This is a genomic window from Thermoleptolyngbya sichuanensis A183 (genome assembly GCF_013177315.1).
Classification (GTDB): Bacteria; Cyanobacteriota; Cyanobacteriia; order Elainellales; family Elainellaceae; genus Thermoleptolyngbya; species Thermoleptolyngbya sichuanensis.
In genome coordinates this window covers 5468839-5525100 of sequence record NZ_CP053661.1, presented here as the reverse complement: position 1 = coordinate 5525100, position 56262 = coordinate 5468839, and the positions used below count along the sequence as shown (strand labels likewise).

The 56262-nt window shown below is 57.4% G+C and carries 49 protein-coding genes (1 of these 49 only partly in view); 32 read left to right on the top strand and 17 right to left on the bottom strand.

Annotated elements, in window-relative coordinates; all coding sequences use genetic code 11:
* Positions 1-8: 8 nt before the first annotated feature.
* Both HPC62_RS22950 and HPC62_RS22945 read left to right on the top strand, forming a co-directional pair.
* Entirely contained in the window at positions 9-584 is a 576-nt protein-coding gene (locus HPC62_RS22950) for a DUF3038 domain-containing protein (protein ID WP_172358683.1), read from the top strand.
* 60 nt (positions 585-644) lie between these two features.
* Complete coding sequence (locus HPC62_RS22945; RefSeq protein ID WP_172358682.1) at positions 645-2114, top strand: DUF4335 domain-containing protein; 1470 nt, start codon at positions 645-647, stop codon at positions 2112-2114.
* Positions 2115-2206: 92 nt separating this feature from the next.
* Here the strand turns inward: HPC62_RS22945 and HPC62_RS22940 are convergent, their stop codons facing one another.
* On the bottom strand, positions 2207-2494 hold the full coding sequence (locus tag HPC62_RS22940; protein WP_172358681.1) for a YggT family protein: 288 nt from the start codon (positions 2492-2494) through the stop codon (positions 2207-2209).
* A 297-nt stretch (positions 2495-2791) separates the two neighbouring features.
* On the opposite strand from HPC62_RS22940, the gene psbX reads away from it, so the two are divergent.
* From psbX to HPC62_RS22915, 5 genes are all read left to right on the top strand, one after another.
* Positions 2792-2911 carry a photosystem II reaction center protein PsbX gene (gene psbX, locus HPC62_RS22935; RefSeq protein ID WP_015188284.1) on the top strand — a complete coding sequence of 40 codons (120 nt, stop codon included), beginning with the start codon at positions 2792-2794 and terminating at the stop codon, positions 2909-2911.
* Between the two features lie 341 nt (positions 2912-3252).
* The gene (locus HPC62_RS22930; protein WP_225906789.1) at positions 3253-4215 is read left to right on the top strand and encodes a Ycf66 family protein; all 963 of its coding nucleotides are present in this window, start codon (positions 3253-3255) and stop codon (positions 4213-4215) included.
* A gap of 160 nt (positions 4216-4375) precedes the next feature.
* On the top strand, positions 4376-4939 hold the full coding sequence (locus tag HPC62_RS22925) for a TolB family protein (RefSeq protein ID WP_228721677.1): 564 nt from the start codon (positions 4376-4378) through the stop codon (positions 4937-4939).
* Positions 4940-5070: 131 nt separating this feature from the next.
* Positions 5071-6120, top strand: coding sequence for a TolB family protein (locus tag HPC62_RS23795; RefSeq protein WP_205370876.1), 1050 nt, complete (start codon positions 5071-5073; stop codon positions 6118-6120).
* Positions 6121-6357: 237 nt separating this feature from the next.
* Complete coding sequence (locus HPC62_RS22915; RefSeq protein WP_172358679.1) at positions 6358-7806, top strand: trypsin-like peptidase domain-containing protein; 1449 nt, start codon at positions 6358-6360, stop codon at positions 7804-7806.
* Between the two features lie 16 nt (positions 7807-7822).
* On the opposite strand, the gene HPC62_RS22910 is transcribed toward HPC62_RS22915, so the two are convergent.
* The gene (locus HPC62_RS22910) at positions 7823-8011 is read right to left on the bottom strand and encodes a chlorophyll a/b-binding protein (protein ID WP_068508548.1); all 189 of its coding nucleotides are present in this window, start codon (positions 8009-8011) and stop codon (positions 7823-7825) included.
* Between the two features lie 326 nt (positions 8012-8337).
* The gene (locus HPC62_RS22905; RefSeq protein ID WP_172358678.1) at positions 8338-9432 is read right to left on the bottom strand and encodes a succinate dehydrogenase/fumarate reductase iron-sulfur subunit; all 1095 of its coding nucleotides are present in this window, start codon (positions 9430-9432) and stop codon (positions 8338-8340) included.
* A gap of 1617 nt (positions 9433-11049) precedes the next feature.
* Here HPC62_RS22905 and HPC62_RS22900 point away from each other — a divergent pair.
* The 6 genes from HPC62_RS22900 to HPC62_RS22875 all read left to right on the top strand — a co-directional run bounded on the left by HPC62_RS22900 (position 11050) and on the right by HPC62_RS22875 (position 16333).
* A complete protein-coding gene (locus HPC62_RS22900) occupies positions 11050-11448 on the top strand; it encodes an AbrB family transcriptional regulator (RefSeq protein WP_172358677.1) in 399 nt (132 codons plus the stop codon).
* An 8-nt stretch (positions 11449-11456) separates the two neighbouring features.
* Positions 11457-12323 (top strand): CPBP family intramembrane glutamic endopeptidase, encoded by an 867-nt coding sequence (locus HPC62_RS22895; RefSeq protein WP_172358676.1) that lies wholly within the window; start codon positions 11457-11459, stop codon positions 12321-12323.
* A gap of 276 nt (positions 12324-12599) precedes the next feature.
* The gene (locus HPC62_RS22890; protein WP_172358675.1) at positions 12600-14015 is read left to right on the top strand and encodes an ammonium transporter; all 1416 of its coding nucleotides are present in this window, start codon (positions 12600-12602) and stop codon (positions 14013-14015) included.
* Between the two features lie 22 nt (positions 14016-14037).
* A complete protein-coding gene (locus tag HPC62_RS22885; protein WP_172358674.1) occupies positions 14038-14466 on the top strand; it encodes a hypothetical protein in 429 nt (142 codons plus the stop codon).
* A gap of 169 nt (positions 14467-14635) precedes the next feature.
* Positions 14636-15730 carry a L,D-transpeptidase gene (locus HPC62_RS23255; protein WP_225910589.1) on the top strand — a complete coding sequence of 365 codons (1095 nt, stop codon included), beginning with the start codon at positions 14636-14638 and terminating at the stop codon, positions 15728-15730.
* Positions 15731-15856: 126 nt separating this feature from the next.
* The gene (locus HPC62_RS22875; protein WP_172358673.1) at positions 15857-16333 is read left to right on the top strand and encodes a ribonuclease III domain-containing protein; all 477 of its coding nucleotides are present in this window, start codon (positions 15857-15859) and stop codon (positions 16331-16333) included.
* Here the strand turns inward: HPC62_RS22875 and HPC62_RS22870 are convergent.
* The 3 genes from HPC62_RS22870 to HPC62_RS22860 all read right to left on the bottom strand — a co-directional run bounded on the left by HPC62_RS22870 (position 16290) and on the right by HPC62_RS22860 (position 19985).
* Positions 16290-18731 (bottom strand): heavy metal translocating P-type ATPase, encoded by a 2442-nt coding sequence (locus HPC62_RS22870; RefSeq protein WP_172358672.1) that lies wholly within the window; start codon positions 18729-18731, stop codon positions 16290-16292. The two genes, HPC62_RS22875 and HPC62_RS22870, sit on opposite strands and share 44 nt — an antisense overlap.
* Positions 18732-18952: 221 nt before the next feature.
* On the bottom strand, positions 18953-19135 hold the full coding sequence (locus HPC62_RS22865) for a hypothetical protein (protein ID WP_172358671.1): 183 nt from the start codon (positions 19133-19135) through the stop codon (positions 18953-18955).
* Between the two features lie 166 nt (positions 19136-19301).
* Positions 19302-19985: a DUF2189 domain-containing protein gene (locus HPC62_RS22860; RefSeq protein ID WP_205370879.1), complete on the bottom strand. Its 684-nt coding sequence runs from the start codon at positions 19983-19985 to the stop codon at positions 19302-19304.
* Positions 19986-20369: 384 nt separating this feature from the next.
* Between HPC62_RS22860 and HPC62_RS22855 the strand changes: the two genes are divergently transcribed.
* Positions 20370-21074: a Crp/Fnr family transcriptional regulator gene (locus tag HPC62_RS22855; RefSeq protein WP_172358670.1), complete on the top strand. Its 705-nt coding sequence runs from the start codon at positions 20370-20372 to the stop codon at positions 21072-21074.
* Between the two features lie 174 nt (positions 21075-21248).
* Positions 21249-22166: a branched-chain amino acid transaminase gene (locus HPC62_RS22850; protein WP_172358669.1), complete on the top strand. Its 918-nt coding sequence runs from the start codon at positions 21249-21251 to the stop codon at positions 22164-22166.
* A gap of 30 nt (positions 22167-22196) precedes the next feature.
* Here the strand turns inward: HPC62_RS22850 and HPC62_RS22845 are convergent, their stop codons facing one another.
* Positions 22197-22619 carry a Fur family transcriptional regulator gene (locus tag HPC62_RS22845; protein WP_172358668.1) on the bottom strand — a complete coding sequence of 141 codons (423 nt, stop codon included), beginning with the start codon at positions 22617-22619 and terminating at the stop codon, positions 22197-22199.
* 286 nt (positions 22620-22905) lie between these two features.
* On the opposite strand from HPC62_RS22845, the gene purS reads away from it, so the two are divergent.
* Complete coding sequence (gene purS / locus HPC62_RS22840; RefSeq protein ID WP_172358667.1) at positions 22906-23166, top strand: phosphoribosylformylglycinamidine synthase subunit PurS; 261 nt, start codon at positions 22906-22908, stop codon at positions 23164-23166.
* A gap of 6 nt (positions 23167-23172) precedes the next feature.
* Positions 23173-23871, top strand: a complete 699-nt coding sequence (purQ, locus tag HPC62_RS22835) for a phosphoribosylformylglycinamidine synthase subunit PurQ (RefSeq protein ID WP_172358666.1) — start codon at positions 23173-23175, stop codon at positions 23869-23871.
* 19 nt (positions 23872-23890) lie between these two features.
* Here purQ and HPC62_RS22830 read toward each other — a convergent pair whose 3' ends face one another.
* From HPC62_RS22830 to HPC62_RS22805, 6 genes are all read right to left on the bottom strand, one after another.
* Positions 23891-24670: an ABC transporter permease gene (locus HPC62_RS22830; RefSeq protein ID WP_172358665.1), complete on the bottom strand. Its 780-nt coding sequence runs from the start codon at positions 24668-24670 to the stop codon at positions 23891-23893.
* Between the two features lie 96 nt (positions 24671-24766).
* On the bottom strand, positions 24767-25804 hold the full coding sequence (locus HPC62_RS22825) for a DUF5357 family protein (protein ID WP_172358664.1): 1038 nt from the start codon (positions 25802-25804) through the stop codon (positions 24767-24769).
* A 421-nt stretch (positions 25805-26225) separates the two neighbouring features.
* Positions 26226-26978, bottom strand: coding sequence for a hypothetical protein (locus HPC62_RS22820; protein ID WP_205370880.1), 753 nt, complete (start codon positions 26976-26978; stop codon positions 26226-26228).
* 75 nt (positions 26979-27053) lie between these two features.
* Positions 27054-27377 (bottom strand): Grx4 family monothiol glutaredoxin, encoded by a 324-nt coding sequence (gene grxD / locus HPC62_RS22815; RefSeq protein ID WP_172358663.1) that lies wholly within the window; start codon positions 27375-27377, stop codon positions 27054-27056.
* A 167-nt stretch (positions 27378-27544) separates the two neighbouring features.
* Complete coding sequence (locus tag HPC62_RS22810; protein ID WP_172358662.1) at positions 27545-27802, bottom strand: BolA family protein; 258 nt, start codon at positions 27800-27802, stop codon at positions 27545-27547.
* 146 nt (positions 27803-27948) lie between these two features.
* On the bottom strand, positions 27949-28566 hold the full coding sequence (locus HPC62_RS22805; RefSeq protein WP_172358661.1) for a hypothetical protein: 618 nt from the start codon (positions 28564-28566) through the stop codon (positions 27949-27951).
* A 322-nt stretch (positions 28567-28888) separates the two neighbouring features.
* On the opposite strand from HPC62_RS22805, the gene HPC62_RS22800 reads away from it, so the two are divergent.
* From HPC62_RS22800 to accC, 7 genes are all read left to right on the top strand, one after another.
* Positions 28889-31093, top strand: coding sequence for a S8 family serine peptidase (locus tag HPC62_RS22800; RefSeq protein ID WP_228721676.1), 2205 nt, complete (start codon positions 28889-28891; stop codon positions 31091-31093).
* 210 nt (positions 31094-31303) lie between these two features.
* Positions 31304-31828, top strand: a complete 525-nt coding sequence (locus tag HPC62_RS22795; protein WP_172358660.1) for a phycobiliprotein lyase — start codon at positions 31304-31306, stop codon at positions 31826-31828.
* A 49-nt stretch (positions 31829-31877) separates the two neighbouring features.
* Positions 31878-32561 (top strand): magnesium protoporphyrin IX methyltransferase, encoded by a 684-nt coding sequence (gene bchM / locus HPC62_RS22790; RefSeq protein ID WP_172358659.1) that lies wholly within the window; start codon positions 31878-31880, stop codon positions 32559-32561.
* Positions 32562-32668: 107 nt separating this feature from the next.
* Entirely contained in the window at positions 32669-33103 is a 435-nt protein-coding gene (locus HPC62_RS22785) for a hypothetical protein (protein ID WP_172358658.1), read from the top strand.
* 366 nt (positions 33104-33469) lie between these two features.
* The gene (locus HPC62_RS22780; protein ID WP_172358657.1) at positions 33470-34186 is read left to right on the top strand and encodes a biliverdin-producing heme oxygenase; all 717 of its coding nucleotides are present in this window, start codon (positions 33470-33472) and stop codon (positions 34184-34186) included.
* 163 nt (positions 34187-34349) lie between these two features.
* Positions 34350-34496, top strand: coding sequence for a hypothetical protein (locus HPC62_RS22775; protein WP_172358656.1), 147 nt, complete (start codon positions 34350-34352; stop codon positions 34494-34496).
* An 84-nt stretch (positions 34497-34580) separates the two neighbouring features.
* Positions 34581-35927 carry an acetyl-CoA carboxylase biotin carboxylase subunit gene (accC, locus tag HPC62_RS22770; protein WP_172358655.1) on the top strand — a complete coding sequence of 449 codons (1347 nt, stop codon included), beginning with the start codon at positions 34581-34583 and terminating at the stop codon, positions 35925-35927.
* Positions 35928-36010: 83 nt separating this feature from the next.
* On the opposite strand, the gene HPC62_RS22765 is transcribed toward accC, so the two are convergent.
* Positions 36011-36898: a shikimate dehydrogenase gene (locus tag HPC62_RS22765; protein ID WP_172359133.1), complete on the bottom strand. Its 888-nt coding sequence runs from the start codon at positions 36896-36898 to the stop codon at positions 36011-36013.
* Positions 36899-37083: 185 nt separating this feature from the next.
* Here HPC62_RS22765 and HPC62_RS22760 point away from each other — a divergent pair, with 185 nt between their 5' ends.
* The 3 genes from HPC62_RS22760 to uvrC all read left to right on the top strand — a co-directional run bounded on the left by HPC62_RS22760 (position 37084) and on the right by uvrC (position 42738).
* Entirely contained in the window at positions 37084-39237 is a 2154-nt protein-coding gene (locus tag HPC62_RS22760) for a CHASE2 domain-containing protein (RefSeq protein WP_172358654.1), read from the top strand.
* The gene (locus tag HPC62_RS22755) at positions 39234-40556 is read left to right on the top strand and encodes an ATP-dependent DNA helicase (protein WP_172358653.1); all 1323 of its coding nucleotides are present in this window, start codon (positions 39234-39236) and stop codon (positions 40554-40556) included. The genes HPC62_RS22760 and HPC62_RS22755 overlap by 4 nt, the downstream gene beginning before the upstream one ends.
* 271 nt (positions 40557-40827) lie before the next feature.
* A complete protein-coding gene (gene uvrC / locus HPC62_RS22750; protein ID WP_205370884.1) occupies positions 40828-42738 on the top strand; it encodes an excinuclease ABC subunit UvrC in 1911 nt (636 codons plus the stop codon).
* A gap of 7 nt (positions 42739-42745) precedes the next feature.
* Here uvrC and HPC62_RS22745 read toward each other — a convergent pair whose 3' ends face one another.
* The 3 genes from HPC62_RS22745 to HPC62_RS22735 all read right to left on the bottom strand — a co-directional run bounded on the left by HPC62_RS22745 (position 42746) and on the right by HPC62_RS22735 (position 45640).
* Positions 42746-43006, bottom strand: a complete 261-nt coding sequence (locus HPC62_RS22745; protein ID WP_172358651.1) for an FmdB family zinc ribbon protein — start codon at positions 43004-43006, stop codon at positions 42746-42748.
* A 130-nt stretch (positions 43007-43136) separates the two neighbouring features.
* The gene (gene fmdA, locus HPC62_RS22740) at positions 43137-44342 is read right to left on the bottom strand and encodes a formamidase (protein WP_172358650.1); all 1206 of its coding nucleotides are present in this window, start codon (positions 44340-44342) and stop codon (positions 43137-43139) included.
* A gap of 593 nt (positions 44343-44935) precedes the next feature.
* Positions 44936-45640: a hypothetical protein gene (locus HPC62_RS22735; RefSeq protein ID WP_172358649.1), complete on the bottom strand. Its 705-nt coding sequence runs from the start codon at positions 45638-45640 to the stop codon at positions 44936-44938.
* Positions 45641-46866: 1226 nt separating this feature from the next.
* On the opposite strand from HPC62_RS22735, the gene HPC62_RS22730 reads away from it, so the two are divergent.
* The 5 genes from HPC62_RS22730 to bcsA form a co-directional block, all read left to right on the top strand.
* Positions 46867-48927 (top strand): carbohydrate porin, encoded by a 2061-nt coding sequence (locus HPC62_RS22730; RefSeq protein ID WP_172358648.1) that lies wholly within the window; start codon positions 46867-46869, stop codon positions 48925-48927.
* Positions 48928-49185: 258 nt separating this feature from the next.
* Positions 49186-51612: a tetratricopeptide repeat protein gene (locus HPC62_RS22725; RefSeq protein WP_205370888.1), complete on the top strand. Its 2427-nt coding sequence runs from the start codon at positions 49186-49188 to the stop codon at positions 51610-51612.
* A gap of 531 nt (positions 51613-52143) precedes the next feature.
* Positions 52144-53445 (top strand): glycosyl hydrolase family 8, encoded by a 1302-nt coding sequence (locus HPC62_RS22720; protein WP_172358647.1) that lies wholly within the window; start codon positions 52144-52146, stop codon positions 53443-53445.
* Positions 53446-53486: 41 nt separating this feature from the next.
* The gene (locus HPC62_RS22715) at positions 53487-56039 is read left to right on the top strand and encodes a cellulose biosynthesis cyclic di-GMP-binding regulatory protein BcsB (RefSeq protein WP_216655306.1); all 2553 of its coding nucleotides are present in this window, start codon (positions 53487-53489) and stop codon (positions 56037-56039) included.
* Positions 56040-56047: 8 nt separating this feature from the next.
* Positions 56048-56262 carry the start of a UDP-forming cellulose synthase catalytic subunit gene (bcsA, locus tag HPC62_RS22710; protein ID WP_205370892.1) on the top strand. 2374 nt of this gene lie beyond the right edge of the window, so 215 of the gene's 2589 nt are visible here — the first part of the coding sequence; it begins with the start codon at positions 56048-56050; the stop codon falls past the right edge of the window.

Here is a 56262-nt window from a genome sequence, read left to right as displayed (position 1 = left end):
CTAGACTTATGCCGCCGACCACCAAGCCCCGCGCCTCTGTGCAGGACGCGCTGCCCCTAGCCAACCAGCCCGACCCCGCCCAGCTAGACAGCATCAAGGCTCAGCTTGACCTAGTGCTGCTGGCGCTGGAGGCACTGGCGGGTATTGGCTCCGACGCGATGCTCCAGGCAGCAGACACGCTCGGCTTGACGGAAGCCATTGCCGATCGGGTGGCGCTGTGGCGGCTGCGACAATCCAGCCCGCTGCGGAAGGGGCAAGGGCGCAAGCGTATGGACGTGGACGAAGCGCGATCGCTCGTGCTGATCATCTGCCACCTGGCCCAGCAGCACCAGGAACTCATCCGTCGGGCTGTCACGCTGCTGGAGCAACTCACCGAGCAGGGCCGCGAACCGCACCAAACCGCGCTCCTGGGCGACTACCTCGACACCTTCCACAACACTTATCAGGAGCGGATGGACGACGATGCAGCAACCCCCGACCAGCTCACCTACCTCGCCCTCAAACTGCTGATCGACCTGCTGTTTTATGGCACCCCGCATGGGGCCCGGCGGCTGTGGATGGCGCTGATTGACCGAGCCAAGTGAACCTCAGAGCCGTCCCTGATTTTCCTGCGAACCCTTGATCCCTCACTTCCAACGCCTAACATGCCACCTGCTGTTCTCCGACGATACACCCCCCCGACCTGCACGCTAGAAGTGCGGGCCACTGGGTCGGCGCTGTCGCGCTGGACTGATCAGACGGTCATGAAAAACGTGCGGTTCAATCTGCGGTTTGACGATCCGCGTCGCCCGACGGAGCAGCAAGTAGAGGTTCAGGGCGATCGCCGTCAGCTAGAAGCGCTACACGCAACCGTCAGCGAATACGTGGCGCGTCTGCTGGGTTCCGATGCAGGGTTGGCAGATGAGGCGCTGCTGCGGCTGGCCCCAGAGCGATCGCCCCTCGTCGCAGCGGTCGCCCAAGGCCTGCCGGAGGACAAGACCCCAGCCCAGGGCCTTGAAATCGTCAATCGCGACGGGGTAGACCTGCGGGTTGGTGCAGAAGACATCCAGCTAAAGCCGCTAGGTCTGCTGGCCCATGAACTGCATCTAGGGACGCTGGCGGCGGGCGCAGCGGTAGACACGGTTCGCCTCAGCACGACGCAGTTGGTGGATCTGGCAGAGGCGCTAGATGCCTATACGGCCGAAGCGATGGCGGTGGATTTGCCCTATGCTGCGGGAACGAGGCGATCGCCCGAATGGCTGCGGGTGGCTGCGGTAGCTGTGCTGGCCGTCGGGGTAACGGGCAGCATTGCCAAGTTTGTGATGGACGTGAACGCACCGCCCAGCGCGACGGTTGCCACAGAAAACGCAGAGCCATCGGAACTGAGCGCAAACCAGCCTGCGCCAGAAGCCTACAGCACCACAACGCTCCCTGAAGCAACCGCGCAGGTTCCCAGCCCGGCCGCGCTGCCCAGCCCGCCGCCGATTCCCACCATTCCGCCAGGAGACACCCTGCCGCTGCCCACTCCGCCTGCCGGAGCCGCTCCCGGACAAGCCACCCTCCCGCAGCCCGTGCCCGCGCCCCAGGCAGCCCCAGTCCGCCCGCCAGCAATCCCAGCCGCGCCGCCCCAGGCAATTCCCCAGCCACCTGCCCAGCGTCCGGCGGCGGCTCCTGCTCCAGTGCTGCTTCCCGAAGATCCCGCTGCAATGGCGCGAACCGGGGACTCGCCTGCCCCAACCGTGATGGGGCTACCGGGAGAACATGCAGAAACCGCTGGCGGCTCCTTTGCTGCCGACTCGATCCAACCCGACGCAGCGGTGCGTTCTGCCCCGTCCCGTCTGACCACAGGCAGCATTCCCCAGGTTGGCGAAGCGCAGCAATACTTTCAGTCTCGCTGGCAGCCGCCAGAAAATCTGAACCGAGCGCTGGAATATCGCGTGATTGTCGCTGCAAACGGCGTGGTGCAGCAAGTTGTTCCTCTGGGCGAAGCAGCGGGCATTTACGTCGATCGCTCTGGAATGCCGCTGATGGGCGAAACGTTGGTGTCACCCCTGCCCACAGGCCGCCGCGCCACGCTGCGGGTGGTGCTGTATCCCGATGGGCGAGTGCAGACCTTGCTGGAAGGTATAGAGTAGGGGGCGACAGCAGGGGCAGCAAGCAACAAGAACGCGAGGGAGAAGACACACAATTCCACTCGTCGTATTTGTCCCGCTCTAAATTAGGTATCTCAATAGGTGAGCATGGTTAATAAGCCCTGCTGCCCCAGGAGCAGTTCGCGGAGCAGGCTAAAAATGCCAACCCAGATGATGGGGGAAATATCAACCCCTCCAAAGGGTTTGACGATTTTTCGGGTGGGCGCAAGGAAGGGTTCCGTTGGCAGCGCCACTAGCTTAAACGGCATTTGGGTCAGGTCGATCTGGGGATACCAGGTGAGGACAATGCGAAAAACGCAGAGGAGAATCATCAGCCCCAACCCCAGGCTCAATGCCAAAGAAGCGATCGCCACCGAAGTCATAGCTCAACCCACCCGTATTTGCTAAACGGCTAACCAGGATTTCTGAGAGACAGGCTCCCAAACCTCAAATTCCTGAGAAAAGTTCAGACAAAACTGTTACATTTAGCAACCCTCTCGCCTCTCATTTTACGTTGAGCCTGTGCCCGTTGGCCGACTGTCTTACTGTCATTTTGAGGGCGTTCGCCCTCCCGTCAGCAGCCTCACCAAAAATCCTTTCCCGCGAAACGCTTCTCAAGCGGTTAACCGACCGATAGAATTGTTTATAACAAAGTCGCCAAACTTTAAGGTTAAACACCTATGACTCCCTCTTTGATGAACTTCTTCTACAGCCTGCTGGCTGGTCTCCTGATTGTGGTTGTTCCTGCAACCGTGGGTCTCATCTTTATCAGTCAAAAAGATAAAATTCAGCGCTCCTAGGGCAATTCGGGCAACTCTATGATTTGGGAAACTCTGAGGCTATCCCTGAGACTGCCGATGGGTTCCCTGTGACAAGTTCTGCTTGTACGCTCCTAACTCAGAACAGTGCAGAATCAAAAGGCTTCTGGGCGAGCAAGTCTCGCCCAAATCTGTTTAATGGGGCTAGCATAAAAGTTAAACGTTTTAGACAAGCGTTTTAGACAAGCTGGTTAAGGCAAGCTAGGTGAGCGCCTTGAACATGGTTGCTCATGGGCGCAGTGATAGGTGCAGTGGTACTTTTCTTGACAAATCGTTAGGATGAGAGTCGCTAGGGTTAGGGCAGATTAAGGGAGAAACTATAAATGTTGGTGGATTTCGGACACGCTGCGACGGGGATGGCCAGCGCCGCCTGGATGCAGCCCCAGCCCGTTCTGGCACAGGTGGTGTTTGGCGGCAATCCGGCTGCCTTTCTGGGAATTGCTCTGGCAGTCGGTGGTGCTGGACTCTACTTCTTGCGAAACTTTCGCCCGCAGGTTGCCCGCGATCAGGATATTGCGCTGTCCGCTGTGTCGCTCTTGTGTGGAACGATCCTGATGTTCCAGGGCTGGCGACTCGACCCAATTCTGACCTTCGGCTTTTACTTGATGGCCGGTGCAGCCACGGCTTTTGCACTGGAAACGCTGCGCCTGCGGGGGGCGACGACCGAGCAAGCCAAGCGCTTTGGCGGAGGCGGGCAAATTGTGGATGATGAACGTCCGGTTAGCCGCGTCTATCGCGCTGAGCTAGACGAATTGGGCGCAGTGGATGAGCGTCCGTCCAGCCGACGCATCCGAGCCAGCCGCGACTATCGCACTGAGCCAACGGAAGATTACGGCAGCAGCAGCCGTCGCCCCGCCATTCGCGGCAGTGCCGATCGCTCCAGTGCTTCTGGCCGTCGCCGCCGCAGTCCCGGAGAGACTCGCCCACCCGTCCGCTCAGAGCGCGATGCCTGGGATGACGACTATAGCGCTTCGTCCTATGGGCGCGATCGCTCTTGGGAAGAGCCGTCTACCGATTACAGCAGCGATTACAGCGGCAATTATTCTTCTGACTACGCTTCCGGCTATTCTGCCAGCGACTACGGCAGTGACTATGCTTCGAGCCGCAGCAGTTCTCGGTCGAGCAGTCGAGACTCTGGCTCCCGCCCCCGCCGTCCTCGCTCGGTAGAGGATGTCAATGCTCGCTGGGACGATGATGAGCCTGCACGCCCCTCGGCTGATTATGTCGATTATCAGCCGGTGGATTATTCCGATGACGAGGCAGATAACACTTCTAACTTTGATTAGGGCTTGGATTAAGGCTTGGATTAAGGCTTGGACTGGGGCCTGCCGCTGGAGTTGGCACTGGGGCTGGCGCAAGTTCTGGAAGTCGCTGCGTCTTAGCTGGGCGGGGTTCATACTCCTGGAGCGGTCACTGGGCTGGAAATTTTGTCAGATCACATCCCGATTGCGGCTTTTTTATCAGGCGATCGCCCGCCGTGCTGCCGCTCGCTCCGTGCTTTCGGTTCTGGCGCTGCTTCTGCTGGGTCTGAACACAGCTTGCAGTCGGGCGATCGCTGTCCAGCCAGAGCGCTCTGAACCTCCCGTGCCACTCAATAGCCGCTATACCGACGAACAGCCCGCCCTCAGCGGCAATGGGCAGTATGTGGCCTTTGTCTCGAACCGCAAGGGCGATCGCGGCATCTTGCTCTACGACCTGAAGCGGCAGCAGTTTGTCGATTTGCCCCGGCTCAATCGCTGGGATGCCGTCGCCGAACATCCTAGCCTCAGCAACACCGCCCGCTACATTGTCTACGTTGCCAGTGGCAGCGGCCGCCCAGAGGTGGAGCTATACGATCGCGTCACCAAACAGGCTCAGGTACTAACCTCTGGCTATCGGGGCTGGGTGCGAAACCCCAGCATTAGCCCCGACGGGCGCTACGTCGCTTTTGAGCTAGGCCGCGACGGCAAATGGACGATTCAGGTGCTAGATCGGGGCCCCGGCATCGAGCCAGACTTGCCGGACGACTGACCGTGCTATGCGGACTCCTTGCCCCTGGCTGAATTCGCTCCGATGTGCGCTAGAACTGGAACAATGGAACTAGACGCAGCAGGGCAAGGCCCATTGCAGCGGCCAATGTTCGATAAGCCTGGGTTGATGTTGTGAGATACCTCCGATGGGTGCTGGCGATCGCCCTCCTGTTGCTGCTGGGCGGCTGCACCTACCCCCACCTGCTGAACCTACCGTCCGATGCCAGCGGGCAGACCCTCAACAGTCCCTTTGCCCAGCAGGAACCGCAGCTATCGGGAGATTATCTCGTCTTCGTTTCCGACCGCAACGGCAGCCAGGATGTCTATCTCTACGACCTGCCGCATCGTCGCTTGGTGGATCTGCCCGGCCTCAACGCCATCGACATGGCCGCAGAACATCCCAGCGTTTCGGCAGATGGACGGTTTATCGTGTTTGCGGCCAGTCGCCAGGGGCGACAAGATATTTATCTCTACGATCGCCAGATTCAATATCGCCGCAATCTGACAGACGGACTCAATGCCAGCGTCCGCAACCCCAGCATCAGCGCCGATGGGCAGCGCATTGCCTACGAATCCAACGCCAGCGGACACTGGGACATCGTGCTGTGCGATCGCGCTGGCAAGCCCCTCGATTTATCTGCGACTCCTCTGGATACAGCCTCACCGGATGAAAAATCGCCGGGTGAAAAATTGCCGGGTGGAAAATCGCTAAGTGGAAAATCGCCGGGTGAGAAGCTTACTAAAGCAAACCCGGAGCGTGAGGTATCGCCCGCTTTTCCGCTGCCCCTTGAGCCGCCACCCACAAATGCCCCGGCGGTTGACTCGTCCATGCCAAATTTCGCTCCATCAGCCGCAGAGCCGCAAGCGTCTGATGCCGCGCCGCAAGCGTCTGATGAGGCTGCGCCCAGTCCGGCGATCGCCCCGCCACCCCCGCTCTCTCCAAACTCTCAATCTCCACGCTCTCAAATCGACGCGCCTGTAACGTTTCCTGAAGCCGTTGAGTTAACCGGACAACAGTCTGAAGCCGCTGAAGAATGGGACAATAAAGCACCCCACAAGGGCGATCGCCCCCAGTCCGCAGGGACAACTCTGCTTCCCTCATCCCAGACATCTTCTATGCTTTTGCCGTTTCCAGATGACGAGTTCGCGGGTTGTTGTCAAAATGGGAACCATAGCCAGTAGAACCCTGGCAAGGGCGATCGCCAAATTCTGAGTCGCCAAATTCTAAGTCGCCAGATCTTGAGTCGCCAGACCCCTGTTCAGATCTGCACCATCACGCAGCGTCATCGACGCACCGCGCTGATAGCCTGGATGGTTCCTGCCATCGGTCTTCACGCCGAATGGACTTCACCACCGCTTGAAGCGGCTTAAAACACTGTCTGCTTTGTCTGCTTTTGCACTGCATTTCCTCTCCTCACCATGAGCTATTTCTTGTTGCGCCAAGTCACCTCTGGTCTGCTCGCCTTCGGCACCTTGGGTAGCGTCTTGCTGGCTGATGTAATCGTTCCTGCTCCTGCTAGATTGGGAACTCGCGGGGTTGCCCAGGCGCAAGACATCGAAGAAGTCAACGTCCGGGTCTATCGACAGGCTAGCCCTGCGGTCGTCTCCATCCAGACGCAAACTGGCACAGGCAGCGGCAGCATCATTAGCCCAGACGGATTGATTCTCACAAATGCCCATGTGGTGAGCAATGCTCGGCAGGTGCGCGTGATTTTGGCAGACGGGCGGCGGCTCGATGGCGAAGTTATTGCGTTTGCAGAGGGCGGGCTGGATTTGGCGGCGGTGCGCGTGCGGGCGCAAAATTTGCCGACGGTTCCCCTGGCCACTCCTGGCTCTGTAGAAGTCGGGCAGCGGGCCTTTGCGATTGGCACCCCCTTCGGGCAGTTTCAGGGCACCTTTACAACGGGCATCGTCAGCCGTTTGGATACCAATCGGGGACTAATTCAGACGGATGCCGCGATTAATCCTGGCAACTCTGGTGGGCCCTTGCTCAACAGCCAGGGGCAAATGATTGGAGTCAACTCGGCAATTTTTTCGCCACGAGGCACATCGGGCAATACGGGCATTGGATTCGCAATCTCGATGGATCGGGTGCAGCCGTTTTTGGTGGCCGTGCGGGAAGGCCGGGCCCCCCGCACCGCGCAGCAGGCTCCCCAACTGGGCGGCGGCCCAACTGCCCGACGGATTACGCTGAATGGCGCTCCGGTTCAGGGGGTATTGTCATCGAGCAGCGGTGTGTTGTCTTCCGACAGCAGCTTCTTCAACGCCTACACGTTTCAAGGACAGGCGGGGCAGGAAGTGACGATTGAAATGACGAGCCGCGAGGTGAATCCGTATTTGATTTTGCTGCGCCCTGATGGCAGCGACCTGGCTCAAGATAATGACAGCGGGGGCGATCGCAACGCCCGGTTAACCGCTGTCCTGCCGGAAACGGGGCTATACACCATCCTGGCGAACACCTTTGAAGCCGGGGAAACGGGTCGCTATCGCCTCAGTGCGATTACCAGCGCTGGCTCAGGCACAGCCACCACGCCCCCCAGTCCCAATACCCGTGTCCTGCTCCGGGTTGAGGGTTCCCTGGGCCCCAACTCGCTGGTTTGGGCAGAAGACAATAGCCTGTATCAGGAGTATGCGCTGGATGGACAGGCCGGACAAACCGTGACTATCACGATGGAGAGCATTGAGTTTGACACGTACCTGATCCTGCTAGATGCCAACGGCCGAGTCGTCGGGCAAAACGATGACGAATCTCCCAGCAGCACAAACTCTCGCCTGACGGTAACGCTGCCGCGCACAGGCACCTATCGCATCATTGCCAATGCTTACGATCGCAACGGGCAGGGACGCTACGTGCTGACGGTTCGCTAAGGATTTGCCCCAGGGATCAGCGCAGCCCAATCCACGTAAAAAAGTCTTGCCGAGTAAATAGCTCCAGCAGCAGCAGCGCCACAAAGCCAATCATGGCAAAGCGGCCGTTGATCTGCTCGGCATAGCGCGTCCAGCCAAACGCTGGCTCTGGCTGCGGCACTGGGTCGAGTGCGGGTGGATTGGGCTTGGGGGTTTCAGTTGTCATAGCGAATTCAAAGCACAAGAAAGCAAAAGAAATAAGTAGGTGGACATTAATAAATGGACATTAATAAATATAAAACCCAAAGACCCTGCGCTGCCCGCGCAGCGGGCGGCGCAGGGTTCAGGATCTGTTTTTTAATCTGGTCTATCTACTTAGTTCAAAAAACGGCAGGACTTACGCACTTGCGATAAGTTTTCTGGGTTTTGGACGATTTCTCCAGGTCGCAGCCCACGAGAAGCCGCCCAACTGCGTGAGTCCTAAACGGTTCAAGAATAGTTCAAGAATAGAACGAGTGGCAGGCTTGGATTCAGGCTTGGATTCAGACAGGCCTAACTCTGAGGCGAGCGACTGGGTGTAGAGGCGGATTCGATAGCCTGAACTGCTTCGATGAGCGATCGCACTTCGCCCGCACCCTCCGACGGCTCGAACCGCAGCGGCAATTTGCCCCGCACCAGCATCCGCAGCCCCAGCGGGCCAAGGCTGGCCAGCCCTTGCAGATCGCGGAACGAGTTGCCGACTACCTCCAGTCCAAAGCGTCGTTCATCAATCCAGCCGCCCTGTTTCACCAAATCCACAAGCACCTTGCGATGGCGCACCGATCGGCTGGCGCTCGCATCCTTTCGATCGAGAATTTCCTGCTTAATCTTGCTGATCTGATCCAGCGGCGCAACCTCCATCGGGCAGACGGAATTGCAGTAATAGCAGCGGGTGCAGGCCCACACGCCAGATTCGGGCTGGTTGTAGTCCTCTAGCCGGGCTTCGGTTTGGGCATCGCGAGAGTCGGCCACCATGCGATAGGCCTTGGCTAGGGCGTGGGGCCCTACAAAGTCTGGGTTGACCTCGCGGGCATTACACTCGGAATAGCACGCGCCACAGAGAATGCAATTTCCTGTTTGATTGAGGCGATCGCGCTCCTCTGGCGTTTGCAAAAACTCGCGTTCAGGAACCTGCCGTCCCGCCGTGCTGACATAGGGATCGACCGCCTCCAGCCCGTCCCAAAAGCCCCGCATATCCACAACGAGATCCTTAATCACAGGCATATTGCCCATCGGCGCAATGTGAAACGTAGGGATGTCCTCTGGCGCTGCCGTTGCCTGGTTTTCATGACCCTTTTGCTCAGCAGGGCGATTGGCGAAGCGATCCCTGTGGGAATCGCCCATAGCCGCAATTGCTTGCAGCCGAGCTATCTCGCCGCCGACACTCTCCTTGCAGGCCAGGGCCGAGCGTCCGTTGATTCGCATCGAGCAACTGCCACAGATCGTATTTCGACAGTTTTTGCGGAAGGCAAGCCCTCCATCCTGTTCCCACTTAATGCGGTTCAGGCAGTCAAGAATCGTATTGCCGGGGTCTACCTCTAGCTCGTAGGTGGCACTGTAGGGAGCCGAGTTTTCGTTTTGTCGCAGAATTTTGAATTGAACGCGCATGGGCTGTGAGTTGCGAGTAAGCGGGGAAATAGCGTCAGTCAAATCCTAGAAATTACCAGAAATTACCAAACGACATGGAGTAGCGAAGGAGTTGCGAACGAAAGGTGCCAACGGCAGCAGTTCGATACTTTCAGGCATGTAATTGCAGGGATGCAGAAGGAACCAACGGGAGCGTTTTGCCTACGGGCTATCCTGCTCAGAAATTTAGAGAACGTGTCTTAGTTCTCCTGCCACTATCCTAGTCTGGAACGAGAGATCGTGACTGAGCTAAAGCCGGACTTAAGGTCTGCCTCAGGTTTACTCCAATCCCTGCTCAATACCCACCTGCTCTATGAATGCATCTCAATCAACCGCCGAGGGCAAAGGGGGACAGCACTACACCAACGGGTCAAGAATGCAGGCAGAAAATACAGACGATCGCCTAATTTCCCCTGCTTTCAGCACTCAGGGATACCAATTATTAAACCGATCCGCTGCTAGGTTGATGAAACTTAGGGACAGGTTCAAATGCCACGTTGGGGAATCACTCTGCTGCTGAGGAGGGTAGGTAATACTTGTAGAAAAATTGCGACCTAATCCGGGCGATCGCCCAGATACTCGCCCAACCTAGTTCATATTTACTTGGTGTTTTCTTAGTCTTCATCATTTGTCAATCCTGCAAATAGGCTATCTCGTCAATGCCAGCAGTCTTTGATCAGCATAAGGACTTTCCAATATTTCTTGATTTCCAGGGATTCGACGGCATTCACAGGTGAATTCCGCATTGTTTGGGTTGATTGGGCAATGATTGAGCAATGCTAGATCACGAGATTTAGTTCACAAGGCAAGCTGCACTTTACCTCAATCCAAAATTCTAGTAAATTGAAAAACTGAGAGTTCTGCCTATATCAATCTGGTTCTAAGCTCGTAAAGCAGTCCCGGAATTTTTTATAAAACCTTGACCTTTTATTAATGCTTTAAATTGGGTAAAGCTTAAGGCTATAATTTGGGATATGTAGCTCAAGCCAAGCTCCCATTTTGTTTTGATGTTTTTCATGTTTGGTTTGGTCTGAAGCGTTGGGAGGCTAGATCGAGTGTCGTAATCCTAAATTAATGGCTCTGAGCAGATAGTTCTCAGGTAATTCTCAGGAGCTCGTTGCCCAGAGTAGTTTGATGAGATCAGCCCTTAGGATGCAGGTCAAGATAGGTTCAGTCTTCTCCAGCGATCAAGGAAATTGCTCGATCTCTATCAGGCTGAATCTTCTGGGTTCTGGATGGTACACAGGATAGCTTGTATCCTCAATGCTTTGGTGGTCAAGCTTGTGAAAATGTCGTCAAGCAAAGTGCGTCTGGCTCTAGCTACAACGCCATTGAGAGCTTTCAAGCCTGATACGGAGTCCCTTTCAATCTGTGCTTGAAAACCTCTCTACCGCCAGATCTTTCCTAGAGCGTTTTGGTTGGTTGGGGTGCGTTGGCCTGGGTTCAAAATTTCAGATCTGCGCCACTCTAAACCCACTCTAAACAAAGCGTCTCCACAAAATTTCTCAAGGGCGATCGCCCACGGCAGGTTTAAGTCCATCTCATGTGCGAGCCGTTTTTGAACATAGTCGTCTTGGAATAGAGGATGCTCTAAACGCAATGACAGAAATCGCGACATCTCCATTGACTGGAAAGGCGCTGCTTCAGAAGCTAAAAGAAATTTCGCATCTCAAGGCGCGAGAAAAAGCTATTCAGTGCGGCTATCAGACCGTCGGCAAAAATCAGCAAACTCGTGTCAACATGGCGGCTTTTTATGAGGCTCTGCTGGCAGCTCGAGGAATTTCCCTAGAAACCGGATCAGATCGAGACGGGCGCGGGCGGGAGCCGACCTATCGCGTCAGTGTCCACAAAAATGGACAGATTGTCATCGGTTCCACTTACACCGACAAAATGGGTCTGAAGCCCGGTGATGAGTTTGAAATTAAGCTGGGTTACAAGCACATTCATCTCATTCAAATCGACCGCGACAAGGACGGCGAAGACTCGGATGAAGAATAGTGCTGCTTATGTTTTTTGATCTCAAATTTGATGTCGAACTGTTGGCGCTGCTGAACTTTGGTGAGGCGGCGCTCTTTTTTGCAGTGTGGATAGGATTGGGGCTGCCGATTTTGCTGCCGATGGCGATCGCCCTCCAGTGGTGGCCCGGTAAACCGATTGCACCCGCCCAAAAAATTCCGCTGCTGCTGGGGCTATACCTGCTGGCTCCGGCAGCGCTGTGGGCCGTTGGGCAGGTAAGTCCTCGACTTTCGACCCGCAGCGGCTTCGGCATCTATGGTCTGGCCTGGAGCGAACCATTGTGGCAAGGGCTAGGACTGGGGTTATTGGTGGCGATCGCAGGAGTTGGACTATGGCTGGGGGTGCAGGTGGTGACGGGCTGGGGCTGCTGGCAAACCAAGCCGCTGAGCCGCAGCGCCAGCCGATCTCTAATTGCCGTGGCGCTGCTGGGGCTGGCCGTGGGGCTGGTGGAGGAACTGGTCTTTCGAGGATTTTTGCCGCTGGTGCTGGGCTTTGATCTGGAACCGCTGGCGGCTGTGGCGATCGCCAACCTGCTGTTTGCCCTGCTGCATCTCGTTTGGGACGGACGGGCAACCGTGCCGCAACTGCCTGGGCTGCTGGTCATGGGGCTCGTCCTCAGCGGAGCCTGCTGGGTCGCTGGAGGCAACCTGGGACTGGCGTGGGGGCTACATGCAGGCTGGATCATGGCGATCGCCAGCCTGGAGATTCTAGGCGCTCTAGAACCGACCGGACGAGTTCCTGCCTGGATCACGGGGCTGGATGGCAAACCGCTGGCCGGGGCGCTGGGACTGCTGCTGGTGCTAGGAACGGCGATCGCCCTTGCGGTCATCTTCCAGAACCCAGTTACGGATGGTTAACTGCAATACATTTGTCAAAACAGGCTGACTTTAATATTCGCTTCATATCAGGATGCTGACCCCTGTATCGTCGGCTGTGTGTCATCGTCATCAGCCCGCGCAGGTGTTTAACAAGAGCAGCCCTGAATCTTGCTGAGTCTTTTCCTGCCTCCTCACAAGCCTCCGGTTCCTCTGGCTAATCTTCACCAATTGCTGTTGCTAGTTATATTTCTTTCATTGCGAGCTATTTTCATTTTCAATAGCCTGCCGTTGACTCGTAACTCCACCTCCTAACCCATGTCACCCGAAGCACAAGAATTCCTCGGAACATTTGCCTCAGAGACGTTTTACTACTGGGCATCTGTGTTTATGCTGCTGATCCACGCCGGATTCCTCGCCTACGAGGGCGGCGCATCGCGCACCAAAAACGTCCTGGCCACGATGGTCAAAAACCTGCTGACGCTTGCCAGCGTTGGGCTTGCCTTTTTCTTCTTTGGCTGGTGGGTGTATAACGCCTTCCCATTGTTCCCCGTGACGGGCGGCATTCTCGGCCCCTGGACAAACCCTGAGCAAAGCGAAACGATCCAGTCCGCAATGGAACTGGTCGAAGCGTCCTACCCCTGGTCACCAGCCCTAGCTCCCAACACTGGAGACCATCTGACAGGGGTCTTCTTCTTTGCTTTTGCGCTATTCGCCATGACCACAGCCTCCATCTTGTCAGGAGCGCTGATCGAGCGGGTCAAGGTGGGCGCGTACCTGGTGCTGTCCGTCGTGTTGGGCGCGTTTACCTGGGTGGTCGGGGCGGCCTGGGGCTGGAACCCCTTCGGCTGGTTTGTGACCAACCTCGGCTATCACGATTTCGGCTGCTCGGCGATCGTCCACGGTATTTCGGGCTTCTTTGCTCTGGGCGTGCTGATTAACCTGGGGCCGCGGGTCGGCAAGTATGACGAAGCGGGCAACCCACGCCCCATCTTGCCCCACAACCTGCCGCTGACGATGGTCGGGCTGATGCTGATTTTTGTGGGGTTCTATGCATTTTTGGCGGCTTGCGTCATCTTTTTGCCCGGATACACAGGCGAGACGACCATCTACGGCACGCCGATGACGCTGGCCTCGATCGGCGTGAACACTACCTTGGCGCTGGCCGCAGGACTGGTGGGAGCCTACATTTCCTCTAAGAGTGAGCCTTTCTTCACGATCTCCGGCGGACTGGCAGGCATCATTACCGTGGGTGCAGGGCTGGATCTGTACCACCCGGCGCTGGTGATTGTGCTGGCTTTCGCGGGCGCATTTCTGATGCCCAAGGTAATTGTGGCAATCGAGAAGGCAGGCATCGACGATGCCGTGGGCGCAGTCGGGGTTCACGGCGTTTGCGGGCTGCTGGGAGCGGTGCTGACGGGCATCTTTGCGGCGGGCTATCCCCAAGGAGCCGACATTCCGCCCATTAATTTTGTTGGACAACTGATCGGAGCGCTGGTGTCTGTGGTGCTGCTGGGCTTTATCCCAGGCTACGGCGTAAGCTGGCTGCTGAAGCGGTTTAACCTGTTGCGGGTGTCGCGGGAAGAAGAGGTGATGGGTCTAGACATTGCCGATCTGGGCATTGAAGGCTATCCCGAATATCCCACCATGACGCTGATTTCCAACATTACTAAGGGGGTTGGGGGCAATGGCATATCCCAGGCTCCGACCTCTTCTGAGTTGGCGATGGATTAGGTTTAGACAGGAGATACACCCCATGAGCAGCCCGTTTTCTACATTTGAAGAGTTTTCCGCCGCAAAGGGCCCAATCTACACCTTTGCCAATAGTCCCGGCGTGATCACGTTTCTCATTTTGCTGAGCGCATTGATTTCGCTCTATTTTCTCTACGCCTCCTTTGGCATGAAGAATGAGTTTGCCAAGCCGACGGACGAGACGGGGGCGATCGCCCTGCTGATTGCCACGGGTGTCTCGGCCCTGCTGAGCCTCGTGCCGGGATATAGCCCCAGCCAGCGCCTTGAGGCGAATGACTTGCGCCCGACGGCTGCCAGGGCTCACGTCAGTCCAAGAGCCACGCTGCCCGGCGTGCTGATGGGACTGGTCAGCATGACAGGTCTGGCGACCGGTCGGAACAGGCAGCGCCCCAGACGGCGGCCGGCTCGGTCGATGCGTCGCCGCCAGGGTTAATCGATAGGCGGTCTCTGGGTTGAAATCCTGCCAGGTTGTGACGAACTTGGCAGGATTTTGGCTGGCGAGGCGGACTAAGATAGAAGGGCGCTTGGGCGAGTTTGAACGATTGACGGGTTTGAACGATTTAAACGAATCCTTGAACGAATAACGATTTGAACGAATAGCGGTGGTGAGGGCGAGACGCGAATCGCTGGGAACAGTGGGCACAGAGGGACAGTGGGCGATCGCCCGCAGTTTCATGATGCTGTGCTTTGCGGCGGCGGGGCTGCTGGTGTTGACCTATCAGCCGTCGCGCAGCCGCTCTCCCCGCGCTGCCCATCGCTCATCTGCCCCGCAGCCGTCTGCAACGGTTTCTCCCTTGCCGCCCGTCTCTCCTTCGGGCGACCTGCCGAGTCGTCCCGGTGGGTGGCAGCCAGGGGCGATCGCGCCGATTGTGCCCGTTGCTCCCCAGGCAGCAATGCCACCTGCTTCCCAGACAGGCTCAACCCCTTCACCCCAGCCTGCTCCCGCAGCAGTTCCTTCGCCAACGCCGCCGTCTCCCTCGTCTCGCCCTGCACCCTCTCCTTTGTCTGCGGCATCCCAATCGCCAGCTTTGGTGCGGGTGGGTTCTGCGTCTCGTTCCGGATCTCTAGCCCAGGAGCAGGCGGTTTCAGCGTCATCCAGGAATTCGAACCGATCTGCTCCTGAACGAGCGATTTCCGCAGAGATTGCTTCGCGAATCGCCGCCCTCGCCACGGGCATCCTGCCGCCCACTCCTTCGCAGGCTGCTCCTCGTGTCCAGTCCCGTCCAGCGGCGGATTCTCCCCCTCTGCAAGCCTCTGGATTTATCCCGGTGCAGTCTGCTCACAAGGTGCTGACGACGCTCCCGCTGCACACGCCCCGGCTCGTGGTGGATCTGAGCGATCGCCAGGTGTACTTTTACCACGGCGATCAGATCAAGGCCAGCTACCCCGTTGCTATTGGACAAGACGGCTGGGAAACGCCGCAGGGCACATTTCGCGTCATCGATCGCCAGACCTATCCCCTGTGGGAGCATCCCATCACCAAGGAGCTCATTGGCAACGACCTGCGCAACCCACTGGGGACGCGGTGGATTAGCTTCTGGACAGACGGAGTTCACTCGATCGGTTTTCACGGCACCAACCGCGATGACTCGGTGGGGCAGGCAGTGTCTCACGGCTGTCTGCGGATGCGAAATGCCGATATCGAAGCGCTCTACGATTCAGTCGCCTTGGGAACACCAGTTCTGGTTCGGGAATAACGCCCTAACGTCTTATTTGTCGCTTTTTCCTCGGAGAGAAAATCAATCATCCGGCTAAAGGACTGTAACCGACGTGTTCAACAGTGTAGTCACAAGTTGTAGAGACTCTGTGATTGACCTCTAAGGATGAAACTCGAAGATATTGCGGCGATTGAGCAACAGTTATACTACACCTTTGAAACAAAGGAATTCCTGATTCGAGCGCTAACTCGCAAAGCCTTTGCTCAAGAGCAAATCCAGCAGGGTGTAGCCTGCCAAGATCAGGAGCTTGATCGAATCCTCGGTGACGCAATTCTCAAGGCGATCTTGGTTGAGATGCTGATTCAGCAGGGCTGCAAGAGCCGCGAAGCCGTCACAACTGAAAAGAGCAGGCTGGAAAGCCGGGAGAATTTAGGAAAGGTTCTCGAAGCGATGAAGATTCAGCAATTTATTCGTCTCGGAAAAGGCGAAAAAAAGCAGGGGATTGGGAATCAGTCTTCGGTCTTAGGCGAAACCTTCGAGGCACTAGTTGCGGCAATTTATCTAGACAGCAACAGTTACGAAAAAACAAAAGAACTAGTCATAGATCTTTTTTCAAGAACCGCAGCAGCAGCGAGTTTGTAATCACGCTGATGGAACTGAGCGCCATCAGCCCGCCCGCCGCCGACGGACTGAGAATCAGACCCAGCGTGGGCAGCAGCACGCCCGCCGCCACGGGAATACCCAACAGGTTATAGGCAAAGGCCCAGAACAGGTTTTGGCGAATCTTGTTGAAGGTGGCGCGGCTAAGGCGCAAGGCGGCGCTGATGTCCGTCAGGCGATCGCCCATCAGCACAATCTCCGAGGCCTCGATTGCGGCATCCGTGCCAGAGTGCAGGGAAATGCTGACATCTGCCTGGGCCAGCGCGGGCGCGTCGTTGATGCCGTCACCCACCATGCCCACCCGCCGTCCCTGGGCCTGAAGCTGGGCGATCACCGCTACTTTTTCTTGGGGCAACAGGCCCGCCTGCACGTCTTCGGGCGCAAAGCCCAACATCTGGGCGATCGCTCTAGCGGCTGCAGGCTGGTCACCCGTCAAGAGGCGCAGCCTCAGCCCAGCGTCTCGAAGTTGCTGCACTGCACGAAGGGCATCGGGCCGCAGCGGATCTTGCATCGCCATGAAGCCCACGCACTGTTGCTCTACGCCAACGTAGACAACGGTTTTGCCCGTCGTGGCGTTTGCGCTAGTGTTGCGGAGCAGTATCGCCTGCGCCTGCTCGCAAACCGCCTCTTCTAGCGAAACGTCATTCTGCCGCAGCCAGTTTGCTGTGCCCAGGTAGACTCGTGCGCCCTCCACCCGTGCAGATACGCCCAGTCCGGGCTGCGTCTGGAATTCGGCAGCGGGCAACAGGGACAACGCCTGCTGATGCGCGGCTTGGCGAATCGCCGCAGCAAGCGGGTGAGTGGTTCCGGCTTCAACCGTTGCCGCCAGTTGCAGCAGCCGCGCTGCCGTCCAGCCCGCCGCCAACGGTACGCAGTCCGTCACCACCGGGCGGCCCTGGGTCAGCGTGCCCGTCTTGTCGAAAACGAGGGTGTCCAAAGCCTGCGCCTTTTCCAGCACATCGCCACCGCGAATCAGCAGGCCCCGCTCTGCCCCCAGGCTAGAGCCAACCAGAATGGCGGTCGGCGTGGCCAGGCCCAATGCACAGGGACAGGCAATTACCAAAACGGCGATCGCCAGCTTCAGGCTCAGCAACAGCGGCGACGGCATGGCGGCGTGCATCATGGCCGAGTCGCCAGTCATCCCCGTGTGGGCGAGGTGGGCGGTGTGGGCCGTGCCCAGCCCAATTTCATGAATACCCAGCGCGGCAATGGGGTCGTGCCAGAGGGGTAGCCCCACAAAATACCAGAACAGAAACGTCAGCAGCGCCAGCGTCAGCACGCCATAGGTAAAGTAGCCTGCCACACTATCCGCCAGCCGCTGAATCGGCGCTTTGCGGGTTTGGGCCGCTTCTACCAAGGCGATGATTTGCGCCAGGGTCGTGTCTTTTCCGGTGCGCGTGGTGCGGAGGGCGATCGCCCCGGTCTGGTTCACCGTGCCCGCTGCCACCCGATCGCCCGTCTGCTTCAGCACGGGACTCGATTCGCCCGTCAGCATCGACTCATCGACCGTCGTCTGGCCGACCGTCACCTCACCATCCACCGGAATTTTTTCCCCCGGCAGCACCAGCAGCCAGTCTCCCACCCGCACCTGCTCCGTTGCCAGCGTCACCGACTCCTCGCCCGTCAGCGTGGCCGTCGCAGCAGGAATCCGGCGAGACGTGCTAGGCTGCATCGCCGCCAGGGATTGCAGGGATGCGGTCGCCTTGCTGCGGGCCTGCTGTTCTAGCGTGCGCCCTAGCAAGATAAAGCCCACTAGCATCACGGGTTCATCAAAAAAGCACTCCCAGCCCAGCGCCGGAACCAGCAGCGCCACCAGGCTAACGCTGTAGGCCGTCAGCGTGCCCAGGCTGACCAGCGTATTCATGTTGGGTGCGCCGCGCCGCAGCCCACGCCAGCCGTCGATCACCATGCTGCGGCCGGGAAACAGCAGCGCCAGCGTTGCCAGCCCTGCATGAAACCAAATGTTGCTCAACCCTTGCAGCGTCAGTCCAAAGGCGCTGAGGTGGCCCAAAAACGAGAGAGCCAGCAGCGTACAGGCGATCGCCAGTTGCCCCATCCGTTCTCGCGTCTTGTGCTGCTGGCGTTCGGCGGGCGTTTCTGTCGCCCCATTCGCCGCCGAATCACCGCGCAGTTGGGAAGGGAACCCAGCCTCCGTAAGGGCGATCGCCAGCGCTGCTCCCTCCACGCCCGGTTCTGCCTCCACCAGCGCCATCTCCGTCACCAAGTTCACCGTCGCCGCCACCACACCCGGCTGCTGCAACAGTTCCGTCTCCACGGCCTTCACACAGCCCGCACACTTCATGCCGCCTACATCCAGCGTCAGGGTTTGGCACTCAGAAGATGGCACAGCGAGGGCTTGCGGTTTGGGAATCAGTTGCATCGGCAAATTTTACAGGCGCTAAGGATACTCACTCTACAAACTTACAAAGGGCGGCTTGGAAGGACTGAGGATAAGGGAAAATTTGCAAAATCAGGACACACCCAGTCGCCTTATCCACCAGAGGCCTCAAAAGCTCACAATTCTTCCCTTTTCTCTTTTCGTTCTTCCCTCTTCGTTCTTCCCTTTTCCCTCTTCCCTCTTCAAACCTCGCTGCTCAGCACCTACCGCAGGAGCCGTCCGCTCCAATAGCGATAGGCCAGATACGCGCAAGCCCCCGCCTGAACCGGCAGGACAACCAGCAGGCTCTTGGCAACAAAAGCGCTGTCTAGCGTGGAAAGAGAGCCAAAATAGACGGCCGCTAGGGGAACTAGAGCCACCATCAGCGCCAGTTTAGAAGACTTCACGGCAGAGTTTCAGTACAGAGGTAACGGAAGAACAGCAGCGGCAAAAGAGCAGCGGCGTGAAACCGCTTTCTCTATCCTAAAACCTGCGATCGCCAACTGGATGTCAGAAATCGCCAGCGGAATCCCAGAAGCCGAATCCTGAAAGCCGAATTCTGAAAGCCGAATCCTAGAAACTATCGGTGATGCCTGCTCCTTCGTCAGCGATACCCGAGTTGGAAAGCCCCATGACCTCCTGATAGGCGATCGCCACCGCACAGGCCGACAGGGGAATCGTCACCAAAGCACCCACCCCAAATAGCAGAAATCCAACAAAGTTCAGCAAAGCCAGCACAATCAGGAAAATGAACCAGGAAAACCAGTTTCTGGAAATCACTTTGCGACTCGACTCCATCGCATCCCAAAAATCAAACTTACGATCGACAATGAACGGGGTCGTAAACATCCAGGCGACCGCCAAGTAGATGCCTGGAAGCACGAACAAGGCAAAGCCAATTAATGTCAAAATACCCGTTACCAGGCTAGCCAGAAATAGTGGCAGAAAATGGTTAAACCCCCGGAAGAAATCGCTAAAGGTGGTGGCTCTCTGCTTCATCAGCTTGAAAGCCACGATGTAGAAACCCGCACCCAGTGGCCCAGACAACACGCTGCTGGCAATGCTGCCCAAAGGCTTGATACGCTCCGGCAAGACTTGCGGAATTATCGAAACCAATAACATAATCAGCGTAAACCCGAAAAAGCCGCCTGCGTTTTTCTTAAACAGTTCCCAGCCTTCGCCCAGGTACTTGCCAATGTCAACCGAATAGCCCGTTTGAACAACATCTGGAACGCTGCGCGCGCCGTTTGTAAACATGAACTTTCTCCTACTGGTTTCAGGTGAATCTATCAGGTGAATCTGGATAGGCGATCGCCCCTCAATAAAAAATTGCTGCTAAAAAATTACCGAAAACGATGACGCAAAACCATTGCTATAAACTGCGCCCATCATAGCCTAAGGTCAGATACCAACCAGCCTTTGTTTCTCAATGTTGCAGGCTTTTCTGTAGCTTGTGTTGCGGCTTAAGCGAAAATATTTCCTGCCCCACCCTCAGAGCCGCGTCCATCGCGCTCCCAAGGTTCTGGCAACGGTTGAAAACAGACGCTCAATCCGCCTTTGGCAGACTATGATTTAATAGATCGTTACCTGTGCCCATAAAAGCGACAAAGCTTTTGATTTCAAGCATTTAGCAAGGCCTCCATGCCCGATCGACTTGGCCCCCGCGAATCTCGCGATGCCGCGCTGATTCGCAGTGCCCCGTTTTTTGAAGGATTACCCGAAGAAGCCGTGGAAAACGCCACGGTTCACGTTGTCACGCGCAGCCATCCACCCGGACAGGTTCTGCTCCTCGAAAACGACTGGGGCAGTTCGGTCTATTTCATTCTGGAAGGCTGGGTCAAGATTCGCACCTACAACCTCGACGGCAAAGAGGTGACGCTGAATATTTTGGGCAAGGGTGAGCTGTTTGGCGAAATGGCTCCACTGGATGAAGTCCCCCGCTCGACGGACGTGCTGACGCTTGTGCCCACGGTGATCGGCAACATGCCCGCCCAAGACTTTGTGAAGCTGCTGAAGACGGAGCCAGAAGCGGGCATTCGGCTGGCGCAACTGATGGCCCGGCGGCTGCGGCAGGTAAACCGACGACTGCGGCTGCGCGAGTCAGATAGCCAGTCGCGGGTCGCGGATATCATCCTGTTTTTGGCAGATGGTCAGGGCAAAAAGGCCGAGGGCGGCATCGAAATTCCCAACTTGCCGCACCGAGAGCTAAGCAGCCTCAGCGGACTGGCAAGAGAAACCGTGACGCGCGTGCTGAGCAAGCTAGAGCGTAAGGGACTGATTGCCCGCGATCGCGACACGCTGCGAATTCCCGACATCGATGCGCTAGAGCGAATGCTCATGACCTAGCTCGTCGCATGAACCCTCTGTTGCGGCGTTTCTGTTGCGGCGTTTGTTACAAACCGTGGCTCCAAGCCTTGCTGATCGTTACAAGACTTGATCGAACAATCGCCTTGCGCGTAGGCTATCCATTACGATGAAATCCTGCGGATCCTTCAGATTGCCGCCCCATCTTCATTAACCATGCACAATTTTCTGCCGATCGCGTATTTCCGAAACCAGTTCGTTCCGTTTGCCGAGGCCAACGTTTCGATTGCGACCCACGCACTCCACTACGGAACGGGCGCTTTTGGGGGAATGCGCGGGCTTCCCGATCCGCAGAATCCTGGGCAGATCCTGCTGTTTCGGCTGGATCGCCACAGCCAGCGCCTTAGCCAGAGCGCCCGCTTCATGCACTACGACCTGCCCCCCGACAAAATCCAGCAGGTGATCATCGACTTTGTAAAAAAGAATAGCCCCACGACCTCTTTCTATATCCGTCCTTTTGTCTACACGTCCGATCTGGGGATTTCGCCCCGGCTCCACAGCGTTGAAAAGGATTTCTTTGTCTACGGGCTGGAACTGGGCGACTACCTTTCGCCCGAAGGCGTGAGCTGCCGTATTAGCTCCTGGCACCGCCAAGAAGACCGCAGCCTGCCCCTGCGTGGCAAGATTAGCGGAGCCTATATCACCTCATCGCTAGCCAAGACAGAGGCCGTGGAGTCGGGCTTCGACGAGGCGATTTTGCTCAATTCTCAGGGCAAAGTCAGCGAAGCATCGGGCATGAATATTTTCATCGTGCGGAATGGCAAGCTGATCACGCCGGGGTTTGACCAAGACATTCTGGAAGGCATTACCCGCGACAGCGTCATCACCGTTGCCCGGTCGCTGGGGATTGAGGTGATCGAGCGTCCGGTGGACAAGTCGGAACTGTTCATCGCTGATGAAGTGTTTCTCAGCGGCACGGCGGCCCGCGTCACGCCCGTTCGTCGCGTCGAAAACTACGAGTATTCTCCTCAGCGCCCCGTGACCGACCAACTGCGGGACAAGCTGACCGCCATCACCGAAAACCGCGATCCGGAGTTCCGCGACTGGGTGTTTGCAATTCCGCTGAATGCGTGATGGGTGGGTCGGAGGGTACGGAGAGTGCGCTCATCCCACGGCCCCCTGATCCTGCTGTGTTGGGCTGGCGATCGCCTCCTGGCACTGAGTACACAGCCCATAAAACTCCAGCATGTGGTAGTAAATCTTGAACCGGTAGGACTGATTGAGCTGCTCCTCTAGCTCATGCACCGGGCACTCGTCGATGGGGAGAGAGCTACCGCAGCGCAGGCAGGTCAGGTGGTGGCGATCTTCTTGCGTGGAACTGTAGAGCGCTTCACCTGTGCTGATTTGGCGGCTTTGCACCACGCCCTCTAGCTTCAGCGCTTCCAGCGACCGATAGACCGTCGCCAGCCCGATATTATGCCCCTCCTTTCGCAGTTCCAGAAAAATTTCCTGCGCTGAAACGGCCCGATTCAAGGTCTTGAGCAGGGTGAGAATTCGCTCTTGGTTGCGGGTGCGGCGCGTTCTCATGGTGGTTTCAGGGGGGATTGGGCAGTGCGGCAGCGTAAATGCGTAAATGATCGAGTTGAAGGATCGAGTTGAAGGATCGAGTTGCGATTCCGTCGGATCGTGCGTCCCGTTCTGTCTCATCATAATCGCGATCGCCCGTCCACTTGTGGAGAAACCTGCGGGGCGATCGCGCTCTAGGCGGCACCAGCGCTACAAAGCGCGATAAGCGCTATAAAATGAGGTGCGGGTTTGGCACGCTTCTGGGCTGAATCCCCGCCACTCTGCCGCATTGCATCCGCCCCCTCCCATGAGTCAGACCTACCAGGCTAAGGTATACGTCACCCTGCGTCCCTCCGTTCTCGATCCGGCTGGAACCGCTGTGCAGTCGGGACTCCAGCACCTTGGGTATGACAATGTGGGTCCGGTTCGCATTGGCAAGTATGTAGAGCTGACCCTCACCGCCGCCGACGAAAGCGATGCCCGCACCCAGCTTGACCGGATGTGCGACCAGCTTTTGGCCAATCCGGTGATTGAGAATTATCGGTTTGAGCTAACCCCTAACCCCTAAACCCCCATGAAAACTGGTGTCATCGTCTTCCCTGGCTCCAATTGCGATCGCGACGCGGCAATGGTGACCCGCGATTTGCTGGGGCTGCCGACGCGGATGGTGTGGCATGAGGAGAGTGACCTATCGGGGCTGGATCTGGTGATTGTGCCCGGTGGGTTCAGCTATGGCGACTATTTGCGCTGTGGGGCGATCGCTCGATTTTCGCCCGCCATGCAGGCCGTGGTGCAGCACGCCGAGCGGGGCGGTTTGGTGCTGGGCATTTGCAATGGCTTTCAGGTGTTGACAGAGGCAGGGCTGCTGCCGGGGGCGCTGGTGCGAAATCGGGATTTGCACTTTATTTGCGATCGCGTTTCGCTGCGCGTCGAGCGGGTCGATTTGCCCTGGACCCAGCGCTATGCCCCCCAGCAGGTGATTACGCTGCCGATTGCTCACGGCGAAGGCTGCTACTATGCCGATGCAGACACGCTGGCGGCTCTGGAAGACCATCAGCAAATTCTGTTCCGCTATTGCGCGGCAGACGGTTCCCTAACGGAAGCCAGCAACCCCAACGGATCTCTGGGCCACATTGCAGGCATCTGCAACCGCCGGGGCAATGTGCTGGGCATGATGCCCCACCCAGAACGAGCCGCCGACCCCGCCCTGGGCAACACCGACGGGCTGAAGCTCTTTGAAGGGGTGCTGGCGGCGCTGAGTGTAGGGGTGTAGGAGAGATCGCGGGACGCGGTTAAAACTGGCGGCGAGAAAAGATGACCGTGGCGATCGCCAGCAGCAGCGCCGTATACAGCACCCCGTAGGCTGCGTTGGCCCACAGTTCTGATGCAGGAGGCAGAGCCGCCAAGCCATACACTGCCTGGTTTTTCAAATTGAGCCGAGCCAGGTCAGGTAGCAGCAGGTAGAGTCCCTGCGTTATCCGCTCCATCACCGGATTCTGGCTGAGATTGCCCAGGCTGACCAGATCACGGCTAAAGTGACCCATGAGGTAAATGCCCACCGTAAGGGCGATCGCCAGCAGGGAACTGGTGAACACGCCAAACAAAATCGCCACCGCCACCATCAGCGAGAGTTCCAAAAACTGGAACAGCGCCGCAATCAAGATGCTCGCCAGCGGAAAGGGCGCTCGATAAAAGCTCACCACTGCCACGAAAATCAGCGTCATGGCGGTCACCAGCACAGCCAGCACGGCTGATAGACCCAAATGCTTGCCCAGAATGAATTCTGCCTTGCTAACGGGTTTGGCAATCAGCACATAAACCGTGCGCTTCTCGATTTCTTTGTTCACCAGGCCCGTGCCGACGAAAATGGCAATCACCAGCCCTGTCAGACCGATAGCCGCCAGCCCCACGTCTAGCAAAATCTTTAGCTCCGTGCCCGCCGCCACTTCGGGCAGCAGCGCGGCGATCGACACCAGCGCGATCGCAAACACGCCCAGCAAATACAGAATGCGATCGCGAATCACCTCACGAAACACATTCACGGCAATCACCCACACGCGACCGAGATTCACCGTCTCCTTACTCCCTTACGTCCCAAGCCCACTCGCCTGTCGTCTGCAAGCGTATCACCCATCAACCCCACCGGCAGTTCGCGCCGCATTCCGATTTTACGGCGGTTGCGCCAGCGAAATGCGCCGAAAGGGATTGCATTCCACCCGCGTCAGCGGCGCACCCGCTACCACTTCGCCTGCACCTAGCGGCGGCGTAACCTGAGAAATCAGGCAAGCCTTTTCATAGACATAGGGAAAATTGGTGCTGGTCGGGCCCGTCCAGAGCATCCGCAGCCGCAGGGTATATTCCGGCTCGCCCGGAGGCACCACCGCGCTAAATCGCCAGAGCGCATCCTCCGGCAATCCCCTGGTTGCGGATGGGTTTGCCCATGCAAAGACCTGCCTTTGCAGTTCTGGAATTTGCTGATCCAGCGCAATTAGCCAGCGCTCGGTGTCGCTCCAGGGAATTCCTTCCAGCGATCCCCTGATATAGCCCTCCACCAGATTCATCAGTAGTTCCGCACGGGGTACGCTGCGGCTGGGGTCGTGCTGCTCCTCGTCCAACCGCACCACAAAGGCACTCCGCCGAAAATCGTCCGACAACAGGGTCGGATAGTCGCGCAGCCAATCCTGCACCACAAAATGAAACTGAATCCAGCAGCTCATGGTGCCCGCCAGCACTGCCCGCAAGATCAGGTCTTGCCGCACCTTGGGGTCGGGGATGCTGAAGGTAAACCGGGGAAAAAAGTGGGGCACTGCCGCTGAAATTGCCGAAAAGATTGGCCAACTGACCCACGCCACGCGCCCCAAATCGCCCACCCATCCCGCAAACAGCACCACACAAGCCAGCGCCCCCGTGATCCACGGGCCAGTTTGGATTTCCAGTCCCAGGATATTCAGCTTGTTGCCCGACAGCGCCCAGCCAACCCCGACCGTCAGAAACAGCCAGCCAAACCGCGACAGCAAATCCTTGAGAATCAGCGTTTCAACCAGAATAGACAGCGCCCAGGAAAACAGGCTCAGTAGCACCAGCGTTTGCCAGGAAAACGTCCGGGGCGGTCGCAACTGATTCCAGAGTTCGTCGAGCAGTTCTTTCACAGAGAAACGGCCGTTGCCAATGGGTAAAATCGGTAGCTCTGGCACGGTGAGAGACAAACGGTGAGAAACAAAGGGTGAGAAACAATGTGCCAAGCCCTTCTATGCTACTGAGTTTCCATCCACAGCAGACACTTTTGCAGTTGTTTGGCCATCGTCGAGCGATCGCCCTGAGAGCTAATTTATGAAGCAAATCTTAAGAAGCCTGAAACTCTTGGCATGTGTGGCTTTGAGGTCATGTTTGCCCAGGAAAAGCGGTTTCTCGGAAATCCTTGATTAACAAGGCTTTCAGGCTCCTTTACAAATTAGCTCTGATAGCGGCGAGCAGGGGCTAGATCAAAAACTAAGTAGGTGGACATCAATAAATATAAAACCCAAAATATAAAACCCAAAGACCCTGCGCCGCCCGCGCAGCGGGCGGCGCAGGGTTCAGGATCTGTTTTTTAATCTGGTCTATCTACTTAGAGCGAATTAGAGAGTGTTAAGAGTTGGGGCGATCGCCCTTTGCCAGCTTGTTCTCGTAGAAGCGAACTGCGGCGTATCCCAATCCGTAGAGGAGTGAGGCATTGCTCCCAATGCTGACGGCTGGCCCGGCAAAGGGAATGGCTTCCACCAGGCTGACTCCCGCCTTCACCACGCCAGAACTGCTGCTCGACACGCCCCACAGTGTCATCACCTCGCCCCGCCGCGCCGGATCTTCTAGCTCAAAGCCATAGACAGCGGCGATTCGGTAAATCATACCTGCCTGGAGGGCGCTGATCGCCGCAATCTCAATGCCTAAAAGACCCAACGCAATTGGGGGTGCGATGTTGGTCGCCAAACCAATGCCCGCTGCTTTCATGGCCGTATCGGAGATGATGCGTCGCGCCAACTGTCGGGGCGTTTCGGCAGGATACTGCTGCTGGAGGGCGGCAACATCCGTCCGCACTTCCGTCAGGCTAACCTGCCCCAAGGATGCCAGCAGCCACTTTAGCCCCGGCACTTGGGTCGCGCCCTTAATCAGCGGATTTTCCGCAATCGGCGTGGCAATGCGGCCAACCGTTTCCGTACCCCGTTCAACCCAGTTGTGGGCATCAGGCACAACCGTTCTCACGGCCGCTTCCGCCGTGCTGACTGCGGTATCAGCAACGGTAGCAGCGACGGTACTGGCTGAAGAGACTGCGCTGGCGATCGCCTCGCTCACATTGTGAACCACATCTTGAACACAAAACCGGGAGTTCCCTGGCTCGGTCATACTTTTCCCTGGAGATTTTTCTCTTGAGAGCTATACTCTCAAGCTTAGGGGCGATCGCTCAATGCAGCATCCATCCTAAGACGCGAGCGCCACCTCGACTTTTTGCTGAAGTTCGCCCTGCTGGTATAGCTCGATCATCACGTCCGAGCCGCCAATAAATTCCCCATTGATATATACCTGGGGAATCGTCGGCCAGCTCGAATATTCCTTGATGCCCTGCCGAATCTCATAGTCTTCCAGCACATCTACCGTTTCGTAGGGCACACCGAGGGAATTCAAAATTTGCACAACGTTGTTAGAAAAGCCGCACTGGGGCATCAGCTTATTGCCCTTCATGAAAACCAGAATCTTGTTTTGGGCAATCAGGTCGTCAATTTTTGCTTTGAGTTCTGGAGTCATGGTCTTGTGTAGAAAAAGTTTTGAAGAGTTGGGAAGGATACAGAGTTCAAATGCGTGGCTTTCTCAAGTTCCGCATCCTGCTAACCACCCTGCTAGCTAACCATCCTGCTAACAGTGTAGCGGGGAGGCTCAACTCTGCGAACCTCCCCGCGCTCATTTCGGCTGGGTTATGAAGCCTGCCCTGCGGCCCAGGATTCGGGCGTATAGGTCTTCAGCGAGAGAGCGTGAATGGCTTCCGATGCCATCGCCGGGCCAACCGCACGATACACCAACTGGTGCTGCTGAATCAGGCTCTTACCCTCAAATGCTGAAGACACCACAATCGCTTGATAGTGGTCGCCACCGCCCGTCAAGTCTTGAATCTGCACCTGCGCGTCGGGCATCGCTTCCTTAATCATTGCCTCTACTTGGCTGGGACTAATCATCTCCGCGCTCCTTACTGTGCTGTCTAAAGCATTGTGCTGCCTTAAAGCATTGTGCGTCCTAAAGCCAAGCGACCCCATAGGCAGTCTCAAACGCTGCCTCAAGAGCCGCTCCAAGAAACTGCTGATCCTGCCTTCCAACCACCTTCCTACTGACGAGGCGCAGTGGAGGTCGAAGCCGGATCTTGGCTGCGCGGGAAGGGCGAATCAACAAAGCCCAGTTCATAAAGCTGGCGATAGGCCCGCTGCCCTAAATCGCGAGTGGGATTTTGGCTACGAACGATTTGCACCAGCAGCGGCACGGCCAGGTCAGGCTTGTTTTGGGCGCGGTGAACCAGGGCAAGCTGATAGGTGGCTTCATCCCGCAGTTGAGCTGTTTCCAGAGCGCTGCGGCGCTGGCTGTCAGCGATGCGGTTATCAATCGCTGTAAAGCTGCTATGTAGCTCTTGGTAGAAGTTAGACAGTTGGTTAAAGACCTGACGGGCTTCTTGCAGTCGCCGCACGGCCAGATCATAGTTTTGCACGGCTACCGCAGCGCGGGCTTCTTCCATCATCCGTTGGCCCGCCCGCACGCTCAACAGGCTGCCATCCTGAGCCAGCGGGCGCAGGTCATCGGGGTTTCTAGGCGTAACATTGGGAGCCGGAAGGCTGGGGTTTGCAGGGGTAACCGGCTCAAGCTGCTGCAAGCCCGCATCGGGGTCAGCAGGGCTGGGCGTTTGGGCGACACCGACGCTTGGAACGAGCGCAGTCGCAACTGCGGCGGGCATCGCCAAAAGCCAGGTCAAAGAGCGTGGACAAAGGGCGTTGAAAGATACCATGGGCCTCTGCGTAGACTTGAGAAGTTTGAAGAGAATAGACGTGAGCCTGACCAAATGCACCTGCGAATGCACAGAGTAAATACTACCACTCGGATGCTTTGTCTATTTATTTTTGCTTAAACTTCGTGACCAAAAAGCACCGAAGTCACCCAGTTGTGCTATGTACTGGAGGTTCGCTGTTATCTTGCGCTGCCTTAATTAAATCTGCCGTAAATCTGCCGTTTAAGTTCCGTTTAAGTTTGCCGTTGTTGTTGAAGTTAGGTAAACCCCTATGACTGGATTTGTGCCACCCGATCGCCCGTCTTCCGGTTTATCGCCGAGGGGTGGGGCCGATTTTCAGGCAGAAGGCAATCCGGTAGACGCGATGCCGCCTGCCTCTGGCGTGTTGGCAGAGCAGGAGGGCATGATTTTGCAGCGGGGCGGCGAGGAACTGCGCCTGCAAAAGCTGGGCGATCGCTTTACGTTTCGCCCGACCGCAGACGCACCCGCCGAGATCACCCTGGAGGACTGGGTTCAGCAACTAGACGTAGAATCCCTGCGTCCGGTTCCCGGGGTGGACTTGATCGAGGTGAAAACGGCAGCGGGGCAGGCAGATGCCGGGATCGACCGGGCCAGGGCGCATCGGTACGTTGCCTTTGCCAGCCATGTCTATCAACTGGCGCAAAATCCCCAAACGCGGGTCTATCTGACCGATGAGCTAACGGTGCAGTTTGCTAATAGCGTGACGACGGAAGCTATGGGGGCGATCGCCCTCGAATTGGGCCTCAAGCCCGCCCAGCCCGTCGTCGGCATTCCCCAGACCTACGTGTTTGAGGTAACCCCGCAAGCCAGGGCAAACCCGATCAAGCTGGCCAACCAACTCATGCGCCGCCCGGATGTGCTGCTGGCGGAACCCAACATCGTCATCCGCGCCCAGCAGCTTTATCGCCCCCAGGAGCCAGAATATCCCCGCCAGTGGTATCTGCAAACCCAGGGCAGCTCCCAGATTGCGCCGACGGCCCACATTTCCGTCGAACCTGCCTGGGACGTGACGCGGGGCAGTCGGGCCGTCGTCGTGGCTGTCACCGACGACGGGTTTGATCTGAACCATCCCGACTTTCAGGGGCCAGGAAAAATCGTGCAGCCGCGAGACTTTAAGCTGCAAACCAATCTGCCGCTGCCAGAAGCATCCCACGAAAACCACGGCACGGCCTGCGCGGGCGTGGCGATCGCCGAAGAAAACCAGTTTGGCATCGTTGGCGTTGCCCCTGGATGCAGCCTGATGCCCCTCCGCACCACAGGGTTTCTAGACGACCAGGCGATCGAGTCGCTGTTTGACTGGGCCCTGCAAAAAGGGGCCGCAGTGGTTTCCTGTAGCTGGGGGGCCAGCGCGGCCTACTTTCCCCTGTCGCTGCGGCAGCGGGCGGCGATCAACCGGGCGGCGACCCAAGGGCGCGGCGGCAAGGGCTGCGTCGTCGTCTTTGCAGCAGGCAACGCCAACCGCCCCACCAGCGGCATCGTCAACGAGCAGGGCTGGGTGAACAACGTCCTGCGGGGCAACACCCAGTGGCTCAACGGATTTGCAGTGCATCCCGACGTAATCGCCGTGGCAGCTAGCACCAGCCTCGACAAAAAAGCCGCCTATAGCAACTGGGGCGACGCGATTTCCGTGACAGCCCCCAGCAACAACGCACCCCCAGGGATGTGGCTGCCCCAAACGGGCTATACCTACACGGGCCCACAAATTCGGGCGGCCCTGCCGGGGGTAGGCGTGTTCACCACCGATCGCCTGGGGGCAGCGGGCTACGATCCGGGCAGCTTTACCAACACCTTTGGCGGCACGTCGAGCGCCTGCCCGGTGGTGGCGGGGGTGGCGGCGCTGGTGCTGTCGGTCAATCCAGACCTGACGGCGCGAGAGGTGAAGCAGATTTTGCAGGAAACCGCCGACAAAATCGTGGACCCCGATCCCGACCCCCAACTGGGATTGCGCTTTGGCACCTATGATGCCAGCGGCCATTCCAAGTGGTTTGGCTATGGCAAGGTAAATGCGGCGCGGGCAGTGGAGGCGGCGCGGCGCAGGCTGTCAGCGGCGATCGCCCCCAGCGAATGGCAGTCACTTTCCAACACCACGCCCGTCGCCATCCCCGACGACACCCCCCGCGGCGCAACCAGCATTTTGCAAGTGCAGGGCGATTCCCGTGGGGAGCGCGCGGATCGCCCCCTGCGCGACCTGCGGATCACGGTAGACGTGGAACACAGCTATCTGGGCGACCTAGAAATTATGCTGCTGCCGCCCCAGGGCGACCCCATTCTGCTGCAAAGCCGCACCCTCGGCCGCCGCACCCGCCTGCAAACCACCTACACACTGCAAACCACGCCACTCCTGCGGACAGTGCTAAACCGCTCGGCCCGGGGCGTGTGGCAACTGCGGCTGGTGGACTGTGCGCCGCAGCACGTTGGGCGGCTGCTGAGCTGGCAGTTAAATTTGGGCTTTTAGGCACATTTAGGTACATTTAGGCACATTTAGGCACATTTAGGCACATTGCTAAACAGCCGTCGCTTTCGGCGATTTCCAGAGACGGTGCAAATTGCGGGGGGCGATCGCTATAAGATAAGGAATGTTGCAGGACATCGCGCTCTGTGAAGCCGCTGCCCGCCCAGGTTTCGTTTTTACTAGAACTCAGATTTTCATCCTCACAAAACAACAATGGATATCGTCGAATTTTTTGAACAGAGCAGCGGCAAATGGTTCTCTCAGCGCACTAGCCATCACCTGGCGTTCAAGCAAACCGAGAGCGGCAAGTCCGACATCGTCATCGACTTGCTGAGCAAGGATGACCCGGCTGTCATTGCGCTGTGCCAGCAATACGAAATCGACCCGGCCTTGGCGCTGTGTGGGGCCCGCGTCACCTGGGACGGCACGATGGAATGGGACAAAGAAAAGCATGAAGGCTCCACCGTGATTGTGCCTGTCGCTGATGCCGAGCAGCCCAACGAAGGCAAAATGCTGCGCGAACAGGGATACGCCGAAAAGGCCCCCGTGGCCGGCCGCTACGTCATGGGCGACGACAACTCCCTAACGCTCATCACCGAATACGAAACCATGTATTCCGAAGAGCGCCTCTGGTTTGCGAGCCCCAACCTGCGCCTGCGAACTAGCATCCTCAAGCGCTTCGGCGGCTTTAGCATGGCCACCTTCTGCTCCGAAATTCGCATGGGCGGCGCAAAATAGCCTGCCTGAATTCCCGTCTTTAATCTCTAAACCTGACCCCTAACCCCGAATGACCAACGCACTCGACGACAAAACCATCGTCCGGGACTATTTCAACGCGACCGGATTTGACCGCTGGCGACGCATCTACGGCGACGGTGAGGTCAACAAAGTCCAGCTTGATATCCGCAAAGGCCACCAGCAAACCGTAGATACCGTACTGGGCTGGATCAGAGAAGACGACAACGCCAGCGCCCTGACGATCTGCGATGCTGGCTGCGGCGTGGGCAGCCTCAGCATTCCTCTGGCGCAGATGGGCGCAACGGTCTTCTCTAGCGACATTTCTGAAAAGATGGTGGGCGAAGCAAAGCAGCGAGCCGAGGCGCTGGGGCTGTCGGGCAATCCCACCTTTGCCGTGCAAGATCTGGAGTCGCTCAGCGGCAAGTATCATACGGTGGTTTGCCTGGACGTGCTGATCCACTATCCTCAGGAAGACGCAGCGCGCATGATTGCCCACCTGGGTTCCCTAGCAGAGTCGCGGCTGATGCTCAGCTTTGCGCCCAAGACGCTGGCCTACAGTCTGCTCAAGAAAATTGGCGACTTTTTCCCCGGCCCCAGTAAGGCCACCCGCGCCTACCTGCACCGCGAGGCGGATGTGGTTGCCGTGCTGGAAAGCCAGGGTTGGATCGTGAAGCGCAACGCCATGGCCAAAACGCAGTTCTATTTTTCGCGGCTGCTGGAGGCCGTTCGCTAAGCGCTGGCCATCGCTTTTGCCTTGCCACGGGGTTTCCTAAGCGGCTGATTCAGGGCATTCTACGGGTGCATTGCTCATCTATATCGTTTGCGATATTCACCCGGCCTATGAAACTTCTTCGTCAAATAGCCTCTGGTGTGCTGCTCAGCCTGAGTCTGCTGTTTCTGATGGTGGCGGCGCTTGCGCCATTTGATGAAAGCGAACCCCCTGAAGAACGACGAGACATGGTGCTGGGTGGGCTGATGCTGGGGGTGCCGATGATGCTTGGGGGTGGCTGGCTGCTGTGGGGGTTGCACCGAGATTGGCGAGAGGAGGAGAGCGATCGCCTCCGCAGTCTTTTCTTTGAAACGGCGCGGGCCTATAACGGCTGCTTCAGTGTGATGCAGTTTGCCATGGCCGCCAACATATCGGGCAACATGGCCAAGCAATACCTGGACGAGCGGGCAAAGGAGTTTGAGGCCAACTTTGAAGTAGATGAGCAAGGCGGGGTGTTTTATCGCTTTCCGCTGCGTCAGTTCGAGCCGCCCCAAGACCTGTCTTGACTACCTGTCTTGACTATAGGTTCAGCCGACAGAGCGTAAGAATTTTTAACAAAAACTCTCATCAAATCAGACTACTGTAACAATTTAGGTGCTCTTTGCAACGGTTTAGTGCCGATTCGAGAGGAAACACGCCATTACCCGATGCAGTCCTTCAGCGCTGGCGTGTTGGGTTTATGTTGGGCGCAAGTCGGGCGTAAGGATCGGGAAACCAGAGCAAAAGTCTGGGTTTCCTGCCCCGGAGCGTCGAGTTGTGTCGATTAAGCTGGTTAAGAAAGCTGTCAAAATGCGCTGGAAAAGGCACCTAAACCGCTAGTGGATTTTCGCTAGTAGACGCATTTAGTTGGGATATTTAGCAGGACATTTAGCATGAGCAGCAATTTAGCATCCAAACTCCGCGAGGGAACCAAAAAGTCTCACTCTATGGCGGAGAATACGGGCTTTGTCGCCTGTTTTCTGAAGGGCACGGTAGAACCCACCTCCTATCGCAAGCTGGTGGCGAATCTCTATTTTGTCTATTCTGCGATGGAAGAAGAAATGCAGCGCCACCGTGAGCATCCGCTGCTCTCTCATCTCTATTTTCCAGAGCTAAACCGCAAAGCCAGCCTAGAAAAGGACCTGACCTATTACTTCGGTTCCAATTGGAGGGATCAGGTTGCGCCCTCGACCGCCGCGCAAGACTATGTGGCTCGCATTCGGGAGGTGTCGAACGAGTCTCCCGAACTGCTGATCTCCCATCTCTACACCCGCTATCTGGGCGACCTCTCTGGGGGGCAAATTCTCAAGAAAATTGCTCAGAACGCGATGAATCTGTCGGAGGGTCAGGGCACTAACTTCTACGAGTTTGAGCAGATTCCCGACGAGAAGGCGTTTAAGGTGATGTACCGCGATCGCCTCGACAGCCTGCCCGTGGATGAAGCCACCGCCGACCGCATCGTGGACGAAGCCAACGCTGCCTTTGGCATGAATATGTCCATGTTCAAAGAGCTAGAAGGCAACCTGATCAAGGCGATCGGCATTCAGCTCTTTAATCTGCTCACTCGCCGCACCCGTCGCGGCAGCACCGAACTGGCAACGGCAGAGTAGGGATCAGAGGATCAGAGATTCAAATTTAGGGATTGCAACTTGGGGACTCATTTGGGGTTCTCATGCGGCATTCCGACAAATCGGGTGAGTCTTTTGGGTTGGAGCGTTCGCGTTGAAGCCGAGCGTTTTGGACAAAAGGATTGACCCGATTGTTTTTTACAACATGGTTTTTGCACAGCCAGGACTTGTACAGCCAGGACTTGTACAGCTAGGACTTGTGCAGCCAGGAGTTACGCTGTTTTTTGCCGATGTAGGGCGATCGCCCGACCTCACCCTAATTCCTGTAACCGACCCTGAACCGCATCCCTAAACCCTGGGCCCCGATTCGGCGTAAAATTCAAAACACTGGCTAGTCAATCCCTGGCCGTTGATTCCTTGCGCCGGGCCTTACGAGATGCGTTTTGAAAAGATTCTGATTGCCAACCGTGGTGAGATTGCCCTCCGCATTTTGCGGACTTGCGAAGAGATGGGCATTGCCACTGTGGCAGTGCATTCTACTATTGACCGCAATGCGCTGCATGTGCAGCTTGCGGATGAGGCGGTGTGTATTGGCGAGCCGCCCAGCAGCAAGAGCTATTTGAACATTCCCAATATCATCGCGGCAGCGCTCACCCGCAACGTCAGCGCGATTCATCCCGGCTACGGTTTTTTGGCAGAAAATGCCCGCTTCGCGGAGATCTGCGCCGATCACCAAATTGCCTTTATCGGGCCCTCTCCGTCTGCGATGCGGGCGATGGGCGACAAGTCTACGGCCAAGGAAACGATGCAGCGAATCGGCGTGCCCACTGTGCCGGGGAGCGATGGGCTGTTGACCGATGAGAAAGAAGCACTGGCGATCGCCCGCAAAATTGGCTATCCCGTCATCATCAAAGCCACAGCGGGTGGCGGCGGCCGGGGAATGCGGCTGGTTCGCAGCGAAGCGGATTTGGTCAAGTCTTTTCTGGCGGCCCAGGGCGAGGCCGAAGCAGCCTTTGGCAATCCCGGTGTGTATCTAGAGAAATTTATCGAGCGGCCCCGCCACATCGAGTTTCAGATTCTCGCCGACGGCTATGGCAACGTGATTCACTTGGGCGAACGCGACTGCTCGATTCAGCGCCGCCACCAAAAGCTGCTCGAAGAAGCGCCCAGCCCCGCCCTCACGCCGGAACTGCGGGAAAAAATGGGGTCAGCGGCGGTGCGCGTGGCCCAGGCGATCAACTACCTCGGCACGGGCACGATCGAGTTTCTGCTGGATGCCTCCGGTCAGTTCTATTTCATGGAAATGAACACGCGCATCCAGGTCGAGCATCCCGTTACGGAGATGATTACTGGCATGGACTTGATCGCGGAGCAGATTCGCGTGGCCCAGGGCGATCGCCTCCGACTCACTCAAGAGCAGGTGCAGTTGCGCGGCCACGCCATCGAATGCCGGATCAATGCCGAAGACCCAGATCAGAACTTTCGCCCTGCCCCCGGACGCATCAGCGGCTATCTGCCCCCCGGCGGCAACGGCGTTCGCATTGATTCCCACGTCTACACGGACTATGAAATTCCGCCCTACTACGACTCGCTGATCGGCAAGCTGATCGTTTGGGGGAGCGATCGCCCCACGGCTATTCGCCGCATGAAGCGGGCCCTGCGCGAGTTCGCCATCACGGGGCTGCCCACCACCATCGGCTTCCACCAGCGGATTCTGGAAACGCAGGATTTTGCAGACGGGCGTGTTTACACCAATTTTGTGGAGCAGATCATGCAACGGTAGGCGCGGGTTGATCAAAAGCCTGGGGGATGGAAGCCTCATCCCCAACCTCATACCAAACCTCATCCCCAACTTCACACCCAACCTCATACACCACCTCCTCCCCTCAACCGCTCAATCAACGCCTGCCGCATGACCTCGACCGGAACCTCCTGCCCCAGCCACAAACGCAGGGCAGCGGCTCCCTGCTGCACCAGCATTTCCAGACCGCTGATGGGCATTGCGCCGAGGGCAGTGGCCTGCTGCAAAAAGCGGGTGGGGTTGGGGGTATAGATCAGGTCGTAGGCGATCGCCCCTGGTTTCATCGTCAGCCCTGGCTCTGCACCCAGCGGCGAAGCCTGAGTATGGGGTTGCATCCCGATGGGCGTGGTGTTGACCAGCAGAGTTGCCCCAGGGAGGAGATTCGGCAAATCCTCCCACGGATGCACCGAGAGCGTGGCAATCGGCGAGTTTCGCCAGCTTTGCTGAAAGGCTTTGAGCTTGTTTAGGTCGCGCCCGACGACGTGGATTTGCGCCAGTCCCAGTTGGGAACAGCCAGCGACGACGGCCCGCGCCGCGCCGCCGTTTCCCAAAATCACTGCCGTACTCTGGCTCCAGTCGGGCGATCGCTCTGGGGGCAGGGTCAACAGCGGCGACAGAAATCCCTCCACATCAGTATTGGTGCCGGCCCAGCCCGTTTCTGTTCGCCAGATTGTGTTGACCGCGCCCACCGATTGGGCAATCTCTGAAATATGATTCAGAAACGGTATCACAGCCTGCTTGTGGGGAATCGTGACGTTGAAGCCGCGCAGACCGATGGCGGCAAACCCGGCGATCGCCTGGGGCAGGTCTTCCGGCGCAACGGGCAGCGGCAGGTATACATAATCCACACCGAGATGGGCGATCGCGGCGTTGTGCATCACAGGCGAGAGCGAGTGGGAAACGGGATGCCCAATCACGCCCAAAAGTTTCGTAGTGCCAGTAATCCCGGTCATCATAGGTGCTTCAGCGGTGCAAATGGGATGCAAATGGGATGCATTAATGATGCATTAGTGCAAATTGAGGGAGCAGGTTGAGGGAGTGGGTTGAGGGAGCGGGTCGGGGTCAGGAATCGAACCTTTGTATCAGGGATGTGTGTCAGAATCATTACATCTATTGAGCACTGAGCAACGAATTGTCCATGCTGGGGACTGTGCTTGGCGGGCGTTATCGCATTATTACTATTTTGGGGGCAGGTGGCTTTGGACAAACCTACCTGGCCGAAGATGAGCAGCAGCCGCGTCGATGCGTGGTCAAGCAGTTCAAGCCCGTCAGCCAAGATTTGCACCTGCTGGTGGTGGCGCGTCGTCTGTTCGACACCGAGGTAGAAACGCTGCGTCGCCTGGGACAGCACGACCAGATTCCCGAACTCTACGACTCGTTTCAGGAGGGCGAAGAGTTTTATCTGGTTCAGGAATTTATCGAAGGGCACGCGCTGAGCGAAGAGTTTGCGGGCGGACGGCAGTTTTCGGAACCTGAGGCGATCGCCCTCTTGCACGACGTTCTCAACGTGCTGAGCTTCGTCCACCAAAATCAGGTCATCCACCGCGACATCAAACCCGCCAACCTGATCCGCCGAAAATCCGACGGCAAGCTGGTGCTGATTGACTTTGGCGCAGTGAAAGAAATTCAGACGCGGCTGACGGGCATTTCTGGACAGACGGAAGTGACCGTGGGCATTGGCACCCAGGGCTATACACCCAGCGAACAACTGATGGGGCGGCCCCGCTATTGCAGCGACCTCTACGCGCTGGGCATGACGGTGGTGCAGGCGGTGACGGGCTGCCCGCCGTCGCAACTGCCAGAAGACCCAGAAACCCTGGATGTCCTCTGGCAGCATCAGGCGGAGCTTAGCCCCGGTCTGATGCTGATTCTCGACTATCTGGTGCGCTATGACTTTAGCCAGCGCTATCAGTCGGTGGCAGAGGTGCAGCACGCCCTAGCGCAACTGGCAGACCTGCCCACCGATCTCCCAGACACGCCCACGTCGCTGCTGCCGCCTGCGGTGGCCCATCGCGCACAGCCCTTGCCGCCACTCTCCTGGCGCGATCGCCTGCGGATGGGCTGGCGGGGACTGGCGATCGCCACGGCCACCGCCGCCGCCCTGTCCCTGGGGCTAAAACACCTCGGCTGGACGGAACCCCTGGAGCGTCTCGCCTACGATCAGATGACCCGGCTGCAACCCGCCCTGCCGCCAGACGATCGCCTGCTGATTGTGGGCATTTCTGAGGCAGATTTGCAAGCGCTGGGTCGGGCGACCCCCTCAGATGCCGATGTGGCCAAGGTGCTGCGAATCCTGCAACAGGCAGAGCCACGGGTCATCGGGCTGGGGCTGTGGCGCGATTTGCCTCAGGAACCGGGCCGGGCGGCGCTGCTGGAAGAACTGCGATCGCCCAAGGTCATCACCTTCATGCAGTTGGGCAGCGTCACCACGCCCCAAATTCCGCCGCCGCCTGGGGTTCCGCCTGTGCAGGTGGGCTTTAGCGATTTGCTGGTGGATGCCGATCGGGTCGTGCGGCGGGGGCTGATTTTTGGCGGTGAGTTTCATTCCTTTGCCGTGCGGCTGGCGCAAAAGTATCTGGCGAGTGAAAACGTAGGACTCCGCACCAGTTCCACCAATCCTGGCATCACTGAACTAGGCGACATTCCGCTGCCCCCGCTCGAATCGACTGCGGGCGGCTATCAGCGGCTCGATGCAGGCGGCTATCAGCTTTTGCTGCGCTATCGATCGCCCGACGCGCCTGCGCCCGTGGTGGCGTTTGCCGATGTGCTGAACGGGCGCGTGGCGGCGGATCAGGTGCGCGATCGCATTGTGCTAATTGGCACCACTGCCCCCAGCGGCAAAGACCTGTACTACACGCCCTTCAGCGCCGGCCAGCAGACCGAACACCAGATGCCCGGCGTGGTCATTCATGCCCAAATCACCAGCCAGTTGTTGAGCCTGGTGCAAGACGGGCGGCGGCTGATGGGCTATTGGCCCGATTGGGCAGAGGGGCTGTGGATCGTCGGCTGGGTCGCAGTGGGCAGCGGGCTGGGCTGGTTTTTGCGACATCCGGCCAGGCTGGGCGCGGGCAGCGTGGCGGCAATCGGCATTCTCATCGGCAGCAGCATTTGGCTATTTGGGCAGCAGGTGTGGATTCCGGTGGCCACGCCGGCGATCGCCCTCACGCTGGCCACGGTAGGAACTGCGGCCCACCGCATTTATCGGGAGTCGAAGCTGGACACCGACCTCACCCAAATAGTATGGGACAAAACGCTGATCACCGATCTCGGCCGTCGGGGGCATTCGCCATGACCCCTGCTCCTTCTTCCAAGGACAAGGACATCGCCAACCCGCTGCCTGGAATCCGGCTCAACCGTCAGCAGCGCAAAGCATTGCGCGAACTGGAGAAGTTTACCCGCAGCAGCGAAAAACTCTATCTGCTGACGGGCTACGCGGGCACAGGCAAAACCACGCTGCTGCAAGCCCTGATCTGCCGCCTGCGCGACAAGGGCGATTGCCGCCGCATCGTCCTCACTGCTTTTAGCAACAAAGCGACCAAGGTGCTAGAGCGCATGGCCGACGAGTGGCGGCTAGAGATCGACTGCATGACCTGCTGCAAACTGCTGGGGCTGCGGCCGGAAATTGATTCGGTTTCAGGCACGCAGGTCTTTAAGCCCGACCGCGACAGCGAAAACCACTTCGACCGCTATCATCTCGTCGTGGTAGATGAAGCCTCGATGATCAACGCGGAAATGTGGGGACTGCTCACCAACGCCGTCAATAGCCTCCTCAGCCAGACGCAGATTCTATTCGTCGGCGACATTGCCCAACTGCCGCCCATCGGCGAGCCAGAATCGCTGGTGTTCAGCCAGATTCACCACCGTTCCGACCTGACCGAAGTGGTGCGCTATGGGGGGGCGATCGCCCTCCTGGCCGAATCCATCCGCAACAACCTCACCCGCCCCGACCTGCCCAACTTTGAGACGGATGCCAATGGCGATCGCACCGAAGGCGTAATCGTCACCCGCCGCATGGACTGGGAACGCCTGCTGATCCGCGCCTTCCAGAGCGAGTCCTATCAAGCAGACCCCGATTACGTCCGCGCCCTCGCCTACACCAACCAGCGCGTCCGGGAGCTAAACCACAAGATCCGCCGCGCCATCCACGGCGACAAAACGCCGCGCTTTGTGGAGGGCGATCGCCTCGTTGCCAACACGCCCTACATCGTCGGCGATGCCGTGATTCTGCAAACCTCCAGCGAGTGCGAAGTCCTGTCCGTCGAAACCACCACCGAGGGCGACTGGCATATCTGGCGGCTCCACGTCCTCACCGACGACGGCAAAAACCGCAGCCTCAGCGTCCTCCATGAACTCAGCCAGGGACAATACGCCCACCTGCTGGATGCCTACGCCAAAGACAAGCGCTGGAGCGAGTTCTGGCAGCTCAAAAGCGCCTTTGCCGATGTCCACTACGCCTACTGCCTGACCATTCACAAGTCCCAGGGGTCAACCTTCCAAAACGTGTTTGTAGATGTGCCCAACGCCCTAATCAACCGCAACATCCGAGAGTGCAACCAGCTCCTCTACGTCGCCGTCACCCGCGCCGCTCAGCGCCTCTTCCTATTTCAATAACTGCGATCGCTCCGCCGACTGTACAGCCGCCTAGAATAGTAGTACACATAGCAGTACATATGGCAGTACATATGGCAGTACACACAGCTTAGTCCCGACGCTCTGGGTCTCGACGCTCAACGTCTGACCTCTCCCCCCGGATCATATGGAATAGCTGGAAAGCTGACCGTGTATCAGATTAATGCATCAGATTGGCAATCCAAAATCGTCAATCTAAAATCCAAAATCAACCCGCCCCATCTCTATCCCCCCCTTGTCCTGCGTGCCCTCATTGCCTCCTCTCACGCCCCTACTTAAAGACCCCGAACGCCTAGAAGCGCGGCTCAAGGAAATTCCCCAGGAGCCAGGGGTCTACTTTATGCGCGATGCTGCCGACAACATTGTTTACATCGGCAAATCCAAGAGCTTGCGGAGCCGCGTGCGGTCCTACTTTCGGGAAGACCCGTACCGGGAATATCGGATCGCCTGCATGACCAAGCAGGTAGCAGAAATCGAGTTCATCGTTACGGATACCGAAGCTGAAGCGCTGGCGCTGGAAGCCAATCTGATTAAGCAGCACCAGCCCCATTTCAACGTGCTGCTGAAGGACGACAAGAAATATCCGTTTCTCTGCATCACCTGGAGCGAGGAGTATCCGCGCATCTTCATCACCCGCAAGCGCAAGCTCAACAGCAAGGATCGCTACTACGGCCCCTACGTCGATGTAGGGCTGCTGCGACGGACGCTGAACTTGGTCAAGCGCGTGTTTCCCCTGCGCCAGCGGCCGCAGCCGCTCTTCAAAGATCGCCCTTGCCTGAACTACGACATTGGGCGCTGTCCGGGTGTATGTCAGCGGCTGATTAGCCCGGAGGACTATCGCAAGACGCTGCAAAAGGTGGCGATGATCTTCCAAGGACGCACCCAGGAGCTAGAGGCCATCCTGACGACGGCAATGGAAAAGGCGGCCGAAGATCTGAACTTTGAGTATGCGGCACGGCTGCGGGATCAGATTCGCGGGATTCAGTCGCTGGGGGCAGACCAGAAGGTGCAATCGCCAGACGATACCGTGTCACGAGATGCGATCGCCCTGGCAGCCGACGAACACCACGCCTGTATCCAGCTTTTTCAAATTCGAGCGGGGCGGCTGGTGGGGCGGCTGGGCTTTGTGGCGGATGCTCAGTCGGGCACGCCGGGAGCCATCTTGCAGCGAGTGCTGGAGGAGCATTATCAAACCGTAGAGGCGATCGAGATTCCGTCGGAAATCCTGGTGCAGCACGAGTTGCCCGATGGCGACATTCTGGCGGAGTTTCTCACCCAGCGGCGCGGCCGCAAGGTACACATCTTTTTGCCACAGCGCCAGACCAAAGCCGACCTGATCGACATGGTAGAGCGCAACGCAGGTTATGAACTGGCTCGCACCCAGCGCTTTGCCGATCGCAACAACCAGGCCATGCTCGACCTGGCAGAAATCCTCGACCTGCCCGACCTGCCCCACCGCATCGAGGGCTACGACATTTCCCATATTCAGGGGTCGGATGCCGTCGCGTCCCAGGTCGTATTTATCGACGGAATGCCCGCCAAGCAGCACTATCGCCGCTACAAAATCAAAAATCCCACCGTGAAGTCGGGGCATTCTGATGACTTTGCCAGCATGGCGGAGGTGATTCAGCGTCGCTTTCGTCGCTATGCCCAAGACCCAAACCTCCAGCGAGTGGGCAATCCTGATTTTCCTGACCTAGTGATGATCGATGGCGGCAAGGGGCAGCTTTCGGCGGTGGTAGCCGTGCTGCGGGAGATGAATCTGCTAGAAGACGTGAAGGTGGTTAGCCTGGCCAAGCAGCGCGAAGAGATTTTTCTGCCGGGGGAGTCTCTGCCGCTGACAACGGAGGCCGAGCAGCCGGGGGTGCAGCTTTTGAGGCGACTGCGCGACGAGGCGCACCGCTTTGCCGTCAGCTTTCACCGACAGCAGCGGAGCGATCGCATGAGGCGCTCTCGCCTAGAAGATATTCCGGGTCTGGGGCATCACCGTCAAAAGCAGCTCCTTGCCCACTTCCGCTCGATCGACTATCTGCGCGAAGCCACTCCCCAGCAAATCACCGAAGTCCCCGGCATCGGCCCCAAAATGGCGCAGCAGATTTACGACTACTTTCATCCGCAGCAGGATCGGGAAGATGAACTGCAAGCGGAATCAGCATCATCCTAATGGCTAATTAATGGCTAATCATCCACGGGCGACCCCCAGTGTGATTTTTGACCCTTGGGGGCGATCGCTCTTCTGTGCGCTGAATCAGTTTGGGTTCCTTCGCTTCCTGCTTGAGGCGGAGCGAGCCTGATAGGATGGCCGGCGGCGAGAAAATGCGCTGGGCTGGCTGCTGACAGGTGGGACATTCAGCAGGGAGGTTGCGCTCATCGAGCGATCGCCACTGATCAAAAACGCCACACTCCGGACAGCGAAATTCGTACAACGGCATAGTTGTTCTGCGTCCTGCAATTTTGGTTCATACTTTTAGTTCTTACCCTTAGCTCCTTCTCTGCGATACCTAAAAAAGGTAGCGGGGCAAAAAGGTAGCGGGGCGAGGCAGTAGGACAAAAGGGCGATCGCTAAACAGGTAAGATATTTTGATCAAAAATTTCTGTCGGAATCGCCAGCGTCGCGCAGGCATTTGGAATGTCTACAATGCCACTCACCCGCCCTTCCACCGGGGCACAACTGAGCAATAGATAAGCCTGTTCGCCCGTATAGCCAAATTTCTTCAAATACTCAATCGCATTCAAACAGGCCCGCCGATACGCAATGTGGACATCCATGTAATATTGCTTGCCCGTGAATTCATCGACCGAAATTCCCTCAAAAACCAGGTATTCCGAATATCTAGGTTCAACAGGGCCCGGCTTAAAGATAGGATTCACCATGCCATACTTCTCCATGCCGCCCTTGATGATGTCCACATGCAGATCGATATAGCCCGACATTTCGATCGCACCGCAGAACGAAATTTCTCCATCCCCTTGGGAGAAGTGAATATCCCCCATCGAAAGCTTTGCGCCTTCGACGTAAACCGGAAAGTAAATGCGCGTGCCCTTCGAGAGGTTCTTAATGTCGCAGTTGCCTCCATGTTCTCGCGGTGGCACGGTTCGCGCCGCTTCGGCCGCAACTCGCCCATACTCAGAAGCCGGAAGCGTACCCAGAATAGCGTTCGTCGGGTTCGGCAAGGCCGCCAAGACGGGTGCATCGCCCGAAAGCCCCGCTCCGTAGGTTCGCAAATCGGGCGCAGTCTGCACGAGTTCTGCTTCGCGCTGGTTCCAGGTTGCGAGCAATTCATGGGATGGAGCGCAGCCGATCAGTCCAGGGTGAATAATGCCTGCAAACCGCACTCCTGGAATGTGCCTTGAAGTGGTGTAAATACCTTGAAAATCCCAAATTGCCTTCGCAGAATCTGGGAAATGATCGGTTAAAAAGCCGCCCCCATTTTTCTTATCAAAAATCCCCGTAAAGCCCCATTCATCCCCCTGCAATGCCCCAATATCGAGCAGATCCACCACCAGAATATCTCCCGGCTGGGCCCCATTGACCCAGATTGGCCCGCTGAGGACATGCACCACGGTCAAATCCACATCGCGGATATCGTCAGGACTGTCGTTGTTCTTGATTTGCCCATCAGTCCAGTCCTTACATTCAATCCGAAAGATGTCCCCCGGATTGACAGATACGACGGCAGGAATTTCTGGATGCCAGCGATTGTGCCCAGGCAATTCCTGCTCGTTCATTGGTTTGGTCAAATCTACCTTAAATAGTGTTTTTGGCATAGGAAGTCTCCCCAATTGTTTGGGATTGATGAATCATTTCTTGCTTGAGTTATTTCGTTTTTATAGAATTGCAAATCGGCAGCGTTGCATAACCCAGGAGCGCAGGTAAAAGCCTGTATAGCCCTTCCGGTATTGACTCTTTGATTGACTCTTTGATTGACTCTTTGATTGACTCTTTATATGCCTCAACATATATGCCTCAACATTTGAAATCAGGTTAAAAGCTGTTTGGCAATTTCGTATCGTATGTTCAGGCACTCATATAAACTGTCAAATTGACTACTGAAAGACGTGGCTTCCCTGCTGCAAAAAGGCAAATTCAGGGCGATCGCCCTACCCCAAAAGTTTCATCATTTGCAATCTTTTTTATAACTTCATTTAACGCAACACAAAAACAAAAATTAAAACCATCTCCCCAGGAATCCTGAAGCGCTTTAATCCTCCCGCTTCAATCATCTGGAAAGATGGTTTCTGTCGTGTAATTCCTTTCTCGCAAGCCCCTTCTAGGAAAGGCTTAAGAAAACTATCGAGGGCCGAATTCAAACCCCAGCTTGCCTAACTGGCCTAATCAGAACAACTTACAGGCAAGCAATCTATCGCAGCATTTCGTCCGGCTTCAGCGGTGCAGTTGTTTTACGCCAGGAGGTCGATTCTTGAGTCGCGTTAGCCTGACTGGTTCGCGATGCGGCTGTGCGTTTGCTGCGACGAACTCCATCTGTGAGTCGAGAGGTTTGGGGCGGGGTGGTTTGTCCTGTGGGCAGGGCGATCGCCATCATCCGACTCGCTTGCAGATACAGTTCACCATCGGGCGTAAAGCGTGCCAGAGCAGCCTGGAGCGACGTATCTAGCTTTTCTACTTCTGCCTTAAAGTTTTCAGGTTGATTGACCGGATCAAAGGTTGCCAAAAACGTCACATTGGTATCCGGATTGAAAATCACATTCGCATCTTGCTGGCTCAATTGCCAGGCTTCCTGAAACTTTCCATCTGGCGCAATCTGCCACAGGTTTAGCTCCGCCTGCCAGTTTCCTTGTCCGACTTCAGCAATCTGACGATCCAGAATGGCGTAGGGAATATCGGTTTCGCTATTGGTTTCAGGGTTTGCGCCTTCGACCAAATATCGAACCGCAGAAACCGTGATTTTGGTCTTGCTGGGCAGGGAGGTCGTGCCCGAAACCGTATACGTACCACCGCCTTCGTCCTGGATTTCGCGAATAGATAAGTTAAGTGGGGTGCCGGAGTTGGTCAGACCACGCAAGTTCGTAGGGGCAGACGAGCAGCTCAGAGAACCAACTGCCATAACCGAAATCAGCCCTAAGAGAACCAGTCTTTTGAAGATCAAATTAGTCGTTTGACGAGTTGTGTTGGACAGGGTTCGGGACATAGTGCTGAAGGCTATTTTTCGAGCTTGGTTTTGCGCTTGAATGAGGGCGATTTGGCTAGCTTGGCGTAGGAACGACAACATGAGAACCGATAAGGGGGGTGAGTAATGTTTAGGAATGGACAATTTTCAGAATCTGAACCGGATCTACCGATGGGGACAATGTACAGTGGACGGGATGGGTTAATCGATGAACCAGATTTTGATTGACGATCGGTACAAGTCGAGTCTAAACATGAGTTGGGCGATCGCACGAAATCCACAAAGTTTGAACGTAAATCCGCCTCAAACTTCATCTAACCTACATAAGGTTGCCCCCAACCCTTAAAACCTTCATCATGATGCGGAAGTGATTCATGGCTTGGATATTAACCAGTTTGCTCAAGAGTATCTCGCTCAATAGCCGATCCACCTCCAGTTCTGCGCTGGTCTGGCTAGGATTGGGACTCGTGCTTGCCAACACTGCCACAGGATCTGCCTCTGCTAATGTGCCGGCTCAGCCCCCTTCCGATTCCAATTTCCTGTCACAGAGCGCGACTCCAGAGATTCCGACAAACTCAGCCAGCGGGGGGGGTGCCCATGAACCAGTAGCGGTGAGCAAAAATTTATCTGAGGCTCTGCGTCCGGCGATCGCCCAACATAATCCACCTGCCGCGCCAATTGCTTCCGACCCGACTACTTCCGACCCGACTGCTTCCAACATAAGTAGTGCAGACCCCAATAGTGCAAACCCCGAAATGACCCGTGCGATCGCAGCGGCCGAGTCCGCAGCGGCAAATGCAGCAGGGGTCTCAATCAACCCAAACAGTTTTATCAGGATCGGGGTGGCTGTTGAACCTGCCCCCCCGGCATCAGCCTCAACCATCCCTACGGCTGCACCTTCAACCCTATCTTCAGAACTTCCAGGGTCGATCGCGGGTTCCTCTACTCCCTTCGCGTTTTACCCCGTCACCCCGGGCGCTCCAGTCGGCGGTACGGCTGCTATCCCTCCAATGCCCGTCCAGATGACTGGGCAAATGCCTGGACTGCTTCCCGGAACCCCAAGCTCTCCCCTCCCAACCGCCTACGGCACACCACAGTCTGGAATGGCTGGTGCATTGCCACAGGGCCCAAGCCCCAGTTCCTCGGCTCCCTTCGTATTCTATATGCCAGCTCAGCCAGGTTATCCAGTCCAGCCTGTGCCCAGCGCTGGTAACGGTTTTAGTAATGGACTGAGCAACAATGGACAGGGCAACATTGCAGGCGGCCCAGCCACTTATCCAGCCACCGTCATCGGCTATCTGCCCAACGGCACGCCTGTCCCCGTCGTCGTGCAGATGCCCGTAGCAGGCTATGGCTACCCCAGCGGATCGGCCATCGGCTATGCCAATCCCTACGCACCCGTCTCGGCTCCCGGACAAGCCTTTCCCGGACAAGCCTTGAATCCGAATGCAAGCTTTGTCTTTCAACCACCCATGCCCCAGGGCGTGGCTCTATCGATACCCGGTGGAATGCCAGGATATGGCTACGGCAGTCAGCCACTGGCCAGCCCGATGGGCCTCACACCTGGTGGGGTTCCCAGCATTCCTGGCTACGGTATGGCTCCGGGCTATGCCACACCCTACAGCGCTCCAGGTAGCGTTGCTACAGGGCGGCCAAACTATGGCTCAAACTATGGCTACATGGGACAGCCCAGCATAGGACAGCCCAGCTATGTCCATGGCGAATATGGCCATGGCTATGCAACCCAAAGTGGCATGAGCGCCAGCGCTCCGATCCTACCGATGGGCATGTCTGGGAGTGCGATGCAGTCCCAAACTCCGGGGTGGCCGATGCCGACCTGGCAAGGGCCCGCCGCAGTCCCCACAGTTCCACCGCTGGAGTTTGCGCCGCTGAGCGTCCCTGCTGCGCCTTCTAGAACCGGCAACCCCTCTACGCCGCTGCCGCCGCCGCCTTACCAAAGCCAGACCGTTCCTACTGGGGGTGCAGCGTCAATGGGCCCTGTGCTAGCACAGACTCTACCACCGACCTTTGTGCCAAACACCCAGCCTATCCAGCCTGCGCCGCTGCCGACGCAAAATCCAGGCTTTGGCTTGCAGCAACCGGGATTTCAGCAGCCAGGGATTCAAACGATTCCCGTTGCGCCACCGGGTACGGCAAACCAGCTTGCGCCCGTTCCCAGTGCGCCCGTGTTGGGTCAGCCCTTTCCCGCAACCACGGGGCAGGAGACTCTGCCAGGACGACGCGAAGCCCTGACTCAACCCGTCCTGCAATTTCAAGCAGGGGCAATTTACCAAGCCGACGAATTTTCGGCACGAGGACGGCTGAGCGGCATCTATCCGTTCTCTCCCAATTTCCTAGTGGGAGGCTCACTGGATTTGGCAACAGGTGAGGCGTTTACGGACGATGACGGTCTGAACCTAAATGAGCTTTACATCGCGGCATCTCTGCCTGATATCCCCAGTCTGCGTCTGGTGGCGGGGCAGATGGATTTGACATCTTATTTTGACCGCAATAGCTTTGCCAAAGACTCGCTGACGCACTTTTTCAATCCTGTGTTTCAGACCAACCCGGCACTGGCAGCAGCGGCGATTGGTTCTCGTCCTGGTATTTTGCTGAACTGGAGCATTACTGACAACTTAGAAGCAAAGGTTGCGACCTTCTCTTCGGGTCGGAGTATTGATGACTTTGCGCTGAATGCGTTTGCGGGCGAAATCGGGTTCCGAGTCGGCAACCTGATCCTGCGAGGGACGTATACGTCGTCGATCGACGGCGGCAAAAATGACGGCTTCCGCGAGTCGGGTAGCGCCCCACGGGGAGACGGGACGTTTGGGATTGATTCGGATGATCGGGAAAGCGCTTATGGCGTGAATGCTGAACTGTTCATTCCTGAACTCAATTTGGGTTTGTTTGGGCGCTACGGTCAGTATTACAACCGGGATCTGGATGAGTCGGGCGATACCTATGGCTTTGGATTCAACTTGTTTGACCTGTTCCGGGATGGCGATCGCCTCGGTTTGGGCTACGGTCAGGCACTTTCCAACGCGGGTCTACGTCAAAGTGCCGGGGCCCGCCGTCCCGATGTGCTAGAGGTCTTCTATGACCTGCCTGTGGCTCGCAATATCCGCATGGGCTTTACGTTCCAGCAGCTCAATGAATTTTCGGAATCCATTGCTGGGGTTCGCCTGAGGGCTGATTTCGATGTCCTGCCGCGCAGCAGTTTCTAAGTCGCTGTCGCGTCGCCCCCCGTTCAGTCCCCCCTGTTTGGTTCCTCCCCTGTTTGGTCACGCGGCTGGAGTTGAGTATTCAACGGGCGTGGTTCATCTGCGCCCACCAGATGACTAGAGGATGACTAAAGTTAGGTCACCTCGATTAATTGCCTTACTGAGAATTTTAGGAGCCTGAAACCCTAGTTTTTTCGTAGCCATTCTCAAGAGGATCTGAATTTTTCGAGGTGCCCGTTAGCAACCCAGAATCATTCCAGCTTGGAACGGTTTTGGGCAGCGCGTAATTTTGATGAGATGCCGCCCGTTGAGGCAATCCATAGGGGCGATCGCCTAGGGCGGAAACCCCATTATGACAACCCCATTTTGAGGCAGATTGGCAGACTGATGAAACAGTTGCAAACACAAATCGGTTGTTTGGCTGGGCTGGCGCTGTTGAGCAGTTCTCTGCTGGGAACGCTGACACTAACCGCGCCACCTGCCCTAGCCCAAGCGGTTCCGTCGGAAGTGCGTCGGGGCTATACGCTGCTCAACCAAGGGCTGGTGGATCAGGCGATTCGCGTTTTTCAACAAGTACTCCGCTCTAATTCGCAATCGCTGGAGGCGCAGTTGGGTTTGGCGATCGCCCTTCGTCGGGCTGGGCGCGATGCCGATGCGTTCAATGCCTATCGCCGCGTGCTGGAGTTAGACCCCAACAATCGGCTGGCGCTGTTGACGGTGGGCGTGCTGGGCGGATTTCGTCCCGAATGGCAGGCGCAAGGGATCGAAGCGCTAAACCGATTGCTCACGATTAACCCCAACGACAACGAAGCGCGGGCCCAGCGGGCGCTGTTGCTGGGCTATCAGGGGCGCTTTGCCGAGTCGCTGGCAGACTATGCCATTGTGCTGCAAAACAACCCAACCCCCGAAGCGGTGCTGGGTGCGGCAGAAATCCACGCCTACGCCGGAGAATATCAGCGCAGTCTGGACTTGTTTAACCGCTATCGGGCGACGGGCCGACCCATTCGGGATGGACAGGCGATTGCCTATGCCCTGGCTCTGCGAGAAACGGGGAGTGCGGGCCAGGCGGTAGAAGTGCTGGAGGCAGAACTGCGGCGATCGCGCACCCTCGACAGCATCACGATTCAAATCCGCTCGGCGCTGGCATCGGCCTATGCCGCCAATGGCCAGGTCAACCAGGCGGCTTCGGTGATCACGCCGCTGCGAGGTCGCCAGGATTCTCGCCTGGCCCTGGCGCGGGCGCTGAACGATATTGCCCGCTACAGCAGCAGTCCCGCCTATGCTCAGGAGGCGATCGCCCTGTATCGAGAGGTGCTTCAGTCGCCCCAGCTCACGGTGGGCATGGCGCGAGAGGTGGCAGACGTGCTGAGCGGCTATCCGTCGGAGCAGGGCCTTGCGCTGGAAGTCTATCGCCAACTGTCCCAGCAGCAGCCGACCGACGTGGGCTTGCAGGTGCAGGTGGCCGTTCTAGAACGCCAGGTCGGGCTGATTACAAACCAAACATTCCAGCAGCGGCTCCAGACCTATTTTCAGCCGCTCCCTCCCGATCCGGCACAACTCAGGGCGATTGCCCAGGCCCTCATCCGACTTGATTCCCCCAGCATTGAGCTACTGCCCTACTACCAGGCCTTGGTAAATTCTGGGGTGAACGAGCCATTTCTGAACTTCCGCATCGCCCAAATCCACATTCGACGAGGAGATTTAGCCTCTGCCCGCAGTGCGCTGGTGGCCTATTCCGCCACCTCAGCAGGTCAGCAAGACCCCTTCGCAATTCAACTGCTGCTGGCAGAAATCGACCGCCGCGAGGGCAATCCCGAAGCCGCCGCCCAGCGCTACCAGTCCATCCTGGTCAGCAATCCGGGCGATCGCGGCGTGGTGATTGGAGCGCTGCAAGGGCTGGCAGGCATCCGCCAATCCCAGGGGCGCACGGCCGAAGCGCTGACGATCTACGACCAGATTGTCGCCCTCGACCCAACGGACTACGCCAAGGTACTGGGGCGCACCAGCCTCGCCTATCAGGCAGGGTTCCTAGGCGTTGGGGAAGCCGAAGCCGTGCTGAATGCGTGGCTGGCCAGCCGCCCGCTGACCGACACCCCGCCAGAACTGTACAGCCTGGCCGGGGCCTTGCCCGCCAACCCCCAGCGAGAGCCGTTGTACAATGCACTGCTCCAGGCAGATCCGGAGAATATTCCGGTGCGGATTCGCCAACTCCAGGTTGTGTCGGTTCGCAATCCCCAGCTTGCCCAGGCGCAGATCCGCCAGATTATCGCCCGCGACCCAGACAACCTCGGCGCTTATTTTGTACAGGCGCAGTTGGCTCAGGAGCAGGGCAATTTGGGACTATCGGCCCAAGCCTATGAGGAAATTTTGCGGCGATCGCCCGGCAATATCGATGCCCTATCAGCTCTGGGCGGCGTGCGATTCCAGCAGCGTCGCTATAACTCAGCATCGATGATCTACAGCGAGGTGCTAGCTATTCAGCCGAACAACCCAGCGGCACAGAGTGCGCTCTTGGGATTAACCGCTGCCCAGGGCAACAAGCTCGAAGCGCTGGCGCAAATTGCAGCCATGCAGTCTCAAGCGGCGCAGATGGGCGGCATGAATCAGGTTCTTGTCCGCCAGGCCCAGCAAATCGAAGAAAGCTTTTTGCAACAGCGCGGATTTCAGCCCTATTGGGAGCGTTTCTGAGGCTGGGAGCCTGTCTAAAAAGTCACCCAATTCTCGACTTTCATAGCCTCAACACCGACCGTCTAGCAGACTATTTTCAATGCTGAACGGTCGGTGTTATTTTTGCGGATTCAGTCTTCCTACTGAAGCATTTTTACTAATTTATACCCGTCTCGAATCACTCTATTTGGACTGTTGGGGTCGGGGCTAAGGCCCCCCGTGGTCAAAGGCTTTAAGGGTAGCAGGCACAAGATCTTTCAGGCATTTCTATAGTATTTCCATAGTATTTCCACAGCATTTCCAGGTGTTTTATTGCGGTGACTAGATTAGGGAAATGGCGATCGCCCAGTAGATTTACAGCCTGAATATAAATCTTTAGTCAAATGTGAATCTTCCGTAAGGCGCAGCGTTTTTCGTTGGATGTGCGGATGATTTTGGATTGTCATGGATGAAGGAATCGTTCTAGTTTTTCTTGCCTTCTTTATCTCGCTGAGAGTTTTTTGAGATTCCTGCTGAGACTTCCTGAAAAGAGCGCACTTTGAACGCTGGTCTATGCAACTTTTTCAACTCGCCGCCTCCAGCCTGAGACCGTTGGCGATCGCCCTGGCGCTAGTGTTTGGCTCAACCCTGGCGGGCTGCAACGACTCCGGGCTATCCCAGGGGACACCCCCCGATACAACCGTCGTGTCCCAAACAGGCGCCCCCCCTGAGCCAATCCCAGGGGCGATCGTCTCCAAGCAACTCCTCCTCGCCGAAAGCTGGAGTGCCTACCGAGAAAGATTTATCCAGCAAGACGGCCGCGTCATCGACTGGGAAGCCGACGAACGAACTACCTCCGAAGGGCAGGCCTACGCCATGCTCCGCGCCGTCTTTATGGACGACCCAGAAACCTTCGCTCAAACCCTGAACTGGGCCGAGGAAAATCTCCAGCGGATGGATGCAAACGGCAAGCGCCGAGACAACCTCTGGGCCTGGAAGTGGGGAAAAGACGCAGACGGCAATTGGACGATTCTGGACGAGAATTTCGCCAGCGATGCTGATATCGACGCAGTAACCGCCCTCATCCTCGCCGCCCGCCGCTGGAACCGTCCGGATTATCTCCAGCTAGCGCGTATAAAGCTGAGAGATCTTTGGACTCTCTCAACAGTGGCTGTCCCTCCCCACTCCGCTCGTGCCTCCGATTCCCAGTCAGCCAGCGAGCAGCGCTATCTGCTGCCGGGGCCCAAGGAAGCGTTTCAGCCCCAGCCAGACCTGCTTCACCTCAATCCCTCCTATCTCGCACCCTACGCCTTCCGCCTGTTTGCCCAGATAGATGGCGATCGCAACTGGCTGAGCCTAGTAGACAGCAGCTACAAGATCCTGCGCGAATCCTCCCAGCTTTCATCCGCCAAACTGCCCAGCGATTGGGTCGCCCTCAACACCACCACAAACAGCTATATTCCGTTGCGTCCCCCCAGCCCGATCCGCAGCATCTATGGATTCGATGCGTATCGAGTTTGGTGGCGGGTTGGAATTGATGCCCAGTGGTTTAACGAGCCTGCCGCCTGGGAATACTTGCAGCAGCACTTGCCGTCGCTGGAATCCAAATGGAAAGCCCAGCAAAAGATTCCAGCACAGATTGACCTGCAAGGTCAGCCGCTCGTGCCCTACGAATCTACATCCCAATACGGCATGTTGTTTGCGGCATTTCAATTAACAAACCCTCAAATTGCTGAGCAAATTTATCAGCAAAAGCTTCTTCCTGCTTATCAAAACGGCTTTTGGGATAACGACTCTGCGTACTACGCACAAAATCTGGCTTGGTTTGGGCTACTTGCATCTACTGATGTGGCTGTGAATTGGCTTCAGCCTTAGACCGACCCGTAAACCCCCTTTACTAGTAGAGAGACAGGTCTATGTTTCGTTCGCTGCGTCAATGGTTTCTTACGTTTAATCGAGACCACTCACCCAACGCCTCTCCCGCTGGTCGGACACGCCGGAAGCGTGTCAAACGAAACCAAATCCTGGCAATTCTGCTCGTTCTATTGGGTCTAGGAGCGGGCCTGAGCCTGCTGCCCAGCGCATCCGCGCAAACCAGCGTGCAGCAGCGAGAAAACACGCTGATCCGGGAGTTGTCCTTGCCAAATCGGCCAGCGACTCCGCCAAACTTTCAGCCTGCGCCCCGCCCCGCCCCTGCCGTGCGCCGGGCCGCGCCTGCCCAGCCGCCCAGCCAGCCGTCTCGTCCGGCCGCTCGTCCTGCGGCCCCGGCCAGCCCAACCCGGCCAGCCGCCACCCCCCAGCCAGCGAACCCGCCCGCTGCCACCGCGTCGCCCGCCGCGCCCAAGCCAGAACCCACCTACCAGCATGTGATTGAGTTCAACCGCAGCCCGGTGGTGGGCAATCGCCTCCGCATGGAAGGCGTATACCCAACGGCTCGACTTGGGTTTAACCGTCCCCGTCAGTGGGATGTCAAAACTGCCAAGCTCGTACTGCGGTTCCAGCACTCGCCGTCGCTGCTGTCTGATCGCTCAAGCCTGACGGTTCGGGTAAACGATACCAGCGTGGGCAGCGTGCCGCTGAATCGTCCCAATTCTCAGATTGGTCAGGTGGTCTTCGAGGTGCCGTCCAATCTAATTCAGGACTACAACGAGATTTCAATTCTGGCAGAGCAGCAGACGAATGAAGACTGCACCGTTGCCACCGACCCGACCTTGTGGACCGAGATTCTACCCGATTCCAAGGTCATTCTGGACTATGCGTTAGAGTCTGTTCCACTGGATTTCAGCCGCTATCCGTTCCCGTTCATTGACACCCTCAGTCTCGATACCAATCAGATTACGTATCTACGGCCTCGCGCTTACAGCGACACCTGGCTTAATGCAGCAGCCATCTTTCAGGCTGAGGCAGGGCGGATCGTGGACTTTCGCCCGCTCAACACTCGGCTAGTGGGCAGTTTGGATAACCTCCAGTGGAACGATCGCGTGGTCATTCTGGGGACTCCAGCAGAGCAGCCTGTTCTGTCAGACTTATCGCTGCCGCTGCCGATTCGCAACGGTCAGTTGTTGGACGGCAACAACACGCCGCTGCCCGGCGATACAGGCGTTTTAATGTTGACCACACTGGAAGACAACGGTTTACCCGTTCTCGTAGCAACGGGAAATTCAGCAGCAGGTGTGCAGAAGGCGGTGCAGTTCCTAGTGCAGACCAAAGAGGCGCAGATTGGTACGGGTCAGGTGTTGACGGTGACCAATCTGGTGAATGAGCCGTCGCCTGCGCCCCGCGAGTGGCCGGGCTATCTGCCCACGCGCAATAGCTTTACCCTGCGTGATTTAACCACGCTCGGCGGACAGAACTTTGAAGACATTACAGTGCATGGCACGAATGCACCACCCATTGAAATTCCGTTCCGGGCGCTGCCCGATGACCGCTTTTCGCGGGGCAGCCGCATGAGGGTGGATTATAGCTACAGCGCTCAGGTTGATCCACGCACTTCGACGGTGGAGGTACGGCTGGATGATGTGACGATTGGCTCTAAGCGGCTGAATTCTGCAAGGGGCGGTCGCGATTCGCTGGATGTGGATTTGCCCGCAGCGCTGATTCAGCCAGATTCGCAGTTGAATGTGGTGTTTAACCTAAATCCGCGCTCTGCTGAGGTCTGTGGTTTATCCAGAGATCAATCCCTCTGGGGAACGCTGCATGGCGACACGGACTTTAATCTGAAGCGAGACATTTTCACTCGGATGCCGGATTTGAGGCTATTGCAATTTGGCTATCCGTTTACCGCACCGCAGGATTTGTCGGAGACGGCGTTTGTGGTGCCGAGTGCCCCACGGGATGCAGATGTGCGAACCATGCTGGCGGTGAGTGAGCGGCTGGGTCGGCTGAGCCGCGCCAATTCGGTGAACCTGCAAGTTTACACGGGTGGCAATCTGCCTGCTGAGGCGCGGGGTATGAACTTGGTGGGAATTGGGACGCGCGATCGCTTCCCATTGCCCGAAGTGATGGAGTCTGGTGGTTTTGAACTCCGCAATCTGTTTTCGCGGGGCTGGCGCGGTAGCCGGGTGCAGGCTTTGCCCGATGGTCAGGGTGTGGTGAAGCTGATGGTGTCGCCGAATAATGGCGATCGCGCGGTGCTGGCCATCACCGGACAGAGCGAACAGGGCCTCACCGACGCGGCAGAGGTGTTCAAGCGCGACCCGCTGTTTTCTCAACTCAACGGCGACACGGTGCTGATTAGCCGAAACAAGCCCAATCCATCGCCCAATGACCCCTACGCCTACAAGCTCGATATCCTGCGGGAGGAACCGCTCCAGCAGGTGCAAAGAACCGGCTTCCTGAGCCGAATCTCCATCTTTATTCAAGACAACTGGTTCCTGCTGCCGACGGGCATTCTGTTAATCTCACTGCTGCTGTATGGCATTTCTCAGCTCTACGTTAATCGGCTCGCCAAGTCAGGAGAGGTAAAATGACGAGTTCCATGTCTCAAGCCCCCGTCGAACCCGTCTCTCGTCAGCAGCCGTGGATTGCGCGGTGGCTGCTGCGAGTGCCGAACTGGTTTGACCGCTTTTTTCCTAGGGCACGCAGCACGCAGCTCTTTTGGCTGGTCATTGGTCTGATGGTGCTGTCTGCGCCGCTAATCGTTACGCCGCTAAAAATCTGGCAGCAGGGCGTTGTGGCAGTATTCTTGATCTT

What these genes read in the sequence shown, in the direction of transcription:
- HPC62_RS22950 (WP_172358683.1), top strand. Translation starts at nt 9, where the DNA reads ATGCCGCCGACCACCAAGCCCCGCGCCTCTGTGCAGGACGCGCTGCCC.
- HPC62_RS22945 (WP_172358682.1), top strand. Translation starts at nt 645, where the DNA reads ATGCCACCTGCTGTTCTCCGACGATACACCCCCCCGACCTGCACGCTA.
- HPC62_RS22940 (WP_172358681.1), bottom strand. Translation starts at nt 2,494, where the DNA reads ATGACTTCGGTGGCGATCGCTTCTTTGGCATTGAGCCTGGGGTTGGGG.
- psbX (WP_015188284.1), top strand. Translation starts at nt 2,792, where the DNA reads ATGACTCCCTCTTTGATGAACTTCTTCTACAGCCTGCTGGCTGGTCTC.
- HPC62_RS22930 (WP_225906789.1), top strand. Translation starts at nt 3,253, where the DNA reads ATGTTGGTGGATTTCGGACACGCTGCGACGGGGATGGCCAGCGCCGCC.
- HPC62_RS22915 (WP_172358679.1), top strand. Translation starts at nt 6,358, where the DNA reads ATGAGCTATTTCTTGTTGCGCCAAGTCACCTCTGGTCTGCTCGCCTTC.
- HPC62_RS22910 (WP_068508548.1), bottom strand. Translation starts at nt 8,011, where the DNA reads ATGACAACTGAAACCCCCAAGCCCAATCCACCCGCACTCGACCCAGTG.
- HPC62_RS22905 (WP_172358678.1), bottom strand. Translation starts at nt 9,432, where the DNA reads ATGCGCGTTCAATTCAAAATTCTGCGACAAAACGAAAACTCGGCTCCC.
- HPC62_RS22900 (WP_172358677.1), top strand. Translation starts at nt 11,050, where the DNA reads ATGACAGAAATCGCGACATCTCCATTGACTGGAAAGGCGCTGCTTCAG.
- HPC62_RS22895 (WP_172358676.1), top strand. Translation starts at nt 11,457, where the DNA reads ATGTTTTTTGATCTCAAATTTGATGTCGAACTGTTGGCGCTGCTGAAC.
- HPC62_RS22890 (WP_172358675.1), top strand. Translation starts at nt 12,600, where the DNA reads ATGTCACCCGAAGCACAAGAATTCCTCGGAACATTTGCCTCAGAGACG.
- HPC62_RS22885 (WP_172358674.1), top strand. Translation starts at nt 14,038, where the DNA reads ATGAGCAGCCCGTTTTCTACATTTGAAGAGTTTTCCGCCGCAAAGGGC.
- HPC62_RS22875 (WP_172358673.1), top strand. Translation starts at nt 15,857, where the DNA reads ATGAAACTCGAAGATATTGCGGCGATTGAGCAACAGTTATACTACACC.
- HPC62_RS22870 (WP_172358672.1), bottom strand. Translation starts at nt 18,731, where the DNA reads ATGCAACTGATTCCCAAACCGCAAGCCCTCGCTGTGCCATCTTCTGAG.
- HPC62_RS22860 (WP_205370879.1), bottom strand. Translation starts at nt 19,985, where the DNA reads ATGTTTACAAACGGCGCGCGCAGCGTTCCAGATGTTGTTCAAACGGGC.
- HPC62_RS22855 (WP_172358670.1), top strand. Translation starts at nt 20,370, where the DNA reads ATGCCCGATCGACTTGGCCCCCGCGAATCTCGCGATGCCGCGCTGATT.
- HPC62_RS22850 (WP_172358669.1), top strand. Translation starts at nt 21,249, where the DNA reads ATGCACAATTTTCTGCCGATCGCGTATTTCCGAAACCAGTTCGTTCCG.
- HPC62_RS22845 (WP_172358668.1), bottom strand. Translation starts at nt 22,619, where the DNA reads ATGAGAACGCGCCGCACCCGCAACCAAGAGCGAATTCTCACCCTGCTC.
- purS (WP_172358667.1), top strand. Translation starts at nt 22,906, where the DNA reads ATGAGTCAGACCTACCAGGCTAAGGTATACGTCACCCTGCGTCCCTCC.
- purQ (WP_172358666.1), top strand. Translation starts at nt 23,173, where the DNA reads ATGAAAACTGGTGTCATCGTCTTCCCTGGCTCCAATTGCGATCGCGAC.
- HPC62_RS22820 (WP_205370880.1), bottom strand. Translation starts at nt 26,978, where the DNA reads ATGACCGAGCCAGGGAACTCCCGGTTTTGTGTTCAAGATGTGGTTCAC.
- grxD (WP_172358663.1), bottom strand. Translation starts at nt 27,377, where the DNA reads ATGACTCCAGAACTCAAAGCAAAAATTGACGACCTGATTGCCCAAAAC.
- HPC62_RS22810 (WP_172358662.1), bottom strand. Translation starts at nt 27,802, where the DNA reads ATGATTAGTCCCAGCCAAGTAGAGGCAATGATTAAGGAAGCGATGCCC.
- HPC62_RS22805 (WP_172358661.1), bottom strand. Translation starts at nt 28,566, where the DNA reads ATGCCCGCCGCAGTTGCGACTGCGCTCGTTCCAAGCGTCGGTGTCGCC.
- HPC62_RS22800 (WP_228721676.1), top strand. Translation starts at nt 28,889, where the DNA reads ATGACTGGATTTGTGCCACCCGATCGCCCGTCTTCCGGTTTATCGCCG.
- HPC62_RS22795 (WP_172358660.1), top strand. Translation starts at nt 31,304, where the DNA reads ATGGATATCGTCGAATTTTTTGAACAGAGCAGCGGCAAATGGTTCTCT.
- bchM (WP_172358659.1), top strand. Translation starts at nt 31,878, where the DNA reads ATGACCAACGCACTCGACGACAAAACCATCGTCCGGGACTATTTCAAC.
- HPC62_RS22785 (WP_172358658.1), top strand. Translation starts at nt 32,669, where the DNA reads ATGAAACTTCTTCGTCAAATAGCCTCTGGTGTGCTGCTCAGCCTGAGT.
- HPC62_RS22780 (WP_172358657.1), top strand. Translation starts at nt 33,470, where the DNA reads ATGAGCAGCAATTTAGCATCCAAACTCCGCGAGGGAACCAAAAAGTCT.
- HPC62_RS22775 (WP_172358656.1), top strand. Translation starts at nt 34,350, where the DNA reads ATGGTTTTTGCACAGCCAGGACTTGTACAGCCAGGACTTGTACAGCTA.
- accC (WP_172358655.1), top strand. Translation starts at nt 34,581, where the DNA reads ATGCGTTTTGAAAAGATTCTGATTGCCAACCGTGGTGAGATTGCCCTC.
- HPC62_RS22765 (WP_172359133.1), bottom strand. Translation starts at nt 36,898, where the DNA reads ATGACCGGGATTACTGGCACTACGAAACTTTTGGGCGTGATTGGGCAT.
- HPC62_RS22760 (WP_172358654.1), top strand. Translation starts at nt 37,084, where the DNA reads ATGCTGGGGACTGTGCTTGGCGGGCGTTATCGCATTATTACTATTTTG.
- HPC62_RS22755 (WP_172358653.1), top strand. Translation starts at nt 39,234, where the DNA reads ATGACCCCTGCTCCTTCTTCCAAGGACAAGGACATCGCCAACCCGCTG.
- HPC62_RS22745 (WP_172358651.1), bottom strand. Translation starts at nt 43,006, where the DNA reads ATGCCGTTGTACGAATTTCGCTGTCCGGAGTGTGGCGTTTTTGATCAG.
- fmdA (WP_172358650.1), bottom strand. Translation starts at nt 44,342, where the DNA reads ATGCCAAAAACACTATTTAAGGTAGATTTGACCAAACCAATGAACGAG.
- HPC62_RS22735 (WP_172358649.1), bottom strand. Translation starts at nt 45,640, where the DNA reads ATGGCAGTTGGTTCTCTGAGCTGCTCGTCTGCCCCTACGAACTTGCGT.
- HPC62_RS22730 (WP_172358648.1), top strand. Translation starts at nt 46,867, where the DNA reads ATGCCAGCTCAGCCAGGTTATCCAGTCCAGCCTGTGCCCAGCGCTGGT.
- HPC62_RS22720 (WP_172358647.1), top strand. Translation starts at nt 52,144, where the DNA reads ATGCAACTTTTTCAACTCGCCGCCTCCAGCCTGAGACCGTTGGCGATC.
- HPC62_RS22715 (WP_216655306.1), top strand. Translation starts at nt 53,487, where the DNA reads ATGTTTCGTTCGCTGCGTCAATGGTTTCTTACGTTTAATCGAGACCAC.